Origin of the sequence: Longimicrobium sp., from assembly GCA_036389795.1 — a bacterium.
In the GTDB taxonomy this organism is placed as follows: domain Bacteria; phylum Gemmatimonadota; class Gemmatimonadetes; order Longimicrobiales; family Longimicrobiaceae; genus Longimicrobium.
The window spans coordinates 1-55121 of the sequence record DASVWD010000126.1; the positions used below are offsets into that span (position 1 = coordinate 1).

The 55121-nt window shown below is 71.8% G+C and carries 55 protein-coding genes (1 of these 55 running past the window's edge); 6 read left to right on the top strand and 49 right to left on the bottom strand.

The genetic code is table 11. The features are described from left to right. Window positions 1–205 precede the first annotated feature (205 nt). Window positions 206–874, bottom strand: coding sequence for a helix-turn-helix domain-containing protein (locus VF746_16840; GenBank protein ID HEX8694090.1), 669 nt, complete (start codon window positions 872–874; stop codon window positions 206–208). 73 nt (window positions 875–947) lie between these two features. Between VF746_16840 and VF746_16845 the strand changes: the two genes are divergently transcribed. After that, complete coding sequence (locus tag VF746_16845; GenBank protein HEX8694091.1) at window positions 948–1706, top strand: hypothetical protein; 759 nt, start codon at window positions 948–950, stop codon at window positions 1704–1706. 112 nt (window positions 1707–1818) lie between these two features. Here VF746_16845 and VF746_16850 read toward each other — a convergent pair whose 3' ends face one another. From VF746_16850 to VF746_16865, 4 genes are all read right to left on the bottom strand, one after another. Further along, window positions 1819–2652 carry a hypothetical protein gene (locus tag VF746_16850; GenBank protein ID HEX8694092.1) on the bottom strand — a complete coding sequence of 278 codons (834 nt, stop codon included), beginning with the start codon at window positions 2650–2652 and terminating at the stop codon, window positions 1819–1821. A 454-nt stretch (window positions 2653–3106) separates the two neighbouring features. Beyond that, entirely contained in the window at window positions 3107–4417 is a 1311-nt protein-coding gene (locus tag VF746_16855; GenBank protein ID HEX8694093.1) for a sterol desaturase family protein, read from the bottom strand. 448 nt (window positions 4418–4865) lie between these two features. Then, window positions 4866–5357: a DUF6174 domain-containing protein gene (locus tag VF746_16860; protein ID HEX8694094.1), complete on the bottom strand. Its 492-nt coding sequence runs from the start codon at window positions 5355–5357 to the stop codon at window positions 4866–4868. 424 nt (window positions 5358–5781) lie between these two features. Next, the gene (locus VF746_16865; protein HEX8694095.1) at window positions 5782–6147 is read right to left on the bottom strand and encodes a DUF6174 domain-containing protein; all 366 of its coding nucleotides are present in this window, start codon (window positions 6145–6147) and stop codon (window positions 5782–5784) included. A gap of 307 nt (window positions 6148–6454) precedes the next feature. Between VF746_16865 and VF746_16870 the strand changes: the two genes are divergently transcribed. Beyond that, window positions 6455–7027: a hypothetical protein gene (locus VF746_16870; protein HEX8694096.1), complete on the top strand. Its 573-nt coding sequence runs from the start codon at window positions 6455–6457 to the stop codon at window positions 7025–7027. A 93-nt stretch (window positions 7028–7120) separates the two neighbouring features. On the opposite strand, the gene VF746_16875 is transcribed toward VF746_16870, so the two are convergent. From VF746_16875 to VF746_16950, 16 genes are all read right to left on the bottom strand, one after another. Then, a complete protein-coding gene (locus VF746_16875; GenBank protein HEX8694097.1) occupies window positions 7121–8125 on the bottom strand; it encodes a glycosyltransferase in 1005 nt (334 codons plus the stop codon). After that, window positions 8122–9609: an RNA polymerase factor sigma-54 gene (rpoN, locus tag VF746_16880; GenBank protein ID HEX8694098.1), complete on the bottom strand. Its 1488-nt coding sequence runs from the start codon at window positions 9607–9609 to the stop codon at window positions 8122–8124. The genes VF746_16875 and rpoN overlap by 4 nt, the downstream gene beginning before the upstream one ends. After that, window positions 9606–11078 (bottom strand): LPS export ABC transporter ATP-binding protein, encoded by a 1473-nt coding sequence (gene lptB, locus VF746_16885; GenBank protein ID HEX8694099.1) that lies wholly within the window; start codon window positions 11076–11078, stop codon window positions 9606–9608. Before lptB ends, rpoN begins: the two co-directional genes overlap by 4 nt. After that, window positions 11075–12763, bottom strand: coding sequence for an OstA-like protein (locus VF746_16890; GenBank protein HEX8694100.1), 1689 nt, complete (start codon window positions 12761–12763; stop codon window positions 11075–11077). The genes lptB and VF746_16890 overlap by 4 nt, the downstream gene beginning before the upstream one ends. Beyond that, window positions 12763–13329: an LPS export ABC transporter periplasmic protein LptC gene (lptC, locus tag VF746_16895; GenBank protein ID HEX8694101.1), complete on the bottom strand. Its 567-nt coding sequence runs from the start codon at window positions 13327–13329 to the stop codon at window positions 12763–12765. Before lptC ends, VF746_16890 begins: the two co-directional genes overlap by 1 nt. A 247-nt stretch (window positions 13330–13576) precedes the next feature. Next, window positions 13577–14578: a KpsF/GutQ family sugar-phosphate isomerase gene (locus VF746_16900; protein HEX8694102.1), complete on the bottom strand. Its 1002-nt coding sequence runs from the start codon at window positions 14576–14578 to the stop codon at window positions 13577–13579. After that, on the bottom strand, window positions 14575–15147 hold the full coding sequence (locus tag VF746_16905; protein ID HEX8694103.1) for an HAD family hydrolase: 573 nt from the start codon (window positions 15145–15147) through the stop codon (window positions 14575–14577). The genes VF746_16900 and VF746_16905 overlap by 4 nt, the downstream gene beginning before the upstream one ends. Next, window positions 15140–16021, bottom strand: coding sequence for a 3-deoxy-8-phosphooctulonate synthase (gene kdsA / locus VF746_16910; protein HEX8694104.1), 882 nt, complete (start codon window positions 16019–16021; stop codon window positions 15140–15142). The genes VF746_16905 and kdsA overlap by 8 nt, the downstream gene beginning before the upstream one ends. A 205-nt stretch (window positions 16022–16226) precedes the next feature. Further along, entirely contained in the window at window positions 16227–17927 is a 1701-nt protein-coding gene (locus VF746_16915; GenBank protein ID HEX8694105.1) for a CTP synthase, read from the bottom strand. Beyond that, window positions 17924–18712 carry a 3-deoxy-manno-octulosonate cytidylyltransferase gene (kdsB, locus tag VF746_16920; protein HEX8694106.1) on the bottom strand — a complete coding sequence of 263 codons (789 nt, stop codon included), beginning with the start codon at window positions 18710–18712 and terminating at the stop codon, window positions 17924–17926. Before kdsB ends, VF746_16915 begins: the two co-directional genes overlap by 4 nt. Before the next feature lie 486 nt (window positions 18713–19198). Continuing rightward, window positions 19199–20341 carry an MFS transporter gene (locus VF746_16925; GenBank protein ID HEX8694107.1) on the bottom strand — a complete coding sequence of 381 codons (1143 nt, stop codon included), beginning with the start codon at window positions 20339–20341 and terminating at the stop codon, window positions 19199–19201. Window positions 20342–20420: 79 nt separating this feature from the next. Further along, the gene (locus tag VF746_16930) at window positions 20421–20867 is read right to left on the bottom strand and encodes a chromate resistance protein ChrB domain-containing protein (protein ID HEX8694108.1); all 447 of its coding nucleotides are present in this window, start codon (window positions 20865–20867) and stop codon (window positions 20421–20423) included. A 42-nt stretch (window positions 20868–20909) separates the two neighbouring features. Next, a complete protein-coding gene (locus VF746_16935) occupies window positions 20910–22037 on the bottom strand; it encodes a chromate transporter (protein ID HEX8694109.1) in 1128 nt (375 codons plus the stop codon). A gap of 105 nt (window positions 22038–22142) precedes the next feature. Next, on the bottom strand, window positions 22143–23126 hold the full coding sequence (locus tag VF746_16940) for an ornithine cyclodeaminase family protein (GenBank protein HEX8694110.1): 984 nt from the start codon (window positions 23124–23126) through the stop codon (window positions 22143–22145). Window positions 23127–23188: 62 nt separating this feature from the next. Then, window positions 23189–24136, bottom strand: coding sequence for a DUF1259 domain-containing protein (locus VF746_16945; protein HEX8694111.1), 948 nt, complete (start codon window positions 24134–24136; stop codon window positions 23189–23191). Between the two features lie 55 nt (window positions 24137–24191). Continuing rightward, window positions 24192–25121 carry a chromate resistance protein ChrB domain-containing protein gene (locus tag VF746_16950; protein HEX8694112.1) on the bottom strand — a complete coding sequence of 310 codons (930 nt, stop codon included), beginning with the start codon at window positions 25119–25121 and terminating at the stop codon, window positions 24192–24194. A 181-nt stretch (window positions 25122–25302) separates the two neighbouring features. Here VF746_16950 and VF746_16955 point away from each other — a divergent pair, with 181 nt between their 5' ends. Further along, complete coding sequence (locus VF746_16955) at window positions 25303–26301, top strand: GNAT family N-acetyltransferase (protein HEX8694113.1); 999 nt, start codon at window positions 25303–25305, stop codon at window positions 26299–26301. Window positions 26302–26604: 303 nt separating this feature from the next. Here the strand turns inward: VF746_16955 and VF746_16960 are convergent, their stop codons facing one another. The 3 genes from VF746_16960 to VF746_16970 all read right to left on the bottom strand — a co-directional run bounded on the left by VF746_16960 (window position 26605) and on the right by VF746_16970 (window position 29208). Continuing rightward, window positions 26605–27168, bottom strand: coding sequence for a YceI family protein (locus tag VF746_16960; protein ID HEX8694114.1), 564 nt, complete (start codon window positions 27166–27168; stop codon window positions 26605–26607). 334 nt (window positions 27169–27502) lie between these two features. Then, complete coding sequence (locus tag VF746_16965; protein ID HEX8694115.1) at window positions 27503–28027, bottom strand: flavin reductase family protein; 525 nt, start codon at window positions 28025–28027, stop codon at window positions 27503–27505. Further along, window positions 28024–29208 carry a histidine kinase gene (locus VF746_16970; GenBank protein ID HEX8694116.1) on the bottom strand — a complete coding sequence of 395 codons (1185 nt, stop codon included), beginning with the start codon at window positions 29206–29208 and terminating at the stop codon, window positions 28024–28026. Before VF746_16970 ends, VF746_16965 begins: the two co-directional genes overlap by 4 nt. Before the next feature lie 169 nt (window positions 29209–29377). Between VF746_16970 and VF746_16975 the strand changes: the two genes are divergently transcribed. After that, entirely contained in the window at window positions 29378–30133 is a 756-nt protein-coding gene (locus tag VF746_16975; GenBank protein ID HEX8694117.1) for a hypothetical protein, read from the top strand. 487 nt (window positions 30134–30620) lie between these two features. Here the strand turns inward: VF746_16975 and VF746_16980 are convergent, their stop codons facing one another. The 7 genes from VF746_16980 to VF746_17010 form a co-directional block, all read right to left on the bottom strand. Next, complete coding sequence (locus tag VF746_16980; GenBank protein ID HEX8694118.1) at window positions 30621–31769, bottom strand: ABC transporter permease; 1149 nt, start codon at window positions 31767–31769, stop codon at window positions 30621–30623. 161 nt (window positions 31770–31930) lie between these two features. Continuing rightward, window positions 31931–33034, bottom strand: a complete 1104-nt coding sequence (locus VF746_16985; protein ID HEX8694119.1) for an ABC transporter permease — start codon at window positions 33032–33034, stop codon at window positions 31931–31933. Continuing rightward, a complete protein-coding gene (locus VF746_16990; protein ID HEX8694120.1) occupies window positions 33031–33810 on the bottom strand; it encodes an ABC transporter ATP-binding protein in 780 nt (259 codons plus the stop codon). The genes VF746_16985 and VF746_16990 overlap by 4 nt, the downstream gene beginning before the upstream one ends. A 250-nt stretch (window positions 33811–34060) precedes the next feature. Beyond that, window positions 34061–35026 carry an ABC transporter ATP-binding protein gene (locus VF746_16995; protein ID HEX8694121.1) on the bottom strand — a complete coding sequence of 322 codons (966 nt, stop codon included), beginning with the start codon at window positions 35024–35026 and terminating at the stop codon, window positions 34061–34063. Further along, window positions 35023–35961, bottom strand: a complete 939-nt coding sequence (locus VF746_17000; protein ID HEX8694122.1) for an HlyD family efflux transporter periplasmic adaptor subunit — start codon at window positions 35959–35961, stop codon at window positions 35023–35025. Before VF746_17000 ends, VF746_16995 begins: the two co-directional genes overlap by 4 nt. 271 nt (window positions 35962–36232) lie before the next feature. Continuing rightward, window positions 36233–37519, bottom strand: a complete 1287-nt coding sequence (locus VF746_17005; GenBank protein ID HEX8694123.1) for a TolC family protein — start codon at window positions 37517–37519, stop codon at window positions 36233–36235. Continuing rightward, window positions 37516–38148, bottom strand: coding sequence for a helix-turn-helix domain-containing protein (locus VF746_17010; protein ID HEX8694124.1), 633 nt, complete (start codon window positions 38146–38148; stop codon window positions 37516–37518). The genes VF746_17005 and VF746_17010 overlap by 4 nt, the downstream gene beginning before the upstream one ends. Window positions 38149–38590: 442 nt before the next feature. On the opposite strand from VF746_17010, the gene VF746_17015 reads away from it, so the two are divergent. Beyond that, a complete protein-coding gene (locus tag VF746_17015) occupies window positions 38591–39826 on the top strand; it encodes an acetyl-CoA C-acetyltransferase (protein HEX8694125.1) in 1236 nt (411 codons plus the stop codon). 22 nt (window positions 39827–39848) lie between these two features. On the opposite strand, the gene VF746_17020 is transcribed toward VF746_17015, so the two are convergent. Then, on the bottom strand, window positions 39849–40241 hold the full coding sequence (locus VF746_17020) for a hypothetical protein (protein ID HEX8694126.1): 393 nt from the start codon (window positions 40239–40241) through the stop codon (window positions 39849–39851). 167 nt (window positions 40242–40408) lie between these two features. Between VF746_17020 and VF746_17025 the strand changes: the two genes are divergently transcribed. After that, window positions 40409–40930 (top strand): PaaI family thioesterase, encoded by a 522-nt coding sequence (locus VF746_17025; protein HEX8694127.1) that lies wholly within the window; start codon window positions 40409–40411, stop codon window positions 40928–40930. A gap of 23 nt (window positions 40931–40953) precedes the next feature. Here VF746_17025 and VF746_17030 read toward each other — a convergent pair whose 3' ends face one another. The 17 genes from VF746_17030 to plsX form a co-directional block, all read right to left on the bottom strand. Further along, window positions 40954–41652 (bottom strand): hypothetical protein, encoded by a 699-nt coding sequence (locus VF746_17030; GenBank protein HEX8694128.1) that lies wholly within the window; start codon window positions 41650–41652, stop codon window positions 40954–40956. A 128-nt stretch (window positions 41653–41780) separates the two neighbouring features. Continuing rightward, complete coding sequence (locus VF746_17035; protein HEX8694129.1) at window positions 41781–42290, bottom strand: hypothetical protein; 510 nt, start codon at window positions 42288–42290, stop codon at window positions 41781–41783. A 4-nt stretch (window positions 42291–42294) separates the two neighbouring features. Next, window positions 42295–42681 (bottom strand): DUF4345 family protein, encoded by a 387-nt coding sequence (locus tag VF746_17040; GenBank protein HEX8694130.1) that lies wholly within the window; start codon window positions 42679–42681, stop codon window positions 42295–42297. 143 nt (window positions 42682–42824) lie between these two features. Next, window positions 42825–43307, bottom strand: coding sequence for a hypothetical protein (locus tag VF746_17045; protein HEX8694131.1), 483 nt, complete (start codon window positions 43305–43307; stop codon window positions 42825–42827). Between the two features lie 61 nt (window positions 43308–43368). Then, window positions 43369–43953, bottom strand: coding sequence for a hypothetical protein (locus VF746_17050; protein HEX8694132.1), 585 nt, complete (start codon window positions 43951–43953; stop codon window positions 43369–43371). A gap of 130 nt (window positions 43954–44083) precedes the next feature. Then, window positions 44084–44845 carry a class I SAM-dependent methyltransferase gene (locus tag VF746_17055; GenBank protein HEX8694133.1) on the bottom strand — a complete coding sequence of 254 codons (762 nt, stop codon included), beginning with the start codon at window positions 44843–44845 and terminating at the stop codon, window positions 44084–44086. Between the two features lie 62 nt (window positions 44846–44907). Further along, a complete protein-coding gene (locus tag VF746_17060) occupies window positions 44908–45357 on the bottom strand; it encodes a DUF2214 family protein (protein ID HEX8694134.1) in 450 nt (149 codons plus the stop codon). Window positions 45358–45538: 181 nt separating this feature from the next. Further along, window positions 45539–45913 carry a hypothetical protein gene (locus VF746_17065; protein ID HEX8694135.1) on the bottom strand — a complete coding sequence of 125 codons (375 nt, stop codon included), beginning with the start codon at window positions 45911–45913 and terminating at the stop codon, window positions 45539–45541. A 201-nt stretch (window positions 45914–46114) separates the two neighbouring features. Continuing rightward, window positions 46115–46663, bottom strand: coding sequence for a hypothetical protein (locus VF746_17070; protein ID HEX8694136.1), 549 nt, complete (start codon window positions 46661–46663; stop codon window positions 46115–46117). A gap of 192 nt (window positions 46664–46855) precedes the next feature. Next, window positions 46856–47647 (bottom strand): hypothetical protein, encoded by a 792-nt coding sequence (locus tag VF746_17075; GenBank protein HEX8694137.1) that lies wholly within the window; start codon window positions 47645–47647, stop codon window positions 46856–46858. A 319-nt stretch (window positions 47648–47966) separates the two neighbouring features. Beyond that, on the bottom strand, window positions 47967–48755 hold the full coding sequence (locus VF746_17080; protein HEX8694138.1) for an FRG domain-containing protein: 789 nt from the start codon (window positions 48753–48755) through the stop codon (window positions 47967–47969). Between the two features lie 197 nt (window positions 48756–48952). After that, window positions 48953–50200, bottom strand: a complete 1248-nt coding sequence (gene fabF / locus VF746_17085) for a beta-ketoacyl-ACP synthase II (GenBank protein HEX8694139.1) — start codon at window positions 50198–50200, stop codon at window positions 48953–48955. A gap of 292 nt (window positions 50201–50492) precedes the next feature. Then, window positions 50493–50732, bottom strand: coding sequence for an acyl carrier protein (locus VF746_17090; GenBank protein ID HEX8694140.1), 240 nt, complete (start codon window positions 50730–50732; stop codon window positions 50493–50495). A gap of 78 nt (window positions 50733–50810) precedes the next feature. Continuing rightward, window positions 50811–51578 (bottom strand): 3-oxoacyl-ACP reductase FabG, encoded by a 768-nt coding sequence (gene fabG / locus VF746_17095; protein ID HEX8694141.1) that lies wholly within the window; start codon window positions 51576–51578, stop codon window positions 50811–50813. A 472-nt stretch (window positions 51579–52050) separates the two neighbouring features. Beyond that, window positions 52051–52992: an ACP S-malonyltransferase gene (gene fabD, locus VF746_17100; GenBank protein HEX8694142.1), complete on the bottom strand. Its 942-nt coding sequence runs from the start codon at window positions 52990–52992 to the stop codon at window positions 52051–52053. A gap of 225 nt (window positions 52993–53217) precedes the next feature. Next, entirely contained in the window at window positions 53218–54219 is a 1002-nt protein-coding gene (locus VF746_17105) for a beta-ketoacyl-ACP synthase III (GenBank protein ID HEX8694143.1), read from the bottom strand. Then, a protein-coding gene (gene plsX, locus VF746_17110; protein ID HEX8694144.1) for a phosphate acyltransferase PlsX crosses the window boundary here: on the bottom strand, window positions 54216–55121 show its 3' portion. It continues 90 nt past the right edge of the window; only the last 906 of its 996 coding nucleotides appear in the window; its start codon lies beyond the right edge, outside the window — the gene reads right to left on this strand; it ends in the stop codon at window positions 54216–54218. The genes VF746_17105 and plsX overlap by 4 nt, the downstream gene beginning before the upstream one ends.

Consider the following 55121-nt stretch of genomic DNA (forward strand, 5'->3'; position numbering starts at 1 on the left):
CGACCGGCCGCCCACCCCGCGCTCGTTTATGGGAACCCGCGTCCACCGGCGAGGCGCATCATCCGTAGGGGCGAGGCCTGCCTCGACCGGCGGATGCCGGGCCCGTGCGCGACAGGCAGCCTTCCGCGCCGATGCTGCCCATGCTCGGACTCGCAGGCTCGCCCCTACGAAACACATCGCGTCGAGAGGCCAGATCCGCGGAGCATCACCCACCTTTTCCCACGCCCGCGCGCGCCACCAGGGGGTCCCCGCGCTCGAAGGCGTCGACCAGCGCGCGGAAGTCCCGCTCGTCGCCCTCCACCTCGACGCCGGCGGGGAGGCCGTCCTCCGGCCACCCCTGGAGGAAGAGCGTGACGAACGCCATCGCCGGGGCGCGGACGCGGACGTCCGGGTGCGCGAGGGTGCCGCGCCCGATCTCCACGCCGTCCTCGGCCAGGACGAAGCGGTAGGGGGCGCCGTCCGCCAGCAGCTCGGCCGCGAGGCGCGCGCCCCCGCGGTAGCGCCGCCTGAGCGCCACGAACAGCCACTCCACGTCGCGGTGCTCGCCCGCGGGGCGGCCCATCCGGTTCCACCCCCACCGCCCCAGCGCGTGGATCGCCGGCTCCAGCGCGTGGCCCAGCGGCGTCAGCCGGTACGCGTGCCCGCCCTCGGCGCCGGGGAAGCGGACCCGCTCCAGCAGCCCGCCCTCCTCCATCTCCTTCAGCCGCTTGGCGAGCAGGTTGGTGGTGATCCCCGGCAGCCCGCGCAGCAGCTCGGAGTAGCGCAGCGGCCCCAGCAGCAGGTTGCGCACGACCAGCAGCGTCCACCGCTCGCCGACCACGTCGAGCGCCTTCGCCAGCCCGCAGTACTCGTTGTAGGAGCGCCGGTCCATCATCACTCTTGCTTTTGGATTGGTCGCTTTACTTTGTGATAGTACGACACTCGTACTCTAGCACGGAGATGCTCCCATGGTCAAGGGTTCCGCCTTCCTCACCGCCTCCGTCGTGGCGCTGCCGCTCCTGCTGGCCGCCGCGTTCGTGGCCGCAGTCCACGCATCCGCCGCCCGCCGCGGGCTGGACCGCGGGCACGCCGTCCGCTCGGCCGGCCGGGCGGCCGCGGGCGTGGCCGCCTGGCTCCTGCTCACGGGCGGGCTGGCCGCCGCGGGCCGGCTCACCTTCGGCATGCCGCCCACGGTGATGGTGATGATCGTGGTGATGCTGGTCCTCACGGTGCGGCTCGGCTTCTCGCCGCTGGGCGAGCGGCTGGCGCTGGGGGTGCCGCTCGCGGCGCTGGTGGGCGTGCAGGCGTTCCGGCTCCCGCTGGAGCTGCTGCTGCACCGCGCCTACACCGAGGGGCTGATGCCGGAGCAGATGAGCTACTCGGGGCTGAACTTCGACATCGTGACCGGCGTCCTGGCGCTCGTCGCGGCGGGGCTGCTGGCGGCGGGACGGCTGCCGCGGCGGGGCGTGGCGGCGTGGAACGCGATCGGGTTCGTGCTGCTGCTGAACATCCTCACCATCGCCATCCTCTCCACGCCCACCCCGCTGCGCGTGTTCGACAACGAGCCGGCGAACACCTGGATCGCCGCCTTCCCCTGGGTGTGGCTCCCGGCGGTGATGGTGCCGGCCGCGCTCCTGGGCCACATCCTCGTCTTCCGCCGCCTCCGCGCCGAGCGCGCGGCCGCGGCGGAGCGGGCGCCGGTCGCGCGGACGGCCGTGCTGGCGTGAGGCCGCGCCGGATCGCCTTCGGCTTGCATGCGGCGAGCCCCCGCCTCGAACGGATCGAGGCGGGGGCTCGAGCTCTCGGGCGGCTCGGACCGGACTTCGATGCCGCGCGGCGCTACTCCGCCCGGTCCACGGCTTCCCGCCAGCCGCGCTCGAACGCGTCGAGGTCCTGCCCGGTCGCGCCCGGGAGCGCGGCGATGCCTCCGGCCCAGACGGCGCGGAGGGCCGCCATGCCGAAGCGCTCGCGCAGGTACTTCGCGACGCTCGCGGCCTGCAGGTACGACACCTCGTCCGGATAGCGGGAGAAGTCGCGCGCGAGGTCGCGCAGCCGGAGCACGCGGCCGCCGGCGACCAGCCGCTCGCGCACGAGCCGGTGCACGTTCCTGCCGTAGAAGTGGTCTCCCACGTAGGTCGCGACGCCTTCGTTCAGCCACTGCTCCGGCTCGCCCGGCCAGCGGCCGCGGAGCACCACGTGCGTCAGCTCGTGCCGTGCCGTCGCGTTCCAGTCGCCGGCGGCCGCGAAGGCGAAGACGCGCGTGCCGAAGAAAGCGCGTCCGCCCACCTCGCGGCCCAGGAGCGCGCGCACGCGCTGGGGCGAGGCCACGGCATAGGCGTGGATCGGCTCGGTCTCCTCGCCCAGCTCCAGGCTTTCCAGCACGCGGCGCAGGGCGGCCTCGAGCCCGAGCCCGATGCTGTCGACCCGTGCGGCCGTGCCGCTTCCCGCCTCGACGCGAACGAGGAAGTGGGGAGTCGTGTCCCTGACCCACTGGAAGTCCCGATTCCGGTCCAGGCTCTCCGGCGAGGGCTGCACCAGCCCAGACGCGACCAGGGACCCCCGGCAGCCGTTCAGCACCGGGACGAGCAGCAAGGTCGAGAAGAGGCGCACGTACGCGGAACAGCCCGGGAGGAAGCGCGTGGGCATCAGCTTCTGAACCGTGAAGGGGGGCATGGCGGGAGGGAGAGCTTCATCCCGGATCGGTGTTTTCGCGGCCCTCGGGTAGCCCGTTCAGATTGGACCCAGGAGACCGGAGATGTACTGCGAAGAAGAATCGCCTGCGGCGGCCGCGCTCACCCCCGGGGAGCGTCACGGTCCAGATCGCGGCGCGCAGGCGCTCGTAGTCGGAGCGGTTGCGGGCCGTGACGCACCTGCCCCACCCGCTGCCACCCGCTGGAGTCCACCTCGGGCGCAGCGAGAAAGGGTGATGCTGGACCTCACGAAGCCTCCGAAGGCTGGGCGGTAATCCGGATCGGCGAACGGCGAAGACTCGAGAGAACGTCGCTGATCACCCCGCTGCGACAGGTCTCGGCGACGCGGAGCCCATGCAGTTGAAGCCCCACGCAGTTCGTGAGGCTTCCTGCCGTTGCCGCGGCTTCAGCCGCCTTCGCCCTCCACCCTCGCCGAATCACATGATCGGCGCCAGCTCGGTCTCGGTGAGGTGGCCACGGCGGGAGAGGAACCAGGCGAGCGAGAGGGCGCAGAAGACGAAGCCGCCCGCCGCCAGCCAGGCCGGCGCCATCCCCACCCCGCCCAGCACCAGGCAGGCGGCGCCGAGCACCGCGTGGCGCGCCGCCTCGATCGGGCCCGCCCACTTCACCGCCTCGAACACGCCGCCGACCCCCGCCAGGCTCACCGCCACGTAGAAGCCCCCCGCCGCCAGGTGGTGCGGCGGAAGCGCGTCCGCGCCGAGCAGCAGCGCCAGGCTGGCGCCCAGCGCCACCACGAACTGCGCCAGGCCGTAGCCCGCCAGGCTCGCCGGGATCACCGGATCGAAAGACTCCGCCGTCGCGCGCGTGACCTCGGGCGGCGCCACGGGGCCGCCCTCGGCGTCGGAGCGCCACCCCGGCGGGCCGAAGCAGTACATCAGCCGGTTGCGCCAGCCGCGGGCGCGCCGCACGTCGCGGAAGATCTCCGCGAAGACGTGCACGTTGGCCCAGAGCGGGTTCCAGCTGCGCAGCGGCTTCGTGAGGCCGTAGACCGGCTCCTCCTCCTCGGGCTGGAAGGTGCCGAAGAGCCGGTCCCACACGATGAAGACGCCGCCGTGGTTGCGGTCCAGGTACTTCGGGTTGCGCCCGTGGTGCACCCGGTGGTGCGAGGGCGTGTTCAGCACCGCCTCGGCCAGCCAGCCCATCCTCCCCACCGCGCGGGTGTGGATCCAGAACTGGTAGACCAGGTTGAGCGCGTACGCCGAGACGTACATCTGCCAGGGGATGCCGACCAGGGCGAGCGGCACGTAGAACACCCACGTCATCATCCCGTGCAGCGAGCTCTGCCGGAGCGCCACCGCCAGGTTGTACTCCTCGCTGGAGTGGTGCACCACGTGGCCGGCCCACAGCAGGTTCACCTCGTGCGAGAGCCGGTGGCTCCAGTAGTACGCCAGGTCCACCAGCAGGAACACCGCCGCCCAGCTCGCCAGCGCCGCCGCGTTCACCGCGATCCAGGGAAACGCCTCCGCGCGGGCGAGCGGCGCCCCCTCCGGCCACGAGGGCGCGCCCGGGATCCACCGCTGCACCGCCCAGTGCGCCTCGACCTGGATGTAGATGCCGATGGTGAGCAGCTTGGAGAACACGCCCGAGAGCTGGCTCAGGATGCCGCAGCTCAGGTCGGCGATGGAGTCGTTGAGGCGCAGCAGCCGCCGGCCGGACCAGGCGCTGTACGCCAGCTCCACCCCGATCAGCAGGAAGAAGAAGGGGATCGAGAAGAGGATGATGCCCATGGGCGTCCCCGGAAGCCGTCAGGGGAGTTCGGACGAGGGGAAGTGCTTGGAGGATACGAAGATCGGCGCACGCGGACAAGGCCCGCCGGCCGTTTCGGACCTCCGCGCGCGCATCACCCTTCTCGCACGGTGTGCAAAGGAAGTGTCATCCTGAGGGAGCGCTGCGCCGAACCTGTCGCGGCACCGATGTCTGGCGGCGACCGGAGGATCTATGGCCCGTGATGGCAGAGATCTTTGCAATGCGGCCCATAGATCCTTCGGAAGCGTCCATGCGCCGGTGCAGATGTGAGGATCGGCGGACGCTTCTCAGGATGACATCTCCCTATCTCACGCAAGAATGCACAAACGATTGTGGGAGTTCGATATTCTCTCACGCAGAGTCAGCAGAGGAATTTCGCTGCTGACTCTGCTGCTCTGTGTGAGACCCGATGGTTTTTCTGGATCTGGATCAGATGGTGCGCTGCCCGAGCGGCTCCAGCGCGCGCAGGATGTGCCGCACTCCCGCGTCGTTCGCCATGGTGCCGATGGTGACGTCGGTGGGGTAGCCCAGCTCCGGGTCGTAGCGCGCCTCGACGGGCGTGCCCTCGCGCCGCGCCTTCTCGATGGCGTCGAACAGCTCGTCGACGGTGGGGAACGCCACCCAGAAGGTCTCGGCCACCCAGTCGCCGTCCTTCGTGCGCCGCGCCGACGTCATCCGCCCGTTCTCGACCACGATCTCCAGCTCGTCGCGGATGTAGCAGAAGCAGCTGGCCCGGTAGAGGTAGCGGTAGCTCTTCGGCCCTTTCTCCGCCCACAGCCGGCGCGCCCGCGCCAGCTCGCTGTCGGCCGGCGCCGCGGCGGTCTGCGCGGCCTGGGTGGCCTGCGCCGGCGCGGACCGGTGCGCGCACGCGGTGCCCGCGAGCGGGAGGACGACGGCGATCAGGAGGAAGCTTCGGCGCATCGGGAAGGGTTCCTGCGACTCGGTGGCGGCGATGAACGGACTCCGGCAGACGCCCGTTTACCCTCCAGCCGCCGCCGGGTTCGCGTGAATCGATGCCGAATCCTGAGATCAGCGTCTGACCAAACCTCCTGGAGAGATGTCATTCCGAGCGGCGCCGCATCTCCGAAGCCGTTGCCATGCCGAAGCCGGGCGGCGCCCGAGGAATCTTCTCACCCTGCCAGGTGGCTGGTTCCGCGCACGGATCCGGCCTCGTGGCAGCCGTGGGTAGATTCCTCGGGAGCCCGGCCGGTGACGGTGCAGACGCAAGTCCGGCGCACCGGGCTCCACTCGGAATGACATACCGTAGGGATGCACACTGTAGCCAGGACGAAGCCCCCGGCCGGTCGCGCGGCCGGGGGCTTCGCAGCCTGTCGGCCGCGGCCGCTCAGTCGGCCGGCTCCAGGTCGCGCAGCTGGTGCCGCACGCCGGCGTCGTTCTCCAGGGTGCCGATGGTGGCCGTCATCGGGTAGCCGAGCCGCGGATGGAAGACCGCGTCGTTGTAGGTGCCCGACCGCTGCGCCGAGGCCAGCCGGGCGAACAGCTCGTCGACGGTGGGGAACAGCCACCAGTCCTCGCGCGGGACCGCCTCGCCGTTCTTCACCAGCCGCACCGACGTGATCCGCCGGTCCTCCACGGTGATCATCACCTCTTCGTCGAAGAGGCAGAAGCAGGTGGCGAAGTAGCGGTAGCGGTAGTCGTCGATCCCCTGCGCCTCCCAGCGCTGCCGCATGGCGATGAGCTCGCCGGACACCGGCTCCGCGCCGTCGAAGCCCGGCAGAACGAAGCTGTCGCAGCCCGCGAAAGCCGCGAGCGGAAACACGACCGCGCACAGACGAAGGATTCGATGCATGCAGGCTCTCCGCGTGGGATGGATGTTTCTCTCGCCGCCGGAGAACGCATCAATCCGCCAGCCAGTGACACCAGCGGCGCGGAGCCATCCCCATCCCTTCATCACGGCTTGCAGGGCACCCTCGTGCTGGTCAGATTGGCCCGAGATGGCTCGTCACGCTGCTGACGCAAGATGGTGCGGGTGTGATCCTCTTCCCCGGCGGCGAGCGGTGAACCTCCTCGCGCTTCCCAACTTCCGGCTGTCGCCGAGCAGCCCCACGGCGCGCGCGTTCCTGCGGCGCGGCCTGGACGACTTCCACCGGGCGGCCCGCCACGTGTGGCTGCTGCCGACGGTGCACTCCGCCGAGCGCCCCGACTTCCGCCGGCTGCTGCTGGCAGGCCGCGGCACCCCCGCCGCGAAGCACGCCCTGCTGGCGGCGCTCGCGGCCGAGCACGGCGTGCCCGTGCGGCTCGTGCTCGCCGTCTACGAGATGGACGAGGAGAACACGCCGGGCGTGGGCGAGGTCCTGCGGCGGCATGGCCTCGACGCGGTTCTCGACGCCGGCTGCCACCTGCTCTACGAAGGACGGCGGATCTCGCTCACCCGCGACGAGGGGACGCTCGACCGCATCGTCTTCCTCCACGAAGAGCCGATCGCGCCGGAGCACATCGCCGCATACAAGCTCGCGGTCTACCAGCGTTTGCTCTGGGACTGGATGCAGCCGCGGGGCCTGACCATCGGACAGGCGTGGGAAGTGCGCGAGGAGTGCCTCGCGGCGCTCGAGCGCGCCTCCGCGCCCTGACAGGAACCTCGAAAAAGAAACGTCAGCAGAGTCGCGGAGGGGTTCCTCTGCTGACTCTGCGTGAGACCTGCTGTTTTCCGGTTCCGACGGAGCTCAGCGCCTGCGTAGCTGGTCCACCTCGGCGCGCAGCGTGGCGATCAGCTCGGCCATGAAGCCGAAGCCGAAGATGATGAAGCCCACCGTCTCCAGCAGCACCACCAGCGTGAGCAGCGGCCGGTAGCCGAACGGCGGCATCCAGTGCACCACGCGCAGCACCACCGTCGCCAGCCCCACCAGCAGCCCCAGCAGGATGAGCACGAGGCCCGTCCCGCCGAAGAACTGCATCGGCTTCTCGCTGAACTTCAGGTAGAACCAGACCACCACCAGGTCGCCCACCCCCACCAGCACCCGGCGGCGCCCCGTGAACTTGGGCCTCCCGGCGCGCCGCGGGTGGAGCTCGATGTCGATCTCGCCCACCGACCACCCCTGCGCGTGGGCCAGCACCACGAAGAAGCGGTGCCAGTCGTGGCGCAGCGGGATCTCGCGCAGGATCTCGGCGCGGAACGCCTTCATCGAGTTGAGGTCCCGCACCGGCACCTCGAAGAGCGCCTGCGACAGGCGGTTGTACGCCCCGCTCACCGCCGCCTTCTCGTAGCGCCCCACCTTGCGCCCGCAGACTATGTCGTACCCCTCGGCCAGCTTCGCCAGGAAGCGCGGGATCTCCTCGGTGGAGTGCTGCAGGTCGGCGTCGAAGAGCACCAGGAACTCGGTCTCCGCCGAGCGCGCCCCCGTCACCATCGCCTCGGTCTTCCCCAGGTTCCTGCGGTGGCGCAGCACCTTCGTCCGCGGGAAGCGCTCCGCCTCCTGGAGCGCCGCCTCGTAGGTGCCGTCGGCCGAGCCGTCGTCCACCAGGATCACCTCGCCCGCGAGGCCGTGGCGCTCGAACGTCGCCCGGAGCTCGCGGAAGAGCGCGGGGACGTTCTCCACCTCGTCGAAGGCGGGGACCAGCACGCCGAAGTTGCGGCGAAGCGCCTCCGGGACCACCGGAAGCGCCTGCGTCGGAGCCGCGTCGGGCGCCGGGGAGTGCGAGGCGGCCGCCTCGCGGGCCAGGGTGCTCACACGCGCTTGCGCATCCGCGCGGAGAGGATGCCGAGCTGGTCGCGGTACTTGGCCACCGTGCGCCGGGCGATCTGGATCCCCTCGTCCTTGAGGATGTTCACGATCGCCTGGTCGGTGAGCGGGTGCGCCGGGTCCTCCTCGCCGACGAGCTTCTCGATCTGCGCCTTGATCCCGCGGGCGGAGACGTCCTCGCCCGAGGTCGTCGACAGCCCCGACGAGAAGAAGAACTTGAGCGGGAACACCCCGCGCGGCGTCTGCACGAACTTCTCGTTGGTCACGCGGGAGACGGTCGACTCGTGCATGTCGATCACCTCGGCCACCTCGCGCAGCGTGAGCGGCTTGAGGTACTGCACCCCCTTCTCGAAGAAGTCGCGCTGCCGGTCGACGATGAAGTTCATCACCTTCAGCATCGTCTGCCTGCGCTGCTCGATCGCCTGGATCATCCAGTTGGCCGAGTTCAGCTTGTTGGAGATGAACTCCTTGTTCTCGCCCACGAACTTCTTCTTGTCCTTGGCGATGTCGCGGTAGGTGCGACTGAGCTTCAGCCGCGGCAGGCTGGTGTCGTTCAGGAACACCAGGTACTCGCCGTCGATCTTCTCGACGATCAGGTCGGGGATGATGTAGTTGTCGCCGTGGCTGGCGTACTTGAGCCCCGGCTTGGGGTCCAGCTTGGCCACCTCGTCGGCCGCGTCCTGCACGTCGCGAGGGGTGATGCTGAGCTCCTTGCTGATCTCGCTCCAGCGGTGGTTGATCAGCTGGTCGAAGTACTGGTCGACGATGCGGTACGCCAGGCTCTGCTGCAGCCGCTCCTCCACCTCGGCCAGCGGCGGCTCGCCCTCGCCCGTCTCCTTGATCAGGTCCTGCACCACGGCGTCGCGCAGCTGCAGCAGGATGCACTCGCGCAGGTCGCGCGCGCCGATCCCCGGCGGGTCGAAGTTCTGGATGACCCGGAGCATCCGCTCGGCCTCGTCGACCGTGTACGGGCGCACGCCGTCCCAGGCGTCGGTCTCGTGGCAGAAGTCGTTCAGCGCCACCACGATCTCCTCGAGCCCGCACTCGAGGTACCCCTCGTCGTTGACGTTGCCGATGATCTCCTCGCCCAGCAGCAGCTCGCGCTCGGAGAGGCGCAGCAGCGTGAGCTGGTCGTGCAGGTGGTCGCCCAGCTCCCTGGTGTCGACCGAGACGGGCTCGTAGTACTCGCGCTCCTCGTACTCCTCGCGGCGGCCGCCCGTCTCGAAACCGTTCAGGAGGATCTCCTCCCAGTCGATCTCGTCCTCGTCCTTCTCCTCTTCCTTCTCCTTCTCCACCATCTCCTCGACGTCGCCCTCCACCAGGTCGAGGAACGGGTTGTTCAGCAGCTCCTGCTTGAGGTGCTGCTGCAGGTCCAGGAGAGGCATGTACAGGAGATCCATCGCCTGGTACAGGCGAGGGTTGATCTTCATCTCCTGCTTGAGGGTGGTCCCCTGGTACAGGCCCGTCTTCATACCGCCTCGTCTTCTCTCGGATTGGGATACCGCTCACGCATTCGCGCCGTCAGCGTGGGGCCCAGGTAGATCTCGGCCACCTCGTCGTTCCACACCAGCTCGCCCACCGTCCCCGACACCCGCACCCGCCCCTCGTACATGATGTAGGCGCGGTCGACGATGTCCAGGGTCTGTTCCACGTTGTGGTCGGAGATCAGCACCCCGATCCCGCGCCGGCGCAGGTCGGAGACGATCTGCTGGATGTCGTGCACGGCGATCGGGTCGACGCCGGCGAACGGCTCGTCCAGCAGCATGAACTTGGGCTCCGACACCAGCGCCCGGGTGATCTCCAGCCGCCGCCGCTCGCCGCCGGAGAGGGCGTACGCCTTGGTCTTGCGCAGGTGCTTGATCGACAGCTCGTCCAGCAGCACCTCGAGCCGCCGCTTCCGCTCGGCCTTGGGGATCCGCATCATCTGCAGGATCGCCATCACGTTCTCTTCCACGGTGAGCTTGCGGAAGATCGACGGCTCCTGCGCCAGGTAGCCGATCCCCCGGCGCGCGCGGCGGAACATGGCCACCCGCGTCACCTCGCGCTCGCCCACGAAGACGCGGCCCCGGTCGGGGCGGATGAGCCCCACGATCATGTAGAAGGTGGTGGTCTTCCCCGCCCCGTTCGGCCCCAGCAGCCCCACGATCTCGCCCTGCGCGACGTGCACGTCCACGTCGTTGACCACCCGGCGCCCCCGGTACGCCTTCACCATCCCCTTGGCGGAGAGCGTGAGCCCGCCGGGAACCAGCATGGAGCGGCGCCGCGCGGGGGCGTGCTCGCCCTCGGGGTGCAGGTCGGCGAGCGGGGCGTGGTCCAGCTCCGGCCCGAGGTGCGGCCGCGGCTCCGGGGGAGGCTCCGCGACGGCCGCCGCCTCCGGCTTCTCCTCCTCCCGCGCCATCGCCTCGACGTCCCTCTCCGACAGGTCGAGGAACGGGTTGTCCCGCAGCTCCTGCTCGAGGCGCCCGTGGAGGTCCATGAGCGGCCGGTACAGGAGGTCCATCGCCTGGGGCTGCCGGTCCGCCAGGATGGCCCGGATGCGCGCGTCCATCAGGTCCAGCAGCCGCTCCTTGCCGTGCTCGCGGGCCTCGTCCAGCGCCCAGGGGGCCAGCCGGACGGCGCTCCAGTTGCCGGCGCCGTTGGGCGCGGGGACGGCGTAGCCTTCCGCGTCGAGGAACTCCACCGCGCCGCCCGTGGCCAGGGCCTGCACCACGTGCTCGTTCAGGTAGCGCACCGTCTCGCCGGCGGGGAAGTTCCCCGGCGCCTGCCCCGCCGAGGGGCCGTACCAGCGCCGGTACTCCTCGGCCACCGTGGTGAGCCAGCGCGCGCGCTCCACCGCGTTCACCCCGTCGTCGGCGCTCACCAGGGCGCGCAGCGCGATCAGCGTGGAGACGTCGGCCGGGCCCAGGCCGGCGACGATCCGCTCGAAGGCGTGCTCGCTCACGGGCGCGTCCCTCCCGCGGGCGTCCGGCGCGGCTGCGCGGACGGCGCCGGCGGCGCGGGCGGGGGCGACGCGGCCGGCGCCGGGCGGGGCGGCTGCCCGGCGCCCGCCGGCCGCGCCGCGCCGGGAGCGGCCCGCGGCGGCGTCCGCCGTCCCCCCTGCGCGGCGGCGGAATCGGAAGCGACCTGGCTCCCCGCCTGCTCGGGGTCAAGGTAGACGCCCTTCTTCAGCCCCCGCACGTGGGCCACGTCCACCTCGCCGTCCTCGAAGGTGAGGTCGATGCGGTCGCCGATCAGGTAGTTGAGCGCGGGGCGCCCCCGCCTGGCCCCCGCCGAGTCGTTCTTCAGCCGGTAGAGCGAGCGCGCGTCGCCGATCGCCAGCAGCCGCTCGATCTCGGTGTCGGCCGTGTCGCCCTGGGCCGTGTCCGCGCTCGCCGGCGCGGGCCGGCCGGGGCCCGGGCGGACCAGGCCGCGCGGGGCGGTGTCGGGGCGCACTAGGCCGCGCCGCGCCGTGTCCGCGGCGGCCGCGCCGCGCTTCGGGCGGAAGAAGGCGATGATGGTGTCGGCGGTGAGCACGTCGCGCTGGTCGATCCCCGGCGGCGGCTCGGTCATCGGCCGGTTGGCGACGGGGACGACCGCGGCGCCCGAGTCGGGGCGGACCAGCGACGGCTGGGGGATGGTGTCCCAGGAGACGCCCTGCGCCCTGCCCACCGCGTTCACCTGCTTGAGCCGCTGGTCGGGCGAGACCGCCTCGATCGAGTCGGCCTCCATGCGGAAGCCCTTCGCCAGGGCCACGGAGCGCGCCCCGGCCTCGGAGCGCGCCGCAGAATCGGGGGCCGGGCTCCCCGGCTGGCGGCTGGAGACCATCCGCTGCAGGAGCTCGCGCTCGAAGAAGAGCTGCAGCTGCGGCCCCGTGGCGGTCAGCCGCTCGCTCTCCATCTGCGCGTTGCCGCGCGCGAGCACCTGCTGCAGCTCGCCCTCCTTCAGCCGGCTCTCGATGAAGTCGCCGCGCAGGTCGTACTTCTCGCCGTCGACCACCGCGCGGCGGCGCAGCTCCACCCGCTCCTCGGTGGCGTCGTAGTGCGCCTCCTCGGCCGTCGAGCGGGTGTCGCGGCTGACGATCACCACGTTCCCCTCGGCGGTCATGAAGCGGTCGCCGATGGAGGTCACGCGGTCGGCGTCCACCTCCATCGGCTCGCGGCGGCGGCCGCCGCTCTGCTGCTTCGGCGTGATGGTGAGGTGCGGCCGCCCGACGGCGATGGCCTGCGGGTCGGGGCGCCCCGGCATGGCCTTGAAGTACTCCAGCTCGGGCCCGCGGAGCGTGCTGCCGCGGTTCTTGTCGGTGAAGACGACGTTGCCGGTGGCGTAGAGGCGCCCCGTCTGCGAGTTGTAGGTGGCGCGGTCGGAGGTGAGCGCCCGGGTGGGGTCCTGGTAGTCCACCTGCCCGAAGAGGTGCACCTCGTTGATGTTCTGGTAGATCACCGCGCTGTCGGCGCGCAGCTCCTCGCCCCCCGAGCAGCGCACCAGCAGCGGCCCGTCGGCCGCGATCACGCGGTTGGCCGGATCGCCCACCGAGCTCCAGGGCCCGTTCTGGTAGACGAGCTCGCAGGTGTTCTGGGCCGCGGCGGGACGAGCGGCGGCGGCCGAGAGCGCCAGTGCGGCGAGCAGGAGGGCGAGGGCGCGGCGCATCAGAAGCGGATCCCCCCCTCGCCCACGCGCACGCCGGTGACGCGCGCGTTGGTCCCGGTCACGTTGGTGAACTTGCTGTTGGAGGTGAAGCCCTGCGTGATCAGCGTCTGCCCCGCCTCGGTGATGGTGGTGGGCTTCTCGCTCCAGACGCGGTCGCCCTTCTGGTCCCAGTGCAGCTCCTCGCTCTTGATGGTGCGCATCCCCTTGTCGCCCGGGGTGACGAGGACCACGCTGCCGCGCGCGATCATCAGCCCCGACTGCTGGTCGTACTCGCCCGTCTTCGAGGTGAGCTTGCTGGGCGGCTCGCCGGGGTTGAAGAAGGTGAGCCGCACCACCCTGAGCTGCGTGCGCGTGTCGCCGACGGGCGTGATGGCCGTGTCGGCGTCGAGGTCGGCCTTGAGCAGGCCGTCCTCGGTGATCTTCATGTTCATCTTGTAGGTGACCTGGCTGGCGTCGGCCTCGATCTGCCCCGTCCCCGGGTCCGCCGGAGTGGGGCCGCACGCCGCGGCGAGCGCGCTCGCCGCGGTGATGCAGACCAGTGCCAGGTTGCGCTTCTTCGTACCCATCTCGCTTCATCTCTCCCCCGTCTCGGTGCGGGTCCCGGATCGGCCGCGTGGACGGGGGAATCATATGCTTCCTGCACCCCGCAAAGCGCTTAGGCTTTGGTTAGGGCTGACTTAGCACGACTTAATCTCGCGGTGCCTTCGACACCATCCGCGCGACGGCCGGCGCGGTCGAGGCATGCCTCGCCCCTACGAACCGACCTCGACCGTACCCCGTACCTCGTACTCCCGTACTTTCGTACTTCCGTACTCACACCGCGCCCGCGCGCATCAGGTCGTGCAGGTGCACCATCCCCACCACGCGGCGATGGTCGTCGAGCACCGGGAGCGCCATCACGCCGTGCCGCTCCATCAGCCCCACCGCCGCGGCGGCGAGCTGGTCGGGCTCGGCGGTGCGAGGGTCGCGCGTCATGACCTCCGATACGGCGATCCCGAAGAAGTGTTCCTCCCGCTCCATGAGACGGGTGAGATCGCCCGAAGTCACCACGCCCAAAAGCTTTAGCTCCTCGTCCACCACCGCCACCGTCCCGCGCCGCTCGGCCAGCTGCACCACGCACTCGCGCATGGTGGCCGTGGGCGGCAGGAGCGGCAGGTCGCCGGTCAGCATCACGTCGCGCACGGTGAGCAGGAGCCGCCGGCCCAGCGCGCCGCCCGGGTGCAGCCGGGCGAAGTCCTCGCGCCCGAAGCCGCGCCGGAGCAGGAGCGCCACGGCCAGCGCGTCTCCCATCGCCAGCGCCGCCGTGGTCGACGAGGTGGGCGCCAGGTCGTGCGGGCACGCCTCTTCGGCCACCGAGCAGTCGAGCACGAACTCCGCCTGGCGCGCCAGGGACGAGTCGGTGCGTCCGACCATCGCCACCAGCCGCACGCCCATGCGGCCCAGCGGCTCCAGCAGCCCGCGCAGCTCCTCGCTCTCGCCGCTGCGGGAGAGGAGGACGGCCACGTCGCCCGCGCCCACGATCCCCAGGTCGCCGTGCAGCGCCTCCACCGGGTGGAGGAAGGTGGCCGGCGTCCCCGTGGAGGTGAGCGTCGCCGCCACCTTGCGGGCGACGATCCCCGACTTGCCGACGCCGGAGACGATCACCCGCCCGCCGGACTCCAGGATCGCCTCCACCGCGCCGGCGAACGGCTCGCCGATGCGCTCCTCCAGCGCGGCCACGGCCTGGGCCTCCTGGCGGATCACCTTCCGCGCGCGCCGCAGCGCCTCCTCCACGGAGAGGCCACCGACGGGCGCGAAGGCGTCGACCGCCGTCACCGCCCCGCCTCCCGGTCGCGCACGTACGCCTCGACCCGCTCGGCCCACGCGCCCCGCGCGGAGAGGAGCGCCTCCGCGAACTCGCGCACCGCGCCGCGCCCGCCCTCGCGCCGGGCGGCCCAGACGGCGCACGCCCGCGCGTCGCTGGTGGCGTTGCCGACCACCGCCGGGAGCCCCACGCGCCGCAGGATCGCCAGGTCCGGCAGGTCGTCGCCCACGAAGGCGACCTCGTCCCAGCCGATCTCCAGGCGCCCGAGCATCTCCTCGAAGATGCGGAGCTTGGCGGCGCTCGGGTCCTGGTGCACCTCGGTGATCCCCAGCTCCTCGGCGCGCAGCCGCACCGCGTGGCTCTCGCGCCCGGTGACGATGGCGACGGTGATCCCGGCCTCCTGGATCATGCGGATCCCCAGCCCGTCCTGGATGTCGAAGCGCTTCAGCTCCACGCGCTCGCCGGCGTCGGTGGCGCCCAGGTAGATGCCGCCGTCGGTCAGCACCCCGTCCACGTCCAGCGCCACCAGCCGGACGCGCCGCGCCAGCCCGCGCGGGATGCGCTCCGCCGCCTCAGCCACGCGCCTCCTCGACGACGATGGGACCGAGCGCGGCGCGGATCTCCAGCACCTGCTCCAGCAGCGGGCGGAGGCTCGCCAGCGGGAGCATGTTGGTGGTGTCCGACAGCCCCCGCGCCGGCTCGGGGTGCACCTCCAGGAAGAGCGCGTCGGCCCCGGCGGCCGCGGCGGCGCGCACCAGCGCCGGGATGTGCTCGGGGTTGCCGCCGCTCACCCCGGCGCCCTCGCCCGGCCGCTGCACCGAGTGCGTCCCGTCGAACACCGCGGGGACGCCGCACGCGGCGCGGATCTCGGCGAAGGAGCGCATGTCGACCACCAGGTTCCCGTAGCCGAAGAAGGTCCCCCGCTCGGTGACGGAGACCGCGGCCGAGCCGGCCGCGCGCACCTTGTCCACCGCGCCGCGCATCTCCCGCGGCGCCATCCACTGCCCCTTCTTCACGTTCACCGGCCTCCCCGTGGCCCCCGCGGCGACGAGCAGGTCCGTCTGCCGGCAGAGGAAGGCGGGGATCTGGAGCACGTCCACCACCTGGGCGGCGGGCCCGCACTGCGCGGGCTCGTGCACGTCGGTGAGCAGCGGCAGGGCGGTCTCCTCGCGCACCCGCGCCAGCAGCTCCAGCCCGCGCTCCAGCCCCGGCCCCCGCGGCGAGGCGGCGGAGGAGCGGTTCGCCTTGTCGAACGACGCCTTGTAGAGGACCGGCAGCCCCAGGTCGTCCGCCAGCCGCGCGAGCGCCTCGCCGATCTCCAGGTTGAGCCGCTCGCCCTCGAGCACGCACGGCCCCGCGATCAGGAAGAACGGCGCGCCGACGCGGAACAGCTCCGCGACCGATGGCGATGCCTCTATCGACGTCCCCTGCGCCATCTCCACTCCACCCATCATCGTGTCTCGCCGCCCTCCGCGCTGAAGGCGGATGAATCCGCGGCTACAACCACAGGAAGCCTCCCTGCGTAGGCTGCAAGGCGAAGATCATCCTGTTCCAACAACCAATCAGCGAGCCGCGGCGAGCAGTCCGCGAAGGCGGACTTCCTGTCGTTGTCGCCGCGATTTCAATCGCCCGGCAAACCCCGGCAGCCCGGGCCTCTCCTCAATCCCCCGCCACCGCCAGCTCGCGCCGCGCCGGCGGCTGCGCCCCGGCCGACTCCTCCGCCGGCTGCTGGCTCGCGACCGGCCCGCGCCGCGCCACCGCCGCGGCGATGAACGAGGCGAAGAGCGGGTGCGGCTGGTTCGGGCGGCTCTTGAGCTCCGGGTGCGCCTGGGTGGCCACGAACCAGGGGTGGCCGGGCAGCTCGATCATCTCCACCAGGTTGCCGTCGGGCGAGGTGCCGCTCACGCGCATCCCGCGCTCCTCCAGCGTCTCGCGGTAGGCGTTGTTCACCTCGTAGCGGTGCCGGTGCCGCTCGCTGATCTCATGCGAACCGTAGATCTCGGCCGCCTTGGAGCCCGGCGCCAGCCGCGCCGTGTACGCGCCCAGCCGCATGGTCCCGCCCAGGTCCGTCACCTGGCGCTGCGAGTCCATCAGGCAGATCACGGGGTCCGACGTGTCGCGCTCCCACTCGGCCGAGTGCGCCTCGGGGAGCCCGCACACCGAGCGGCTGAACTCGATGATCGCCGTCTGCAGCCCCAGGCAGATGCCGAAGAACGGCAGCCCGTTCTCGCGCGCCCAGCGGATCGCCGAGAGCATCCCCTCCACCCCGCGCACCCCGAAGCCGCCCGGGATCAGGAGCCCGTGGTAGTCGCGCAGCTTCTCGGCGCTCTGCCCGTTCTCGAAGTCTTCCGAGGAGAGCCAGTCGATCTCCACGTGCGCGTCGTTGGCGATGCCGCCGTGCTTGAGCGCCTCGGCCACCGACTTGTAGCTGTCCACCAGCGCCACGTACTTGCCGACGACGGCGATGCGGACGGCGCCGTTGCGCGGGTTCTTGATGCGCTCCACCAGGCGCCGCCACTCGGCCAGGTCGGGGCGCTCGGTCTCCAGCCCCAGCTTGGCGGCGATCAGCTCGTCCAGCCGCTGGCGGTGGTAGTCGAGCGGCACCTCGTAGATGGTGGACGCGTCGCGCGCCTCGATCACCGCCGCCACGTCCACGTTGCAGAAGAGCGCGATCTTGCGCCGCATCTCGGGACTGACGGCGTGCTCGGCGCGGCAGATCAGCACGTCGGGCTGGATCCCGATCTCCATCAGCTCGCGCACCGAGTGCTGCGTGGGCTTGGTCTTGAGCTCCCCCGCCGCGGCGATGTAGGGGATCAGCGTCAGGTGCACGAACAGCGTGTGCTCGCGCCCCACCTCCTGCCGGTACTGGCGGATCGCCTCCAGGAACGGGAGGCTCTCGATGTCGCCCACCGTGCCGCCGATCTCGGTGATCACCACGTCGTGGTTGGGCGCCAGCCGGCGGATGGCCCCCTTGATGGCGTCGGTGATGTGCGGGATCACCTGCACGGTGGCGCCCAGGTACTCGCCCCGCCGCTCGCGGGTGATCACGTCCTGGTAGATCCGCCCCGTGGTGATGCTGTTGGCCTGGGAGAGCGATTCGCCCACGAAGCGCTCGTAGTGGCCCAGGTCCAGGTCCGTCTCCGCCCCGTCGTCGGTGACGAACACCTCGCCGTGCTGGAAGGGTGAGAGCGTGCCGGGGTCGACGTTGATGTAGGGGTCGAACTTCTGGATCGTCACCCTCAGGCCCCGCTCCACCAGCAGCCGCCCGATGGAGGCCGCGGCGATCCCCTTCCCCAGCGACGAGACCACGCCGCCGGTGACGAAGATGTACTTGGTGGGCGCCGTGTTCAGGGCGGTCATGGGAGGGCTCTCTCCAGGGTGGGGGTGTCGGTCCGGCGTCGACTGAGGATGATGCGCTCCGCGCGCGCCGCGTCGGCCGGGGTGTCGACCCCGCCCTCGGCCGGCTCTCCCACCGCCACGCCGATCTTCACCCCGGCGGCCAGCGGGCGCAGCTGCTCCAGCTTCTCGATGCGCTCCAGCTCGCCCTCGGGGAGCGACACCCAGCGCAGGAGCGCGTTGCGGGTATAAGCGTAGACGCCGACGTGGCGCAGGTACGCCCCGCCGGCGAAGTCGGGCTCCGCGTCGCGCGGGTGCGGCACGGGGGCGCGAGTGAACAGCAGCGCGCCCCCGTCGCTCCCCCGCACCACCTTCACCACCGCCGGCTCGCGCCACTCCCCGGCCGAGGCGATGGGGGTGGCGACGGTGCCCACCTCCCACCCCTCGTCCCGCACCAGCCGTATGGCCGCCTCCAGGTGATCGGTGCGCACGAACGGCTCGTCGCCCTGCACGTTCACGATCACCGCGAAATCGCGCCACTCCGGCCGCCGCGCCACCTCGGCCACCCGGTCGGTCCCCGAGGGGTGGTCGGCGCGCGTGAGTACGACGGTGGCGCCGAAGGCCCGGGCGGCCTCTGCGACCTCCGGGCTGTCGGTGGCGACCACCACGGCGCCGAATACACCGCTCTCCACGGCGCGACGCCAGACCCACTCCACGAGCGGTCTGCCGGCGATGGGGTGGAGCGGCTTGCGGGGGAGTCGGGACGAGCCGAGACGGGCCGGGATGACACCGAGGACCCGGGTGCTCATCGGCCCACACGGGGGGCGGAAGCGGCGGGGGAGGCTGCAATAATCACGCCATCCAACCTAGCGTGGCGGAGGGCGTTTGTCAAAGAGGGAGATGCGGAAGCCGCGGAGGGCTCCTGTCAAGGGGGTTCAGGCGAGGTTCTCTCGTGCTCCGGCGGGACTCGCGCGGCGGCGGGGATGCCGCCCCCTCCCCCCGCCCTCCCCCGCTGCGCGGGAGAGGGAGCCTTTCTTCGCATCGCGCAGCCTCTCGGCCGCACGCGGTTCGCTCCCGTAGGGGCGAGGCATGCCTCGACCGGTGGGGCCAGGCTCGTGCGCGGCAGGCGGGCTTCTGCGCGGATGCTGTCTATGCTCGGACTCGCATGCTCGCCCCTACGAAACACCGGTCGTTTCGCGCGCTGTTCTCCCTCTCCCGCCCGCTCCTGCGGGCGGGGGAGGGCCGGGGAGGGGGCATCCCCGGCGGCCTCCACGCCACCGCCGTCGAAGCGAGGCTCAGATCCCCTCGTCCCGCAGGTGCCGCTCGTCGACGGTGAGCGCGAAGACGAGGGTCCCGGCGAGGCCGATGGCGGCGGCGACGTGGAAGGGGAGCGACGGGTCGTGCTTCCAGAGCAGCCCGCCCACCAGCGCGGCGGGGGTGATGGCGAGGCTGCGGACCAGGTAGTAGAGGCCCACCGTGCGGGCGCGGTACGCGGGCTCGGCCAGGTCCACGATCAGCGCCTTGCGCGACGGCTCGCCGATCTCGCGCAGGCCGCCGACCACGAAGGCGAGCAGGAGCGCCCCGAAGCCGCGCGACGAGGCGACGGCGAGCGGGAAGGCGGAGAAGGCCAGGAAGGTGAGGACCACGAACGGCTTCTGCCCCGTGCGCTCGGCGAAGCGCGCGGCGGGGAGGTAGGAGAGGATCGCCACGCCCATCTGCACGGCGATCAGCAGACCGTACTGGGGGGCGGAGACGCGGGCGACGTCCATCGCCCAGAGCACCAGGAAGACGTCGACCATCCCCTCGCACGTGCGCACCAGGATGTCCGAGACGAGCAGCCGGCGGAGCGGCCCCGGGAGCGAGCGCCAGACATCGCGCAGGCGCGCCCGCGAGGACTCGGCCGGGAGCGGGATGCGCATGCGCGAGAGCGAGGCGAGCGTGAGCGCCGCCAGCGCGAGCGTCACCAGCAGCCCCACGCGCACGCCCCCGCGCACCCCGTACGCGGCGATGGCGAGTCCGCCGAGGGTCGGCGCGGCGGCGATCGGCACGCGGCGCAGCACCGACTGCACGGCGAAGCCCACCGCGCGCCTCCCCCGCGGCAGCGCGTCGCCCACCACCGCGAAGAGGGCGGGGCTCGCCATGCTCGACCACGCCATCGAGAAGACGAGCCCGGCGAACACCCACGGCCACGACGGCGCCAGCCAGAAGAGGAGGTACCCCGCCGCCGCCGCGCCGACGAAGAGGAGGAGCGCGCGGCGGCGGCCCCAGCGGTCGGCCGCCCACCCGCCCGGGTACTGGTAGACGCCGTCCAGGAAGTCGCGCGCGGTGCCGTAGAGCCCGATGGCCAGCACCGGAGCGCCGAGCGCGGCCAGGTACTTGGGGATGAAGCGCTTCCAGAGGTCTTCGCCCAGCCCCATCAGGAAGACGGCGCCGGCCACCGCCGCGGTGTCGCGGTCCAGCCCCAGCCCGCGCGCCAGCCGGGCGCGCCGCCCGCCCGGGAGCGCGGCGGCCCCGGACTCAGGCGGCGGCGCCGGAATGCTCCACCTGCCGCCGGCACCAGGCGTAGAGGGCGTCGTACATCGGGCTCTCCAGCCGGATCTTCTCGTGGTCGTCCTCGCCGTGCAGCTCGGCGAAGCCGTAGGCGATGGCCCGCAGCCCGTGCGCCTGGGCGGGAGAGGCCGGCAGGTCGGCCGGGATGTCGGCGCCGTGCACGATCTTCCCCAGCAGCGCGAGCGCCGGGTCGTCCAGCCGGTACTTCACCAGGATCGACTCGAAGCTGCAGCGGCCGTCCACGTGCCCCAGCTCCACGCCGGCCATGTCGTAGGGGATGCCGTCGGTGACGGCGGCCGGGTCGGTGTCGCGCGGCACGTACACGAACTCGGCGTCGGGGTCCACGAAGCGCCGGATCAGCCACGGGCAGGCGATCCGGTCCACGTTGGCGTTCCTGCGGGTCACCCAGCGCACGCCTCCCTCCTCGATTCCAGGGGACGGGGAGCACCCGGGGCGCTAACCGCGCACCAGCGGGTGGACGACGAGCCCCACGAGCGCGGCCGCCAGCACGACCAGCGGCTCCGGGACCTTCTTCCGCCAGAGCAGCACGAGCACGACGGCCGCGATCAGCACGGTCGGCAGGTCGACCACCGAGCGGCGCCCGAGCACCACCACCGCCCCGCTGATGGCGCCGATGGCGGCGGCCGTCACCCCGTCCACGAAGGCCGCAATGCCGGGGCGCTTGCCGTGCCGCTTGAAGTACGGGGCCGGGAGGATGGTGAGGACGTAGGCGGGGAGGAAGGTGGCGAGCGCCGCCACCGAGGCGCCGGCGAGCCCCGCCAGCAGGTAGCCGATGAAGCCGGTGGTGATCACCACCGGCCCGGGCGTGATGAGCGCCACCGCCACGGCGTCGAGGAACTGGTGGTCGGTGAGCCACCCGCGCTCCTTCACCAGCCCGCCGTAGAGGAAGGGGACGATGGCCAGCCCGCTGCCGAAGACGAACGACCCCGCGTACAGGAAGAAGCCGAAGATCCGCCCCAGCATCCCGGCGTCCGCGCCCGCGCCGGCCGCCGCGAGCGGGGCGGCCGGCGCTGCGAACGCGGCGAGCCGGCCACCCGTCATCCGCCAGGTGCGGGGTGGCGCTCTCACCAGCCACACCACCACGCCGGCCGCCAGGAAGAGCCAGACGATCTCGGACTCGGTGACGACCGTCACCGCGGCGGAGACCAGGTAGACCGCCCAGCGCAGCCGGTCGCGGCCGATGGAGCTGCGGGTGAGCTTGTAGGCGCTGTGGGCGATGATCCCGATCACCGCCGCGCCCACCGAGTAGAAGACGGCCTGCACCCAGGCGAGCCCGCCGTACGCCACGTACGCCCACCCGAGCGCGACCACCATCAGGAACGAGGGGAGGACGAAGGCGAGGCTCACCAGCGTGGCGCCCGGCACCCCGTAATGCACGTAGCCCAGGTACGTCGCCAGCTGCGCCGCGAGCGGCCCGGGCGCGAGCTGGGAGAGCGCGAGCCCGTCGCGGTACTCGTCGGCGGGGATCCACCGGCGCTCCTCCACCAGGTCGCGCCGCATGTACTCGATCAGCGCCACCGGCCCGCCGAACCCGATGGCGCCCAGCCGCAGGAAGTATCTCACCAGCTCCCAAAGCGAGTACGGTACCGGGGCGGCCGGCGGCGCGGTGGTCTCTGCCGGCGTTCTCTCAGCCCCGGCCACGCTCATCGACATTCCTCGCGGCCGGCATCAGCCGAACGCCAGGGACCGCGCCGAACCGCCGGCGGCAGCCCCCTCGTAGACCACCGCCGCCGCCGCGACGTCCTGCAGCGCGATGCCGGTGGAGTCGAAGACGGTGATCTCGTCGTCGTCGATCCGCCCCGGCCGCAGCCCCGCCACCACCTCCCCGAGGTCGGCGTGGACATCCGCGAGGGTGAGCGCTCCCGCCTGCAGCGCGTGGTGCAGGTCACCCATGCGAGCGCACTGGTCGCGCAGGTCCGTGACCACGCGCGCCCGGGCCAGGAGCGCCGGGTGCAGCTCCCGCTTGGCCTCGCTGTCCACCCCCACGCCGGCCACGAACGTGCCCGGTCCCACGTCGCCCGGTCCCAGCACGAACTCGCGCGCCGTGGTACAGGTGACGACCACGTCGGCCCCCCGTGCGGCCGAGCCCGCGTCCGACCGGGCCACCACCTCGATCCCCAGCTCGGCCGCCATCTCCCGGCAGAACGCCCGGGCGCGTTCCGGGTGGAGGTCGAACGCCGCCACCCGGCGAAGCGGCAGCACGGCCGCCAGCGCACGCAGCTGGTGGCGGCCCTGCACCCCGCACCCGATCACCGCGGCCACCGTGGCGCCGGCCCGGGCCAGGACGCGCGCGGCGGCCGCGGTGGCGGCGGCCGTGCGGAGCGCCGTCAGCTCCATGGTGTCGATCACGGCGAGCACGCGGCCGTCGCTCCCGTCGCAGAGCATCACCAGCCCCTGGACGGTGGGCAGTCCCCGCCCGGCGTTCACGGGGAAGTTGCCGTTGAGCTTCCCCGCGAAGTACACCCGGTCGCCCCAGGCCAGCAGCCCCGCCTTTCCGTGAAAGGCCCCGCCTTCGGCGTGAACCGCCAGCGTGGCCGGCGGCTGCGCCTTTCCTTCACCCAGCTGGCGGAAGGCGGCCTCCACGGCGTCGATGCAGCGGGACAGCGGCAGCAGCCGGACGACGTCGGAGCGGGTGAGCAGGAGGGTCTCCATGACGAAAGCCTCTCGCGGTACCGATGAAGGACGGCGGTGAGCGATGGCGCAGCCCGCCAGCCTCATCGCGATTCCACCGGGGCGGAACGGGTACGGTCGAGCGCCGCGCGGAGGCCGCGGGCCAGCGCCGCCGCGTCGTCGACGGCCCAGAAGTGCATGAAGAAGAGGCGCGGGCTCTCGTCGGTCAGGTGGTTGTGGAGGGCGACCACCTGGATGCCGTGCTCGCGGAGCGCCCGGATCACGGGGTCCACCTCGTCCGCCGTCATGACGAAGTCCCCCGCGACGGCGGCCCGGCCTCCGCCGGTCGGCTGGAAGTTGATCGCGGTGGCGACTCCCATGGACGGGGGCACCTCCACGCCGTGCGAGCGGATCGTCTCCGCGCGCGGGACGCTCACCTGGTAGACGCCCCCGCTCACCCGGCCGCCGTGCCCCAGGACGCGGCGGATCGCGGCGGAGTCCAGGGGGAACGGCTCGGCGGGCGCGCTCGCGGCGGGGCGCTCGGGCGGGGTGCGGGTGAGCGCGAGTGCGGCGCGCACCGCCCCCGCGACGGCCACGGGGTCGCCCGCGGCGTGCACGTGCGTCCACCAGACCGCGGGCGACTCGTCCAGCAGGTGCTTGTGGATCGCCGTCTGCCCGACGCCTCCCTGCTGCAGGCGCGAGATCACGGGGCCCATCTCCGCTTCCGCCAGCACCAGGTCGCCCATGGCCACCACGCGGCCGCCGCCCGCCGGCCGCATGGCGATCCACGAGCCGAGCGCGAGCGCCGGGCGGACGCGCACGCCGCGGGAGGTGACGGCCAGGTCGCCGCGCGGCATCGCCCAGCGGCGGACGCCGCCCGGCATCGCGGTCCCCGTGCGCCCCAGCGCGGCGTCCACCGCGCGCCAGTCGACGCTGTCCGGTGCGGCGGTGCCTCCCGTCGTCTGCCCGCGCGCGGGCGAAGGGGCCGAGGCGGACGCCGCCGCCGTTCCCAGGAGCGCCGCGAGGGCGATCCACCGCAGGTTCCCGCGCATCCTCCATCCTCCCGCAGACCAGGTTTCCCACGTGCGGCTCCGGGGCGGAGCCGCGTCACGCCCCCCGGAAGCTCTCGTACAGGTCGTCGAGCAGGGCCGCGCCGCGCGCCAGCCGCGTGTCGTCGTCCCCGTGGGCGCGGGCGATGCCGTCAATCAGCCGCCCGACGCCCGGCGCTTCCGGCCGTCCGAACTTCCCGTCCTTCAGGTCGACGTCGTGCACGATCTCGGCGATCGCCCGGAGCGCCGGGTCGTCCAGCCCCAGGCGGTCCAGGAGGACCTCGAAGGTGCAGCGGTCGCCCTCGTGCGTGAGCTCGCCCTCGAACATGTCGAAGCGCACCTCGCCCTCCGCGGGCCGGTGCCGGCGGCCGGAGACGAAGCGGAAGCGCGCGTCCGGGTCCACCCGGCGGCGGACGAGCCACGCGGTGGCGATGCGGTCCACGTGCACGTCCCTGCGGGTGACCCACGTCTTCCCCCGCAGCTGGTCGGCGGCCACGGACGCGCCCGCCGCGCGGCCCGCCGGCTCCTCCAGCGCGGCCACGGCGGCCTCCGCCTCGCGCCGGCCGGGCGCGGCGAAGAAGTCGATCGCGACGGTTTCCCGCAGGCGCCGCTTGAGCATCTCCACCTCCGTCGTCGAACGTGCCCCGGGCTCCGTGCCCGCGCGGGCCCCGGCGAGGGCGCGGGCCTCCTCCGCCAGCCGCGCGTAGTCCGCGCCGCGTGCCTCGCGGAAGAGGGCCTCCACCTCTTCGTCCGAGAGCCCGCCGGCCAGGGCGGCCTCGCAGAGCACCGCGTCTCCGCCGCCGTCGGTGATCTCCCGCAGCACCCACGCGAAGTCCTCGCGCGCCTCGTCGGTGGCGGGGAGCACGTAGACGGAGTTCTTCACCGCCACCGCCCCCAGCCGCTGCAGCCGGCGCCACACCTTCACCCGGAACGAGCTGGGCTGGGGCGGGATCTGGTGGATGAGCAGCAGCCAGCGCGGAGATTCCATGTTTCTCCCGTAGGTGTTGCAATCTATGTAACAGTCGTTTCAGGCAGGGTCAAGGCTCTCGTCTGGAGGGATGGATCGGGCCCGGTGGAACGATCCTGAAACCCGGGACGCGGTAGATGCGTCATGGGGGGCCGTCTTCACCATCCCATTCGATTGCGGTTGGACAATCCGGAGGGAGAGCATGCTTTTCTCAATCCGTCCCCTGCGCGACGAGGAGTACGAGGCCGCGGCCGCGCTCTGCGGCTTCGCCGATCCGGGCCACGGGCGCACCGCCGACGGCTGGCGCCGCGAGGACCAGGGCGCTTACAACTCCGTGGGTGAGGTGCGCCGCTGGGCGGCCGTGGGCGGCGCCGGCGGGATCGTGGGGTACGCGGCACTCTGGCGGGTGCGGGACGGCAAGTTCCGCTTCGACGCGCTGGTCCACCCCGACGCCCGCGGGCGCGGCATCGGCGGCGCGCTCTTCGGCGCCGTGCTCGACGCGGCGGAGGAGGCCGGCGCCGCGACGCTCCAGGGGCGCGCGTGGGACGACGACCCCGGCTCGCTCGCCTTCCTGCGCCGCCGCGGCTTCCACGAGGTGCACCGGATGGTGGAGCTGCGGCTGGACCTGGCCGCGGCCGACCTCTCGCCCTTCGCCGCGCTCCCGGAGCGGCTGGCGGCCGAGGGCTTTCGCTTCCGCACCTTCGAGCAGGCGCAGGCCGAGGACGCCGACTTCTGGGCGAAGCTGACCGCGCTGCAGAACGCCGCCGCGGCCGACTGGCCCGACCCCGATCCGGGCGGGCCGTTCGTCGCCATGAGCGAGGAGAAGGCGCGCGGCTTCTTCGCCGGGTTCCGCGCGCTCCCGGGCGGGTTCTTCGTCGCGGACGAGGGTGGGCGCTACGCCGGCTACAGCGGCGCCGGCCTCGACGAGCACGCTCCGGCCGGGCACGCCGGCTCCGGCCCCACGGCGGTGCACCCCGCCTATCGCGGGCGCGGCCTGGCGACGGCGCTCAAGTACCTCGGCCTCGCGGAGGCGCGGCGGCAGGGCTACACCGTCGCCGTCAGCCAGTCCGCCAACCCGGCGATGGTGCGCGTCAACGAGAAGCTGGGCTTCCGCCGCGACCGCGCCGAGGTGCGCCTGGTCCTTCCCGTGGCGAGCGGGAGCCGGGCGGAGGAGCGCCGCGCCGCGCTGGCGTCGGCGTAGAGGGTGTTCCACACCGGCTGATCGAGCCCACCCGGGGAGATGTCATCCTGAGGGCGCCGCGCTGGTCCCCGTATCTGCGCGGATGTACGGGCGCCCGAAGGATCTATGGGCAGCCTCGCACCGGGGCCGGCATCCCTCGCGATGCGACCCATAGATCCTTCGGAAGCGTCCGACCGTCCGTGCACAGGTGACGGTCGCGCGGACGCTTCCTCAGGATGACATCGTTTTGCTCGCGGACCTTGAAAAAGGGGACCGGCGCACCAGGCACCGGTCCCCCTCTTCGTCCCTCCGACCTCCAGGAGGTCACGCCTTCACGGCCTGCACCTCGAGCGAGATCTTGATCTCGTTGCCCACCAGGATCCCTCCCGTCTCCAGCGCCTGGTTCCAGGTGAGCCCGAAGTCGCGCCGGTCCACCTTCGTGGTGGCGCCGAAGCTCACGCGCTCGCCGCCCCACGGATCCCGGCCGCGCCCCTCGTAGGTGGCCTCGAGCACCACCTCGCGGGTGACGCCGCGGATGGTCAGGTCGCCGGTCACGCGGAAGGTGTCGCCCGGCGCGCCGGCCGCGCCCTCGACCCGGCGGCTGCGGAAGGTGATGGCCGGGAAGCTCTCCACGTCCAGGAAGTCCGCCGAGCGCAGGTGCGCGTCGCGCTGGTCCACGCCCGTGGTCAGGCTCGCCGCGCCGATCTCCACCTCGGCCGAGGAGCCGTCCGGGTTCTGCTCGTCGATCACGAGGGTGCCCTTCACGTCGTTCAGGCGCCCCTTCACCGTCGTGATCATCATGTGCTTGGCCGAGAACTCCACCAGCGTGTGCGCCGCGTCGATCGACCAGGTGGTCTTCGTCCCGGCGGCCGGAGCGATCGTCGTCATCTTCATCCTCCCTCGTGCGTTTACCGTTCAGACAACTTTCAAGTACTAAGATAATGATTGGTGACGTGACGTCAAGGGCTCCCGCAAGGAAAACCTCGCGACGAGCCAAAAACATTGTCATCCTGAGGGCGCATGCGCTGAACTCGATGCCGCATAAGAGGTTGCGCGCCCGAAGGATCTGCGGGTGGAGATCGAGCGAGAGCCAGGCTGACGTGCGAGCCCCGTCCGCAGATCCTTCAGTCGCCGCCGGCATCCGTGTGCTTGAGGGTTCTGCGCGACGGCTCCTTCAGGATGACAGCGCTGGTTCTGGAGCCACAAAACACCTTCCCAGAAGTCAGGGGAGCTCGCGGTAGGCGCGGCGGTGGTAGAGGAGCGGGGGAGCCTCGGGGCCGAAGACGACGCGCTCCACCCGGCCCACCACGATGCGGTGGTCGCCGCCCGGGTACGCCTCCCAGAGCGAGCAGACCAGCGTGGCGAGCGCGCCGGCGAGCACCGGGTCGCCCGCGTCGTCGGCGAAGAGCTCCGCGCCGGGCGGGAGCTTCTCGGCGAGGTCGGCCGCGATGCGCTTCTGATCCCCCGCCAGGAGGCCCACGGTGAAGCGTCCGGCGTCTTCCAGCGAGGGGAGGATCCCCGCGTGCTCGCCGACGCAGGCCAGCACCAGCGGCGGGCGCAGCGACACCGAGGCGAAGGCGCTCACGGTGAGCGCCACCACCTCGTCCTCGTCGCGCACCGCCACCACGGCCACGCCGCTGGGCCACAGCGAGAGCGCCTCGCGGAAGTCCGCCGCCAGGGCGGGGTCGCCGGGCCCCGGCTCGTCGGCGCGGGTGCGGATGGTGGGGACGATCGGGCGGGGGCTCATGCGCTCTCCCGGCTCCAGGGCCCGGCGTCGTCCGGGACGCCGTTTCCCCCCTCGCCGTCGACGCTCGGACCGGGGTGCCCGGCGGGGACCAGGGGAAGGCGCAGGCGGACGCGGACGCCGCCGCCGGGGAAGCCGTCCACCTGGAGCGAGTGGGCGCCCCGGTAGACCTGCTCCAGGCGCGAGCGCACGTTCGAGAGGCCCACGCCCACCGCGTCGGGCGTCCACCCCGGCGGCAGCCCGCGCCCGGTGTCGCGCACCTCCAGCGCGAGCGTGGCCCCGTCTTCCACCCGGGCGGCGATCTCCACCCGCCCGCCGGCCACCGTCTGCGCGATGCCGTGGCGAACGGCGTTCTCCACCAGCGGCTGCAGCAGGAGGTGCGGCACCACCGCCTCGCGCGCCCCGGGCTCCACGTCCACCGACACCTGCAGCCGCTCGCCGAAGCGCGCCTGCTCGATCTCCAGGTACAGCTGCACGAACTCCAACTCCTCGTGGAGGGTGACGAACGGCGCGCCGGAGCGGCGCAGCACGCGGCGCAGCAGCTCGCCCAGGCGCGCCAGCATGCGGTCGGCCGCCTCGACGTCGCGGTGCATGAGCGCCGAGATGGAGTTGAAGGCGTTGAAGAGGAAGTGCGGATGGAGCTGCGCCTGCAGCGCCTGCAGGCGGGCCTGCGCCAGCTCGCTCTCCAGGCGGCTCACCGCCAGCTCGCGCGCCTGCGACCCGCCCGAGTAGGCGATGGTGAAGCCCAGCCCCAGGAACCCCGCCGTCACCAGGAACTCGCCGGGCACCCCCATCATCAGCATGTGCGCGGAGAAGGGCGCGCCGAAGAGCCGGTGCAGCGCCCCCAGGTACAGCAGCCGCGCCAGGGCCAGCACCGTGGCCGCCGCCACGATGGCCACCGTCACGCGCGGCCAGGTGAGCCGCCGCTCCAGCACCGCGGCGGCCAGGGTGTAGCAGACCACGGCCAGCAGCGCCGCCTGCACCAGGTCCGACGAGGCCAGGAGGAGGGTGGCCGCGGGGTGCCGCTCCGAGAGCGCGTTGGGCGTGAGCGAGTGGAGGAGCCCCTGGACGGTCCAGGAGAGGAAGAAGACCATCCACAGCACGGGCGACGCGAGCGGCAGCCGGGGCCTGGCGGGCCGCTCCGCCCGCCGCGGCCCGGGGGAAACTCGCGCTGGCGACGCCACGGCAGGCTCCCGGGTGGATGGACGCGCGCCCCGCGTGCCGGGGGCGGGAGGAACTCCGGCGAACCCTCGGGCGTACGTCCGGCGTCAACCCGCCCGAGGGGTGCTGCCCTCCAAACTCGCAGTCCCGCCTCCGTTCGGCCAGACACCCGCCTTCCGAGGACGGTCCCCCATGTTCCCGCCGACCTACTACGTGCAGACCGCGGGCACCTTCGCCATGCTGGGGCTGGGGATCGCCGGGCTGGCGGCGGCGGCCCGCGCGGAAGGAGCGCCGCCCAAGCACCGGCTGGGGTGGCGCGCCACCGGGCAGGTGTTCCTGGCGGCGGGGATCGGGCGGATCGTCCAGAGCGCGGGCGGGGGGGCCGCGCTGCTGGGCGGCCAGGGCTCGGCGGCGTGGGACAGCTACCTGGTGTGGGCGCCGGGGGTGAACTACGGGCGGCAGCTCTCGCTCTGCATCCTGGGCGCGTTCCTCCTGCTGCTGGCCGTGCGCCCCGCCGACGCCGCGCCGCTCCGGAGCGGGCGCGTGTGGCTCCTCCTGCTGCTGGGGTACGCGGTGGGGATGGCCGCGGGGCTCGTGGAGGGGCCGATGGGGGCGCGGCACTTCCGCAACTTCGCGATGCTGAACGCCGCGCCGCTGCTGGTGCTGATGGCGGGCTTCGCCGTGGCGGCGGTGGCCGACGCGATCGACCGGCTGCTGGCGCTGGCGCTGGTGGTGAACACGGCGGTGCTCCCGCTCTACTCGCTCTGGCTGTCGTGGAACATGCAGTCCGGCGGCCGCTCGGCGCCCACGCCCTTCCAGTACCAGAGCTACTACCTGCTCTTCTCGCTGATGGCGCTCGCCATCGGGGCGCGCCGCTGGCACCTGGCCCGCCGGGGCGTGCCCGTCCCCGGGCTCTTCTCCCCTCTCCTGCGGGATGCGCGGACCTAGCACAGGCGCCCTCGTACCGAATCGGCGAAAGACTTTTCTCACGCAGAGTCAGCAGAGCCGGCAGAGGTGTTTCTCCGCTGACTCTGCTGACTCTGCGTGACACCAAATCCGAAAGACCCGTTGGTGTTTGCTGTCATTCTGAGGCCCGGCCACACCGAACCAGCATCTGCACGGATCGTCGCAGGGCCGAAGAATCTTCTCACCCTGGCAGGTGGGCTGGGCGCGGTAGCGACACGGATGCCGTTTGCCCTCATCCACCCGTTGTTCACCCGGATTTGGTATGAGGCCCCGCTGTTTTCCGGTTCAATGTCATCCGATTTCCAGGATGGTTCTGAGTGGATTCTGATCCTCCAGCGAACGGCGAAAAGCCTCACACGGAGTTAACGGAGTCAACAGAGAACCCCGCAGTTCTCCGTTAACTCCGTTTCCTCCGTGTGAGACATTCAGTCATGGATGTCGACCCCGAACGATCCTCTGCAAAATGGTATCACGCGCTCGTCTTCGAGTACTGCCGCACGGCGAGCAGGAAGACGACGGACGCGTAGGCGACCAGGGTGAAGAAGGGGCGCTGGATGGCGGCGAAGCCGGCGCCCTTGACCAGGACGGCGCGCATGATGGCGACGAAGTGCTTCACCGGGTTGAGCTCGGACAGCGCCTGCACCCAGCCGGGCATGCTGTCCACGGGGGTGAAGATCCCGCCCAGCAGCAGGTAGACCACCAGGATGAAGAAGGTGACGAACATCGCCTGCTGCTGCGTCTCGGCCAGGGTGGAGATCCACAGCCCGATCCCCAGCGCCGCCACCAGGTACACGGCCGTCACCGCGAAGACGAGCAGCAGGCTGCCGCGCATGGGGACGTGGAAGACGAGCCGCGCCAGCGCGAGCCCCAGCGCCAGCTCCACCAGCGCCAGGAGCCAGAAGGGGAGCAGCTTGCCGGCGATGAACTGCGCGCGGGTGACGGGGGTGACGTTGAGCTGCTCCAGCGTCCCCATCTCCTTCTCGCGGGCGATGTTCTGCGCCGTGAGCAGCGTGCCGACGATGGTCACCAGCGCCACCAGGATCCCCGGCACCATGTAGTCGCGGTAGTCCAGCTCCGGGTTGTACCAGCCCCGGCTCCTCACCTCGATCCGCGCCCGCCCGGGCACGGGCGGCGGCTCGCCCGCGCGGACGCTCCGGAAGCCCGGCCTCAGCTCCACCCCCAGCTCCCCCGCGTACGCGGTGAGGATGCGCGCGCCGTACGCCCGCGTGATCCCCGCCGCGGCGCCCTCTTCCGCGTTCAGCACCAGCTGCACGGGGGCCGTGCCGGTGCGCACCAGGTCGCGCTCGAAGTTCGGCGGCACCTGGAGCACCATCGTGGCCCGGCGCGCCAGCAGGTCGCGGTCGCCGGCTTTCGGCGAGGCGGAGTAGCCGGCGATGACGAAGTGCCCCGAGGCGGCGAAGTGCGACACCAGCTCGCGCGAGGTGCGGGTGCGGTCCAGGTCCACCACGTGCACGCGGGTGTCCTTCACCTCGAAGGTGGCCGCGTTGGCGAGCACCAGCAGCTGGATGATGGGGATCGCGAACACCTGGAACACCGTCGCCCGGTCGCGGAAGACGTGCAGGTACTCCTTGCGGACCAGGAAGAGGATCGTGCGCATCGGGGCGTCGGGTTCTGGGGCTGAATCCGGTTCTTACCGCAAGTCCTTAGTTTTTTAGTGCTTAGTCCTTAGTTGTCTCGCCGCTGGGCACTAAGGACTAAGCACTAAGGACTAAGCACTAACACACTAAGCACTTAGCACTCAGCACTTCGCACTTCCCTTCATTCCAGCCTCACCCTGAAGTTCCGCACCGCCGCGGCGAGGAGCAGCAGCGTCATCCCCGCCAGGATCAGCGTCTCCTGCCACAGGTACTCGAGCCCCACGCCCTTCAGCATGATCCCCCGCGCCACCAGCACGAACCACTTGGCGGGGATCACGTTGGAGAGCCACTGCAGCACCTTCGGCAGGCTCTCCACCGGGAAGACGAAGCCGGAGAGCATCAGCGTCGGCATCATCAGCCCCGCCAGCGCGCCCATCATCGCCACGCGCTGCGAGCTGGTGCGGGTGGAGATCAGCACCCCGATCGAGAGCGCGGTGAGGCTGTAGAGGAGGCACTCGGCCAGCAGCAGCGCCACGCTCCCGCGCACGGGGACGCCGAACACCAGCCGCGCCACCAGGAGCGCCGTCAGCGCGTTGACGAAGGCGAGCGCCAGGTACGGCAGCACCTTGCCGACGATGATCTGCGGGGGCCTGAGCGGCGAGACGAGCAGCACCTCCATCGTCCCCATCTCCTTCTCGCGGGTGAGCGAGATGGAGGTCATCAGCGCGGAGACCAGGGTGAGCACGAAGGCGATGAGGCCGGGGACGAAGAGGTACGCGCTCTCCAGCGTGGGGTTGAAGCGCATCCGCACCTGCGGGACGATGCGCACGCCCGCGCCCGACGCCTGCAGCTCGCGCTGGTACTCGTCGATCACCCCCGCGGCGTACGCCTGCATGGTGCTCCCCGTGTTGGGGTCCGCCGCGTCGGTGAGCAGCTGCACGCGCGCCGGCTCGCCGCGGGCCAGCCGCTCGCCGAAGCCGGGCGGGAAGACCACCGCCTGCCGCGCGGCGCCGCGCTGGAACATCCCGTCCAGCGGCCCCGGCGTGGGGAGCACCGCCACGATGCGGAAGAGGCCAGTCGCGGCCAGCCGGTTCCTCAGCTCCAGCGTGGCGTAGTCCGGCTCCGGGTCGACGACGGCGAGGCGCACGTCGTCCACGTCGGTGCGCACCGCGTAGCCGAAGAGGAGCACCTGCACCAGCGGCATCATCAGCAGGATCACGAGCGTCCTGCGGTCGCGGAGGATGTGGTACGCCTCCTTGCGCACGAACCCCCGGAACGCGCTCACGCCGTCCTCCCCGCCGCACCGTTCGGCGACGGCGCGCCGTCCCCGTTCGCGGGCCGGGCGAGGCGGACGAAGACCTCGTCGACGGAGCCGGCGCGGAACTGCTCCTTCAGCTCGTCCGGCGTCCCCAGCGCGGCGATGCGGCCGGCCACCATGATGGAGACGCGGTCGCAGTACTCGGCCTCGTCCATGTAGTGCGTGGTGACGAACACCGTCGTCCCCCGCGACGCCGTCTCGTAGATCATCTCCCAGAACTGCCGGCGGGTGATGGGGTCCACGCCGCCGGTGGGCTCGTCGAGGAAGACGATGCGCGGCTCGTGCAGCAGGGCCACCGAGAAGGCGAGCTTCTGCTTCCACCCCAGCGGGATGCGCCCCACCCGCTCGCCGCCCGCGTGCCGGAAGCCGAGCCGCTCCAGCATCGCCTCCGTGCGGTCGCGGATCTGCCGGTCGGTGAGGCCGTAGATGCCGCCGAAGAGGGCGATGTTCTCGCGCACGGTGAGGTCTTCGTACAGCGAGAAGCGCTGGCTCATGTAGCCGATGCTGCGCTTGATGCGGTCGGCCCCGGTGTAGACGTCGTGCCCGGCGACGCTCGCCGTGCCGCCCGTGGGCGCCAGGAGGCCGGTGAGCATGCGGATGGCCGTGGTCTTCCCCGCCCCGTTGGCGCCCAGGAAGCCGAACACCTCGCCCGCGCGCACGTCGAAGGTGACGGCGTCCACGGCCGTGAACGCGCCGAACCGCCGGGTCAGCTCCCGCGCCTCGATCACCGTTTCGTCAGTCATGTCGACAGCCTGGTGTTCATCGTCCTTCCCCCAATGCTGTCATCCTGAGGGAGCCGCTGCGCCAAGGCCTCGGAATGCGCGGATGCCTGGCGGCGACTGAAGGATCTGCGGGCTGCATTCGAGCGTGAGCCGGGCTGACGTGCGAGTCCCCGTCCGCAGATCCTTCGGGCGCACAAGCGATTGTGCGGACGCAGGTTACGCGCATGCGCCCTCAGGATGACAGCGTTGGCGGGAGACCGGACCCAGTCGCTCACGCCGCCTCCTCGCCGTCGGCGGCGCCCATCAGCGCCATGAAGCTGTCCTCGATGTCGGCCCCGATGGGGGCGACCTCGATCTCCCGGAAGCCCTCGCGCGCGAGGTAGTCCCGCAACCCGGCCCGGATATCCTCGCGCTCCGCGTCCGTCCGCGCGTCGGTGTAGTGGACGTCGGCGCCGAAGGGGTAGACCGAGTGGGCGTGCGGGTAGGCGCGGAGCGTCAGGATCAGCCGGTAGCGCTCGCCCGCGCGCACGGCGAAGAGCGGCCGCTCGTAGCGCGCGGTGATGGCCGCGGGGGTGTCGATGCCCAGGATGCGGCCCTTCTGCACCAGCGCCACGCGGTCGCAGCGGTCGGCCTCGTCCATGTAGGGGGTGGAGACGACGATGGTGAGGCCGCCGGCCTTCAGCTCTCCCAGCAGGTCCCAGAACTCGCGCCGCGAGACGGCGTCGACGCCCGTGGTCGGCTCGTCCAGGAAGAGGATGTCGGGGCGGTGGACCAGCGCGCAGGAGAGGGCCAGCTTCTGCTTCATCCCCCCCGAGAGCGCCCCCGCCCGGCGACCGCGGAAGGGCTCGATCTGCCGGTAGATCGGGGCGATCAGCTCGTACTGCGCCTCCAGGGTGGTGCCGAAGACGGAGGCGAAGAAGCGCAGGTTCTCCTCCACCGTCAGGTCGGGGTAGAGCGAGAAGCGCCCCGGCATGTAGCCCACGCGCGCCCTGAGCGCCCACATGTCGCGCACGCAGTCGAGCCCCAGCACGCGCGCCTCGCCGGCATCGGGCACCAGCAGGGTGGTGAGGATGCGGAAGAGCGTGGTCTTCCCCGCCCCGTCCGGCCCGATGAAGCCGAACAGCTCCCCCGGCCGCACCTCGAACGAGATCCCGTCCAGCGCGGCGACGTCGCCGAAGCGCTTCGCCAGCCCGCGCACGGCGACGGCGGACCCGGCCGGACCGGGCTCGCCCGTCATGGCCGGCGCCCCGGCGCGGGAGTCTCCAGCGCCGTCCGCTTCCGCTCGCCGCCGTCGGGGAAGTCGACCTCGCCGGGCATGCCGATCTTCAGCAGGCCGTCGCGGTTGGCGACGCGCACCTGGATGGCGTAGACCAGGCCGGTGCGCTCCTCGCGCGTCTGGATCGGCGTGGGGGTGAACTCGGCCTCGGGGGCGATCCAGCTCACCACGCCGGGGAGCGCGCGCAGCTCGCCCTCGCCCGCGTCCACGTTCACCTGCACGCGCTGGCCGATGCGCACCCGCGGGAGCTGATCGCCGCTCACGTAGGCGCGCAGCACCATCACGTCCAGGTCGGCTACCTTGTACAGCGGCTGCCCCGGCTGCACGAACTCGCCGCCCTCGGCGTAGGTGGCGAGCACCGTCCCCGCCGTGGGGTTGGTGATGGCGGTCTTGCGGATCTGCTCGTCGACCTGGCGGATGCGCGCCTCGGCGCCGCCCACCTCCTCGCGCGCGGTGCCGGTGGTGGCGCGCGCGGCGGCGATGCGCTCCTCCAGCACGCGCACCTCGCCCCGCGCGCGGTCCAGCTGCTGCGCGGTGGCCGCCTCGTCGCGGAAGAGGCGGAGCGTGCGCGCGTACTCGCTGCGCGCGGTGGCGAGCTGCGCCTGGAGCACGCCGATCTGCGCGCCGGCCTCGCTGGTGCGCGTCTCGGCCGCGCCGCGGCGGGAGAGCAACTCCTCGCGCTGGAGGGCCAGGACCACGGTGTCGATCTGGCCCACCACGCTCCCGGCGGCCAGGCGGTCGCCCTGGTCGGGGTCGAAGCGGACGAGCCGCCCGCCGGCCTCGGCCGAGACGACCACCTCCGTCGCCTCGAAGTTGCCGTACGCGTCCGGCTCGTCCTCGCCGCACGCCGCCAGCGCGAGCAGGGCGATGCAGGCCAGGTGGGATATCGCCTTCATGATTTCTCGATCTCGAGAGATGTCATCCTGAGGAAGCGCCCGCGCGCAACTCGCCTCCGCACCGATGGTCAGGGCGCTTCCGAAGGATCTACTTGTTAAGACCCGGCACGCAGCATCTACTCACCCCAGAACGAGGCCAGTCCGGTGCGCTCAGCCACCCACGCGCGGTGGTGAGTAGATTCTTCGGTCGCCCGCAAGCTCTTGTGAACGCAGAAGATCCGCGCACGGGCTCCCTCAGAATGACAATCATCAGAGATGATTGGATCGCTCTTCATCGCAGCTCCACTCCCAGCGTGGTGAGGTAGCGGGCCCGGGCGCGGGCGAGCTCCACACGGTGGCGCTGGCGGGCGAGGCGCGCCTCGAAGACGTCGGTGCGGACGTCGACGTACTGGTCGGCGGTGATCACGCGCTCCTCGAACTGGCGGCGCGCCTGCCGCTCCACCTGCTCGCGGAGCGTGATGATCCGCTCGTCGCTCTCCAGCGCCGCCTCCAGCCGCTCCATCGCCGCCAGCTCGTCCTGGACCTGGCGCTCCAGCCGCGCGGTGAACGCCGCCTCCTCGGTGGCCGCCACCTGCTGCTGCACGCGCAGCAGCTCCCGCTCGCGCCGGTCGGTGCCCCACGTCCACGGCTGCCACTGGGCGCGGATCCCCACCATCCAGAAGTCGTTCACCCCGTCGTCGAAGAGGAGGAACGGCCCCGGGCGGCCCAGCCCCAGCTGCCCGAACGCCTGCACCTGCGGGCGCGTGCGCGCGGCCACCACGCCGGCCTCGCGCCGCAGCCGCTCGCGCGTGCGCTCGAAGCGCGCATACTCGGGCCGGTCGCGCACGCCGGCCGCGCCCCCCGCCGCCCGCACGCGCGCCACCGCGCCGCCCAGCGCGGGGAGAGCCAGCACGTCGCCCTCGCCGGCGGGGCGGCCGGTGAGCTCGGCGAGGACGGCCAGGGCGGCCCGGCGGTCGGCGGCGGCCTCGGCGCGCAGCTGGCGGGCGCGCAGCAGCTCGGCCTGCACGGCGGCCGTGTCGCCGGGGAGCGCGGCGCCCGCGCGGACGCCGGAGCGCACCGTGGCGAGGCGCGCCTCCAGGTCCTCGATCAGCGCGCCGACTTCGGCCTGGCGCTCCTGGAGGAGGAAGGCGGCGAAGAACGCCTCGGTCACCTCCTCGCGCAGGGCGAAGAGGGCCGCGCGCACCCCGGCCTGCTCCTCGGCCAGCCGCGCCCGCTCCACCTCGCGCCGCCGGCCGATGGCGCCGCCGTCGTAGACGAGCTGGTCGACATTGAGGGCGGCCTGGTAGCGGCTCCTGGGCGGCTCGGGGGCCTGCACGCCGGGGAGCCGGATCGGGATCGTGGTCACGTCGGACTGGCGGGTCCCCTCGCCGCGCAGGGCGAGCTGGGGGAGCCGCTGGGCGCCCAGGTTGCCCAGGCGCAGCCCGGCGGCGGCCTCCTGCAGCGCGAGCTGGGCGGCGCGCGGGTCGCGGGCCAGGGCGGCGTCCTGCAGCTCGGGCAGGCGGAGCGTGTCGGGCGCCGGAAGGGTGGCGAGCAGCAGCGCGAGCGTCGCGGCGGTCATGGGCGCAGCGCGTCGAGGAGGAAGTCGGCCAGCCACCCCCGCCGCTCCAGGACGAAGGCGCGCCAGCGCTCGTCGTCCATCCCCAGCAGCATCCCCATCATCGGCCGGGCGACGAAGGGGAAGAGGATCAGCGAGAGGAGGTTGACCAGGAACTGCTCGGCGTCGGTGGGCCGGAGCCGGCCTCCCTGCGCCGCCGCGTCGAGCTGCGCCTGCAGCGCGCCGATCGGCGGGCGGCCGCGGCCCTCGAGGACGCGGCGGATGAGGTCGGGGTTGAAGTTGGCCTCGCCCAGCACGTAGCCGGGGAGGTAGGGGCGCTCCAGCATGAAGTCGGTCTCCACCTCCACCACCTCCCGCACCTTCTCCTCGAGCGGGGCGGCGGAGCCCAGGACCTGGAAGATGCGCGGGAGGAGCTGCCCGGCCGCGCGCCCGAAGACCGCCTCGGCCAGGCGCTCCTTGCTGCGGAAGTAGTAGTGCAGCAGCGCCTTGTTCACCCCCGCCTCGTCGGCGATCTCCTGCATGCGGGCGCCGTGCGTCCCCCGCCGCGTGAACACCGCGTGCGCGGCGGCCAGGATGCGGTTCTCGGTGTCGGCGTCCAGCGCCGGGGCGGGGGGAGAAGCGTCTTCGACCATCGCTCAACCAGGGGGTTTATCCGTATGGTTAAACCAGAATACCAATGCGCTGCCGGTCGCGCAAGCCCAACATTTGTAGGGAAGGAAGCAGCTCGCTCCGAATCTCCCCCCGGATATGTCATTCCGAGTGGAGCCCGTGCGCTGGACCTGCGTCCGCACCGCCGCCGGCCGGGCTCCCGAGGAATCTACCCGCGGCGGCCACCAGGCCGGACTCGTGCGGAGAGCCGGCCACCGGGCGAGGTGAGTAGATTCCTCGGGCGCCGCATGGCTTCGGCGCGATCGCGGCTTCGATGATGTGGCGCCGCTCGGAATGACATCCCTTCCCCTGGTCGGCCGGACACAGCGTTCGAACACCCGTTCGCTTGCGCGGGAGGTTATCTTTGCATAGGATGAGACCGATCGGTCTCGTGCTGTCCGCTACGCTTCTGAAGGGAGGCTCAAGATGCCCGGGGGATACATCATCGACGCGGTGCGGACGCCGCGGGGGAAGGGGAAGAAGGGGAAGGGCGCGCTCACGGAGATCCACCCGCAGGAGCTGCTGGCGCAGACGCTCGAGCGCCTGGTCGGGCGGACGGGGATCGAGCGCGCCGAGGTGGACGACGTGGTGGTGGGCGTGGTGAGCCAGGTGGGCGAGCAGGGCGGCAACCTGGCCCGCAACGCGGTGCTGGCGGCGGGGTGGCCGCTGCACGTGTCGGGCGTCTCGCTCAACCGCTTCTGCGGCTCGGGGCTGCAGGCGGTCAACTTCGCCGCCATGGGCGTGATGAGCGGCGCGCAGGACCTGGTGGTGGGCGGCGGCGTGGAGAGCATGTCGCGCGTGCCGATGGGCTCCGACGGCGCCGGGCCCGACGGGCAGAACCCCCTGCTGCGCGCCAGGCACTTCCAGGTGCCGCAGGGGATCAGCGCCGACCTGATCGCCACGCTGGAGGGCTTCACCCGCGAGGAGCTGGACCGCTTCGCCCTGCAGTCGCAGCAGAAGGCGGCCGAGGCGCAGCGCGAGTGCCGCTTCTCGCGCTCGCTCTTCCCCGTCGTGGACCCGGCCACCGGGGCGGTGGCGCTGGAGAAGGACGAGTACCTCCGCCCCGACACCACGCAGGAGGGGCTGGCGCAGCTGCAGCCCGCGTTCGCCGAGCTGGGCGCCAAGCCGGTGGGGCCGAACGGGGAGACGATGGACGAGATGGCGCTCGGGATCTACCCGCAGGCGGGCGAGATCCGGCACCTGCACACGGCCGGCAACTCCAGCGGCATCGTGGACGGCGCGGCGGCGGTGCTGCTGGCGTCGGAGGCCTACGTGCGGAGCCGCGGCCTGAAGCCCCGCGCGCGCATCCGCGCCGTGGCCACGCACGGCGAGGAGCCGCTCATCATGCTCACCGCCCCCGCCGAGACCGCGCGCAAGGCGCTGCGCAGGGCGGGGATGGACGTGGCCGACATCGACCTGTGGGAGATCAACGAGGCGTTCGCCACCGTGCCGCTGCAGACGATCCGGCGCCTCGGCATCGACCCGGCGAAGGTGAACGTGAACGGCGGCGCCATCGCGCTCGGGCACCCGCTGGGCGCCACGGGGGCCATGCTGCTGGGCACGGCGCTGGACGAGCTGGAGCGGCGCGGGCTCGGCACCGCGCTGGTCACGCTCTGCATCGCGGGCGGGCAGGGCGTGGCGACGATCATCGAGCGCGTCTGAGGCGATCCGCCGCGTCTTCGGGCTACGGCACGGGGACGTGGAGAAGGATGAAGCGCAGGTAGCCCTGGCGCCCGCCCTCGCGGTTCCAGCGCTGCACCGACTTGCGGACCTTCTTCAAGCAGGCGGTCACCACTTCGAGGCTCACCGGCTCACGGGGTGAGGGCGATTCGCGCCCCAGCCACCGCTCGCACCCGGGGCGCACGGCGTCGAGCACCGCCTGCCTCAGCCCGGGGAGCGGCCGGTCCTCGGCGGGCCGGCCCCGCTGCTCCGCCGCGTAGCGGGCGATGAGCGCGTCCAGCGCGGCCTCGACGTCGTAGTCGAGCAGTTCGGGGTGCCTGCGGTGGAGGGTGACGATCGGGGCCTCGATGGCGTACAGGAGCCCTTCGTAGCGGGTCTCGAACTCGAGGGGCAGCACGGGCCGGGATGGCGAGGGTGGAGGAGGCAAATGGACAACTCCGCACAATCTCGCCTCCGCCGCCCTCCCGCGCAAGGGGTACGGAGTGAACAGTGGGCAACGGCCACACCCGGCCGGACTTGCACGCGCTGATCCGGCGGATGGATCATACGAGAGGAGACTTCCCGATGACCGACGTGATGGCGGGACCCGGGGCGCGCACCCGCACCATCGAGTGGGACGACCCGATGATCGGCGCCACCGCCGGGCGGGGGATGGCGGGGCTGGAGTACATGCGGGCGATGATCCGCGGCGAGCTGCCCCGCCCACCGATCGCCTGGGCGCTGGACTTCCTGCTGGAGGAGGTGGAGGAGGGGCGCGCCGTCTTCACCATGACGCCGGCGGAGTTCCACTACAACCCGATCGGGGTGGTGCACGGCGGCGTGGCGGCCACCCTCTGCGACTCGGCGATGGGGTGCGCGGTGCACACGCTGCTCCCGGCGGGCGCCGGCTACACCACGCTGGAGATCAAGATCAACCTGCTGCGCCCGATCACCGTCGCCACCGGCCCCGTGCGCGCCGAGGGCACCGCGCTCCACGCCGGCCGCACCACGGCGCTGGCCGAGGCGCGGCTCACCGACGCCGCCGGGAAGCTCCTGGCCTACGCCACCAGCACCTGCCTGATCCTGCGGCCGGAGGGAAAGGGTTAATCGTCAAGCGGCATGTTCGGCTCCTAACGAACGGACCCGGTATCGACCAGCGAATATCCCGTGAGTTCGTATCGGCCGGCAGAATCGAGGGCGCTGACGACGAAGAAGCGCTTGAAGCGCTGCTTGAGCATGTGCTCGGGTCCGATTGTCAGACGCAGTCTGGAGCGTTTCACAGGACGGTCCTTGGCTACAAGTTCGGTGTCGAGAAGGTAGGAAAGAACCATCTCGAACTCTGCGTTCACCCGCGTACTGTCTCCCAGATAACCTTCCACGGGAATCTTGAGCGTATTCTCCGCGCGAGCATTGATCTCAAAGTCTAGATGCCACACCTGCTTCGGATGAAGATCACGACCCTGTAAGGTCATCATCATCCGTTGGCCCGTGGGTACGACAACGCTCTGCAATCGCGCAGTCGAATCGACTGGCGAGAGAATCAGGTTGACCGGATAGGTAACACTGAGGCTGACGTCCTCCGCAGTCATTTCTCCGGAATTCCGAACCACCAGCCCGAGCGGAAAGGGAGCCAACCAACCGCTGTCGGCTTCCGCGGGTGCAATCGGAAACTCATCGGAGCGGGTGAGAGCAAACTCGACGTGTAAATCGGCGGGCTTTGGCTTAAGGAGCCTGTCCCAGAGGGCAAAGCCGCTGACGGCGAGACCGACGAGGGCGGTGATGACGGCAACAACACGAAGCACGGGATTCTTCGATTCGCTCTTAGACATGATGATTCACTCGCTGGAAGGAAGTCGCGGTAACTCGGCCATGACCTCGCCCGACTCACGGTCCCGGCATGTCGAGCGCGGGGTTGCGCGAGGAGATGCCGGTGGGGACCATGGCCCGCCAACAGCAATCACCGGCTGTGGCCTTCGGCGAGCGCCGCGACCGCCTTGTCGGGGAAGTTGTACTGCATCGCTCCGAACGGCGTGCCCGCCAGTTCCAGCTCCATCGCGTCCAAGTCCAGCCGCTCGAACGAGGGCGCCTCCGCGGCATGGAACCAGAGGAGGTCATGGATGTTGTTCATGGAGCCGAGCACGCTGCGGCTCCGCGTCGCCGCGTAGCTGACCTCGGAGAAGTGCCGCATCTCCGCTTCGATCCAGTCGGCCGGCAGGCGCAGGCGGACGAGCAGCGCGGGAAGCCGCTCGCGGAACACCGGGAGCGTGGGGCCCAGCGTCCGGCCGGGAGCCACCACGGTCAGGAGCGTCCGGCTACTGACATAGAGCACCAGCGAGCGCCCCGGGAACGGAAGGCTGACCGCGTTCACGTACCACTCGCCCAGCACGCCCGTGGGCTCGGGCGGCTCGGGGAGCGGCGCGATGCGGCTCTGCTTCAGCACGCGCTGCGTGCACCGGAGGACGATCATCCCGTCAGCGGAGGTTCGGCGGCAGGCGGCGGAGGGCGGCCAGGGCGAGCAGCGCGCCGGCGGCCTCCGCGGCGCCGAGCAGCAGCACCAGCGGCCCGGCGCTCCCGTCCACCACGACACCAGCGGCGCGCGACAGCGCCACGCCGCCGAGCGAGGCGACCAGCGCGAAGAGGGCGGGGCGGAACCACGCCGGGTCCGCGGCGGCGCGGGCGAAGAAGAGCGCCAGGCCCAGCTCCAGCCCGCCGTAGAAGGCGCGGATCTCCGTCGACGCGGCGGGGCGGGTCAGCTCGATGCCGAGAACCCCCAGTACCGACGGCCGCACCAGTGTCGCCAGCCCGAAGCCGGCGAACGCCGCCACGGCCAGGACGAGGGTGACGCGGGCCAGGCGCATCGCGGCGCTCTCCGGTCAGAGTCTCCAGGGCGTCCCACCGCCGGCAGCGCCTGCACGACGCCGATCGTACGGCGAACGAGCGCACCCGGGCGGTGTCGGGCTCGGATTCACCGGTGAGGGCACTCCGGGTCCGCGGCCCGGGATCATTTCCGGCAGACCAGCATGGCCTCGGCCAGCTCCTCCTGCGCCCGGTCCAGGAGCTCCTGCTCGCGCGCCAGGATCCAGCCTCCGTAGATCGGCCTGTGCTGCCCGGTGGGCCCGGTGCAGATCCCGTAGAGCTTCTTCCCGAACGCGTCGGCGTAGAGGTGGAACGTGCCGCCGGCGGTGGCGCCGGGGCGCGTCTCGCGCCAGGTGCCCACGATCTCGCGCTCGTTGCGGAAGCGCCCCTCGGCGCGGTACTCCGCTCCGCCGGGAGACGGGTGGTTCCTGAACTCCAGCTTCCGCGGCCAGCGCACCGTGACCTCGGTCAGGTCCGTGGCCCACTCCCCCAGGTGAGGATCGTCCTCGCGCTGGTAGCGCGAGTACCAGCGGCCGCCGAGCTCGCGGAGCCTCGGCGGCGGCTTGATCCACCCCGCGACCGTCGTGACGATTCTCAGGCCGCCCGCGATCTCGCCGATGATGCTCATAGCCTCCTCCGTCACGTCCCTGCCGCCGCGCTCCGTGAGCCCGGGCGGCGCTCCCCGGGGCTCAGAGCCTCCACGTGGGCACCACCAGCAGCGCGGCGACCACCCGCGAGCCGCTGCTGTCCTCGCCGCCGCTCCAGGCGCCCACGCCCTCCACGTTCACCGAGAACCGGTCGCTCACCCGTACGGCGTACCCGGCGGTGAGCCCCACCGCGGGACCGCCCTCGCGGCTGACGCCGAAGTCGAACCCGTCGTTCGGCAGGGGGCGGCCGACCGCGAACGCGTTGCCCCCCAGGCCGAGCGCGGGCCGCAGGTACACGTCTTCGGAGAGGTCCACCTGCGCGGCGAGGAAGAGCGTCCACACGCCCAGCACCCCCGTCTCGCGGCTGGTGGAGTCGGCCAGGAAGTCCCGCGCGTCCTCGCCCACGCCGTGGGCGGTGCCCTCCAGCAGGAGCGACACGCCGCGCGCGATCCGCCAGCCGGCGAGCGCGCGCACGCTGGGCCGCGCCCCGCTCTCCTCCGTGTCGCTCTTCCGGATGTAGCTGAGCCCGGCGCCGACCCCCACGAACGCGCGCTGCGCCCCCGCGGGGGCCGCCAGCGTGAGCACCGCGGCGCAGCCCAGCGCCAGCAGGGAAAGCCTCCGCGTCATTCTCCTCGCTCCGTTCTCGTTGGATCGAACCGTCGGCCGCGCCTCCCTGCCCCGCCGCGGACCGACGCGTACGGCGGGACAAGCTACCGGGCGGACGACGCGCGCGCAGGATGCCGCCGAGAGACCAGGGCTACCGCGGCCGGCGCGCGAGGAGGGAGAAGGTGTGCGGGAGGCGGCGCAGCTCGTCGTCGGGGATGCGGGCGAGCTGCGGCCAGAAGTGCTCCGGGTGCTCCTCCAGGCGCTCGACCGCGAGCCCCGCGTCCGCCACCGCGGTGACGATCTCGCCCAGCGTCCACTGCCACTCGAACGCCCGCGGCACCGGCTCGCCGGGCGGGGTCGCGTCCTCCAGCGCCAGGCCGGGGAAGTCGCGGTTCGCCCGCGGCCCGCGCTGGAAGTAGTCGCCCCCGTCGCCGCGCAGGCGGTGGCGGGCGGCCTCCGGCTCCCAGACCCAGTTCAGGGGATGCCCCTCGAAGACGTAGAGGCGCCCGCCCGGCGCCAGCAGCCGCGCGGCCACCTCCGCCCAGCGCGCCAGGTCGCTCACCCACGGCAGGGCGCCCTTGCCGGTGTAGACCAGGTCCGCCGCCCTGTCCAGCTCCCGCGGGACGGCCAGCACCTCGCTCCGCACCCAGGCGGCCGGGGCGCCCAGCCGCTCCGCCTTCTGCCGCGCGAGCTCCAGCATGGCGCCGCTCACGTCGACGCCCACCACCTCGCGCGCGCCCAGCTTCCACAGCGACAGCGCGTCCAGCCCGTGCGAGCACTGCAGGTGGACGGCGCGCCCGCACCCCGACAGGCCGCCCAGCAGCCGCAGCTCGGGCTCCAGCAGACTGGTGCCGCCGGAGCGCAGCAGCTCCACGTCGGCCTCCACCTCGGCCGCGTACTTCGCGGCGGCCACCAGGTCCCAGGCCGCCTCGTTGGCGCGGACGTGGCCGCCCGCCGGGACCTCGCGCGCCCCGCTCAGTGGCCGATCCCCCGCGCCATCGCCGTGGCCGCGAACACCATCCCCACCACCAGCAGGGCCTGCACGGTGCTGATGGTGGCGAAGGTGCCCGCGCGGGCGGTGTCGGGCACCAGGCCGCGCTTGAGGGAGATGCGCCAGCGGACGAGCGCCGCCATCGGCCACGCCTCCAGCGCCAGGATCAGCCCCAGCAGCACCATCTTGGCCAGGAAGGCGTCGTTGGTCACGTAGTAGCGGGTCCCCTTCTCCAGGCCGCCGAACGCGCGCAGCAGCCCGGTGAGGATCCACACCCCCGCGGCGATCCCCCAGAAGGCGTCGGCGTAGAACACCCGCTTGAGCCCCGCGTCGTCCAGCGGCCCGCGCAGGGCCCGGCCGCGCGCCCACACCGCCCCCAGCCCCATCCCGAGCGCCAGCAGGTGCAGCGCCGCCACGATCCAGCGAATCAGCATCTCGGTTCTCCTTGCGGGGATTGGGGACGGAAAGCGTGGATCGAGAGGGAAGAGCGGTCTCGCGATCGGGAGGTGCAGGGCTGTTGAAGCCTCGCGCGGTTTGCGAGGCTTTCTGTAGTTGTAGCCGCGGCTCCGCGGCTTCAGCCGCCTTCCCCCCGCCCTCACCCGAGGGAATTCGGCCTCAGTACGCCGTCCCCCCGGACGATCCCAGGGCCAGGATGACGACGCCCGCCGCCAGGGCCGCCGCCGCCACGAGCCCGGCGGTCCCCGTGGCGTTGGTCTTCCGCGACTCCAGCATCCGCACGTCGCCCATGGCCACGGCGACGCGCTGGCCCGACGCGGAGCCGCCCCCGGTGAAGCCCACCACGCTGTCGGCGGCCAGGGCCGCGTCGAAGAGGAGCACCGTGCTCGCGTCGGAGCGCGTGACCCGCACCGGGTTGGGCAGCCGCTCCCGCGACGACGGCCCCGGCATCTGGTGCGCCGTATACGTCACGCACCCCGGCGCGGCGAGGACGACCAGGAGCGGAAGGGCCAGGCGACGGGCGAGAGCGCGCATGGAACCTCCTCGGGCAACGGGAGACGCGATGTGGAAGGCGGAACCCGGCGTGGAAACGCAAGCGCGAATTCATGCGGCCGCGCGCGGATTGTCAAGAATTTCTCCTCCCTGAGCACCTCCAGCTCGCCCCAGACGCGACGACCCTCCTCCCCGCCGGGGAGAAGGGTCGTCGGGTACGAAAGAGAAGAACGAGCCGGACGGCTACTGGATGAGGCGTAGCTTGACGGTGTTGGCGATGCGGCGCTCCAGCTCGGTGGTGCTGGTGCACACCACGGACTGCTGGCTGTTCCCCGGCTGCCGCGCGGTGGCCTGCACCAGCGAGAGCACGCCCGTTTTCTCGGCCGTGGTGCGCTGGAGCTGGGTGACCACCGAGAGCGTCACCGTGTACGAGTTCGCGTTGGAAATCCCCATGTTGTTCCCGCACTCCACGAACTGCGAGAGCGGGGCGCTGCCCAGGCGCCTCCGGACCGACATCTCCCGCTGCCCGTACACGAACCCCGCCGGGTCGATCACGCCGGCCTCGCCGATCCCGAGCTCCTGGAAGACCTGCGGCAGGACCGCCCAGACCCGCTCGAGCGGGGCGGTGACCTCCGTGGCCGCGGTGATCGTGGGCGAGATGGCCTCCATCCGGTAGTTGTCCAGGTCTTCCTGGCGCAGCTCGCGGCTCTGGGGCGCGGGCGAGGCCGAGCCGGTGCCCGACGTGCCGCACGCCGCCAGGCCGAAAAGGAGAAGGAAGCTGCACTTCCGCATGGGGGTGGCTCCGGGTCGGGTGGGGAAGGAACGGCGGGAGGGTGAGCGCGCGCGGCGCCGTGCCCAATGTGCGCTCAGGTCACCCGCCGCGCAACGACTTTCACGCGACGGGCGGGTATTCTCTGCTCGCTCTGCTGCTCCGCGCGAGACGTTTTGGTGCCCGCGCCCGGATCGGAGCGCAGGCGGCGCTCCTCACGCCGGAGCCGCGCCGGTCGTGACGTACAGCCGCCACTCGTCCCACACGGCGTCGAGCTCCGCGCCGAAGATGGCCCGGAACTTCGTGCGCACCGCGGCCCCGCCGTCCGCGCGCCGCATCTCGCGAAAGATGCGCTTCACCGTCTCCAGGCCGCGCGTGTCGACCAGGAAGCGCACGAACGAGCCCGCGAGCGGGTAGCTCAGCCCATCCTCGAAGCCCCGGAACGACGATTCGCTCGCGATCAGCTGCTCGAGCGGCGGCACGCGCCCCTGCTGCCACATCTCGCGGGCAATGTCGTGGACGCTGCGGTTGCCCCACCGGGGGACCAGGTTGCCGGCCACAGGGTCCACATGGAAGGCGACGGCGACCCCCTCGTCGAAGAACGCCGGCCCGCTCCCGATCGCGGCGATCACCACCACGTGCACGGTCTCGTGGTTGTCGTTCGGCCAGATGGTGTGCACCTCGTAGCGGTCGGGGTAGGCGATGCCGTTGCCGTCCACCCCCATCACGCTGCGCTTGTGGGCGCGGTCGCGGTACTTGAAGTACTCGATCTTGCGCGTGAGGGCCACGTTCCAGGTAGACAGGAGCCAGGCGTGGTAGGCCTCCTGCCAGTCCGAGTAGACCTGGTCGCCCGCCGCGTAGTGGAAGACGAAGTGCTCCGTCTCGCGCCGCTCCGACAGCTGCTCCGCGGGAGAGGCGGGACCGTCGCCGCCGCAGGCGGACGCCGCGAGCAGCGCCGCGAACAGCAGCGCGAGGGCGGGCCGGGCCGGCGGGGAGTGGATGCGCATCTCGGACGATCCTGCGGGAGGGTGGATCGGGAGGGATCTGCGGAGGAGAGAAGAACGCGGGTTCGGGATACGCGGGAGGAGAGGGAATGTTCCTGATCCCGCGTCCGGTAAAACGACTTTTCTCACGCAGAGCAGCAGAGTCAGCAGAGAACACCATCTCCTCTGCTGACTCTGCTGCTCTGCGTGAGCCCTGAAGTTTTCCGTCCTACCCGTCGAAGCGGCGGACCGCCAGGCAGACGTTGTGGCCGCCGAAGCCGAACGAGTTGCTGAGCGCCATGCCACCAACAACACTCCAGCCGCGGCAGCCCATGGTATGGTTTTATGAAGGGCGAGAGGTTGGGGTCTGCACGAAGGCGTCGAACGCGAGAACGGTTCGGAAGAGCGCCATTTGCGCGGCCCCTTCGACTTCCGGATAGACCGTCCCGTGGTGGATGCCCATGGAGTCCAGGTCGGCGAGAGCCGTCTTGTAGTTGGAAGCGGGAAGCAGGAACTTGAACAGAGGCCGCCCTTCTTCCCCATGTTCCTCGACGTACTCCTCCAGAGTCAGATAGGGAGTCCTCGAGAGGGTGAATTTCCCGGACTGGTTTCGGATGCGCTTGTTTCCGAAGGAGGGGACGTCTACGACCTCGACGCCATAATGACTCGACCAGATGGGATGCCGGGAATCGAGCACCCAGACCACGATCTCCTGATCGTGCTGTCCCCACAAGGCCGTCGAGTTATATGCGAAGAACGCTGCGATGTAGGGGCTTTCCGTCCAATCGAGCAACCGGGTGGGAAGCCCGTAGTGCTGCCCGAGGGCGAGAAAAAGCGAGTCGTTTTCACGCACCTCGGCGGGAACCTGCTCTCCCTCGAGGTTGCGCTTGAAGAGCGTGAGCAAGTCTTCCGCGATCAGCAGCCGTTTCGACTTGGACTGATGCGAGAACATCCTGTCGAAGGTGGAGGTCAGTCTCCAGTTGGGATTGCTGTGCCCCCGGAAGAGAAAATCCCCACGATGGAAAGGAGCACCCGGGAACAGATGCTCGCAGAAAGAGGCCTTGAACTCTTCCCAGGAGTTGAACCGAACGAAGGGAATCTTCCCATGGATACCCGTTTCCATTTTGGACATCCTCATGCTGGTACTGAAAGCAGCGAGAAAGGATACTATCTTGAATTCGGGAGCGGCGAAAAGCAATCATGTTCTTCGAAAGCTGAAGGCTGGTCGCGCCATGCGCAACTCCGTGCGCTCCCTTGCTCGGATACCATAAAACGACCCTTCTCCCGCCGGGGGAGAAGGGTCGTCTGGTTCGGACGAGGCGTCCGCCGCTACCCGTCGAAGCGGCGCACCGCCAGGCACACGTTGTGGCCGCCGAAGCCGAACGAGTTGCTGAGCGCCAGCCGCACCGGGCGCTCGCGCATCCCGTCGGTGGCGTAGTCCAGGTCGCAGTCCGGGTCGCGCTCGTGGAAGTTGATGGTGGGCGGGATCTTCCCCTCGCGGCACACCAGCGCGCTGATCACCGCCTCCACCCCGCCCGCCGCGCCCAGCGTGTGCCCCGTCATCGACTTGGTGGAGCCGACCACCACCTCGTAGGCGCGCTCGCCCAGGACGGTCCTGATCGCCGCCGTCTCGTTCTTGTCGTTGGCGGGCGTGGAGGTGCCGTGGGCGTTGATGTAGTCCACGTCCCCGGGCTCCGCCCCCGCCTCCTTCATGGCCAGGCGCATCGCCCGCACCGCGCCCTCGCCCCCCTCCGCCGGCGCGGTGATGTGGTAGGCGTCGGCCGTCTGCCCGTAGCCCACCACCTCGGCGATCACCGTCGCCCCACGTCGCCGGGCGTGCTCCAGCTCCTCCAGCACCAGCATCCCCGCCCCCTCGCCCAGCACGAAGCCGTCGCGCGTGGCGTCGAACGGGCGGCTGGCGGTCTCGGGCGAGTCGTTGCGCTCCGAGAGCGCCTTCATCGAGGCGAAGCCGGCGATGGTGAGCCCCGTGCAGCTCGCCTCGGTGCCGCCCGCCAGCATCACGTCCGCCTCGCCGTGCTTGATGGAGCGGAAGGCGTTGCCCACCGCGTGCGCGCTGCTGGCGCACGCCGAGACGGTGCAGTAGTTCGGCCCCCGGGCCCCGTAGCGGATGGAGACCAGCCCCGCCGCGATGTCGGAGATGAACATCGGCACGAAGAAGGGGGACACGCGCGAGGGCCCGCGCTCGATCAGGCGCGAGTGCTGGTCCTCGAAGGTGTTGATCCCCCCGATCCCGCTGCCGATGATCACCCCGAAGCGGTCCATGTCGACCCCCTCGCGGCTCTCCTCGAGCCCCGCCTCGCGCATGGCCTGCACGCTGGCCGCGATGGCCAGCTGGCTGAAGCGGTCGGTGCGCTTGGCCTCCTTGCGGTCGATGTAGGGGTCCGGCTCGAAGCCCTTCACCTCGCAGGCGAAGGTGACGTCGTAGCCCGTGGGGTCGAACTGGGCGATCCGGGCCGCGCCGCTCTTCCCGGCGAGCAGGGCCGCCCACGAGCTCGCCACGTCCAGCCCCACGGCCGAGATCAGCCCCGTCCCCGTGATCACGACTCGGCGGTTCATCTCACCCAAAGTCCTTAGTCCTAAGTGCTCAGTCCTGAGTCCCCAGTGCCCAGTGCCCAGGATTCGCTTCGTCGATCTCCCGCAGGGGCGAGGCCTGCCTCGCCCGTCCCGCCCCCGCGCGGATCCACGCCGCACGCGCGGAAGGCCGCCCCGCAGCCTCGCGCGGTTTGCGAGGCTTCCTGCAGTTGTAGCCGCGGCTTCAGCCGCCCGGCGCACCCGCCCGGCCACCCCCAAACACAAAGGTGCCGCACGCGGGCGCCTTCCGCCCGGGCGTGCGGCACCCCCGAAGGGCTCAGGAGCCCTGGTGGTTCTGGATGTAGTCGATGGCGTCGCCGACGGTCTGGAGCTTCTCGGCCTCCTCGTCCGGGATCTCCATCCCGAACTCCTCCTCGAACGCCATCACCAGCTCCACGGTGTCCAGGCTGTCGGCGCCCAGGTCCTCCACGAAGGAAGCCTCCCGCGTCACCTTCTCCGCCTCGACGCCCAGCTCGTTGATGATGATGTCCTTGACCTTCTGCTCGATGTCCGCCATTGCGCGTGCTCCTGAATGGGTTGGCTTCCGGACCGGGTTCTCGTCGGTTCTGGGGGCCGCCTGGCGCCGCCCCGCCCCTCACATCACCATCCCGCCGTCCACCACCAGCACCTGCCCGGTGATGTACGACGCGCCCGGGCCCGCCAGGAAGCGGACCACCGGAGCGATGTCCTGCGGACGGCCCAGCCGCCCCAGCGCGATCTGCTGCATCAGCGCGCCGCGGGCCGCCTCGGGGAGCTCGGCCGTCATGTCGGTCTCAATGTATCCGGGGGCGACGGCGTTGACCAGAACCCCACGCGAGGCCAGCTCCTTCGCCACCGCCTTGGTCATCCCGATGAGCCCCGCCTTGCTGGCCGCGTAGTTCGCCTGCCCCGCGTTGCCGGTGATCCCGACCACCGAGCTGACGTTCACGATGCGCCCCGCGCGCTTCTTCATCATCCCGCGGGAGACGGCGCGCATCAGGTTGAAGGCCCCGCGCAGGTTGGTGTCCACCACCGCGTCCCAGTCCTCGTCCTTGATGCGCATCAGCAGGTTGTCGCGCGTGACGCCGGCGTTGTTCACCAGGACGTCGACGCCGCCCAGGTCGGCCTCCACCCGCTTGACCAGCTGGTTGCACGCCTCGGGGTCGGCCACGTCGCAGCCGTAGCCGCGGTGCCCCTCGCCCGGGAGGCTCGCCGCCGCGGCCTGCGCCCGCGCCTCGTCGCGCGCCACCACGGCGACCCTCGCCCCCGCGCCGGCCAGCTCCTCCGCGATCGCCAGCCCGATCCCGCGCGACCCGCCGGTCACCAGCGCCACCTGCCCCTGTAGCTCCACCCTGTGCCTCCGCTCGCGGGTTCGAAACTGCATCGACTGCAACTGCTTGAACTTCGCTGTTCGGGCGTGTCCCCCTGGCGGGGGCCGGGCTGCGCGCGCCGTAGGGCACGATACGACCGTGCCCAACGGCGCCGGGCCACGGTCGCGCCAAACCCCACGGCGCGCCCGCGTCCCGGCCCTCCGGGCGCGCATCCCTCACGCGGGTCTCGCCACGGCGACGAATTCCGTAGGGGCGAGCCTGCGAGTCCGTGCGGAGGCCGCCCCGTCGCGATCGCCCGCCTCCCGCACACGCACCGGCATCCGGCGGTCGAGGCAGGCCTCGCCCCTACGTCCCGCACCGAAGCCCGTAAAGTCCACCCTCTCCCGAAGTTGGGAGAGGGTTGCCGCTCTCAGGCGGCGGGTGAGGGCCCCCCACGGCGGCACCGGCCCCTGCCTCCCGCACCCGATCCCAACCCATCGGTTCCCGGGCACTGGGCACTGGGCACTGGGCACTGGGCCCTGGGCACTATCCCCCCAGGAACCCCTCGATCTGCTCCACCGTCCCCAGCGCCGTGCCCATCCCCGCCGCCGCCGGGTCGATGCGCTTGAGCATCCCGGTGAGCACCTTCCCCGTGCCCACCTCCAGGAAGCGCGTCACCCCCAGCTGCAGCATCGTGCGCACCGACGCCGTCCAGCGCACCGTGCTGGTCAGCTGCTCCACCAGCAGCAGCCGCGCCTCCGCCGCGTCGCCGACGGGCGACGCCGTCACGTTCGAGACCACCGGGAACAGCGGGTCGCGGAACTCCACGGCGTCCAGCTGCTCGCGCAGCCCCGCCTCCGCCACCGCCATCAGCGGCGAGTGGAAGGCGCCCGACACGTTCAGCCGCTGCACCTTCTTCGCCCCGGCCGAGACCAGCATCGCGCTCGCCCGCTCCACCGCCTCCAGGTCGCCCGAGACCACCACCTGCCCCGGCGAGTTGAAGTTGGCGGCGACCACCACCGAGTCCTCCGTGCTCGCCTCGCGGCAGACGCCCTCCACCACGTCGTCGTCGAGGCCCAGCACCGCCGCCATCGTCCCGGGCCGCTGCCGGCCGGACTCGAACATCAGCTCCCCGCGCCGGCGCACCGTGCGGAGCGCGTCGCCCAGCCCCAGCGACCCCGCCGCGTGGTAGGCGCTGAACTCGCCCAGCGAGTGGCCGGCCGCGCAGACCACGTCCAGGTCCGCCGCACGCACGACGGCCCACGCCGCGGCGCTGTGCGCCAGCAGCGCGGGCTGCGCGTTGCGGGTGAGCGTGAGCTCGTCCTCCGGGCCTTCCCAGCAGAGCTTCGACAGGCCGAAGCCGAGCGCCTCGTCCGCCTCCTCCCACACCCGGCGCGCCTCGGGCCAGCGCTCCGCCAGGTCCTTTCCCATCCCCACCGCCTGCGACCCCTGTCCGGGGAAGAGCAGGCCCACGCGCTCTCCGGCCATCACGGTCTCACCGGTTGCAGTCTCCGTCCCGCTCCGACGATCAGTGAACCCCTGCCATTCGCGCCGAAGCCCGCCCTCGCGCTGAGTTCTCCCCCTTTCTCCCATTCATTGGGAGAGAGGGGGCCGGGGGGAGAGAGGGCCTCCCAGGTCGGCGACGATGCTCGCGCCTCACCCGAATCCCGCCCGTGCAGTTCCTGGGCACTGGGCACTGGGCACTCGGCACCGCTACAGCCGCACCACGTTGGCGGCCCAGGTGAACCCGGCGCCGAACGCCACCATCAGCACCAGGGAGCCCGGCCCGGCACGCCCCTGCTCCACCGCCTCGTCCAGCGCCACCGGGATCGAGGCGCTCGACATGTTGCCGTAGCGGTCCACGTTGATGAACACCTTCTCCGGTGGGATCTTCGCGTACTTGGCGGTGGCGTCGATGATCCGCATGTTCGCCTGGTGCGGCACCAGCAGGTCGATCTCGGCGGAGCTGACCCCCGCGCGGGTGAGCGCGCTCTCGGCCGCCTCGCACATGGCGCGCACCGCCGACTTGAACACCTCGGGGCCCGCCATCTTCACGTAGTGGCTCCGCTCGTCGAGCACCGCGATGTCCAGCGGCATCCTGGCCCCGCCGCCCGGGCGCCAGAGCAGCTCGGCCAGCGTGCCGTCGCTCTTCATGTAGCCCGAGAGGATGCCGCGGCCGTCGCCGTTGGCCGCCTGCACCACCGCCGCCCCCGCCCCGTCGCCGAAGAGCACGCAGGTGGCGCGGTCGGTCCAGTCGATGATCGACGACATCTTCTCGGTGCACACCACCAGCACGCGCTCGGCCTGGCCCGCCACGATGTGCGCCTCGGCCAGGGAAAGGCCGTACAGGAAACCCGAGCAGGCGGTGGCGTAGTCGTAGGCCGCGGCGTTGCGCGTTCCCAGCAGCGCCTGGATGTCGCACGCCGTCGACGGCAGCAGCCGGTCGGGGGTGGCGGTCGACACCAGGAGCATGTCCACGTCCTCGGGCCCGAGCCCCGCGCGCTCCAGCGCGATGCGGGCGGCGGCCGCGCCCATGTCGGCCGCGCCCACCTCCTTCTCCGAGATGCGGCGCTCGCGGATCCCGGTGCGGGTGCGGATCCACTCGTCGCTCGTCTCCACCATCCGCTCCAGGTCGGCGTTGGTCACCACCTTCGGCGGGTTGAAGCGGCCGGTGGAGACCAGCCGCGCGCGCGGAGTCCTGGCTGCCTGGATCATGCTTCCTCGGTGCTTTCCGCCAGGTGGGCCAGCCGCCCGGCGATGTGCTCCACCATCCCGGCCTCCACGCTGCGCGCGGCAACCCCGATGCCGTTGCGGATGGCGGCGGGCGGCGAGCCCCCGTGGCTGATGATGACCACGCCGTTCACCCCCAGGAGCGGGGCGCCGCCGTAGGTCGAGTAGTCGAGGCGGCGGAAGAGCCGCTCCAGGTCCAGCTGCACCCCCTGCTCCTCCATCTCGCGGCGCAGCACGCCGCCCAGGAAGCCGGCCATCGACTCGTAGAACTTGAGCAGCACGTTCCCCACGAACCCGTCGCACACCAGCACGTCGCAGCGGTGGAAGAGCACGTCGCGCCCCTCGATGTTCCCCACGAAGTTGAGCGTGGGCGATGCCGACAGGAGCTCGTAGGTCTCCAGCGTCTGCTCGTTCCCCTTCTCGGGCTCGTGGCCGATGTTGAGGAGGCCCACCCGCGGGCTGGCGATCCCCATCAGGTCCTGGGCGTAGATGGTGCCCAGGTGCGCGAACTGGAAGAGGTGCTGGGGGCGGGTGTCGACGTTGGCCCCCATGTCGATCAGGAAGAAGGCGCCGCTGGCGGTGGGGACGGCGGCGCCCACGGCGGGGCGGTCCACGCCCGGGATCGGGCGCAGGAAGAGGTGCGCGGCGGCCATCACCGCGCCGGTGGAGCCGGCGGAGAGGAAGGCGTCGGCCTCGCCGTTCTTCACCAGGCGCGTGCCGACCACGATCGACGAGTCCGACTTGCGCCTGACCGCCGGCACCGGCGGCTCGCCCGGGTCGATCACCTCGGGGGCGTGCACCACCTCGATGCGCTCGCGCGGCGCGGCGGCGTGCCGGGCCAGCTCGGCCTCGATCCGGCCCTGGTCGCCCACCAGCAGCACGGTGGC

What these genes read in the sequence shown, in the direction of transcription:
- VF746_16840 (HEX8694090.1), bottom strand. Translation starts at nt 874, where the DNA reads ATGATGGACCGGCGCTCCTACAACGAGTACTGCGGGCTGGCGAAGGCG.
- VF746_16845 (HEX8694091.1), top strand. Translation starts at nt 948, where the DNA reads ATGGTCAAGGGTTCCGCCTTCCTCACCGCCTCCGTCGTGGCGCTGCCG.
- VF746_16850 (HEX8694092.1), bottom strand. Translation starts at nt 2,652, where the DNA reads ATGCCCCCCTTCACGGTTCAGAAGCTGATGCCCACGCGCTTCCTCCCG.
- VF746_16855 (HEX8694093.1), bottom strand. Translation starts at nt 4,417, where the DNA reads ATGGGCATCATCCTCTTCTCGATCCCCTTCTTCTTCCTGCTGATCGGG.
- VF746_16860 (HEX8694094.1), bottom strand. Translation starts at nt 5,357, where the DNA reads ATGCGCCGAAGCTTCCTCCTGATCGCCGTCGTCCTCCCGCTCGCGGGC.
- rpoN (HEX8694098.1), bottom strand. Translation starts at nt 9,609, where the DNA reads ATGAAGACGGGCCTGTACCAGGGGACCACCCTCAAGCAGGAGATGAAG.
- VF746_16890 (HEX8694100.1), bottom strand. Translation starts at nt 12,763, where the DNA reads ATGCGCCGCGCCCTCGCCCTCCTGCTCGCCGCACTGGCGCTCTCGGCC.
- lptC (HEX8694101.1), bottom strand. Translation starts at nt 13,329, where the DNA reads ATGGGTACGAAGAAGCGCAACCTGGCACTGGTCTGCATCACCGCGGCG.
- kdsA (HEX8694104.1), bottom strand. Translation starts at nt 16,021, where the DNA reads ATGATGGGTGGAGTGGAGATGGCGCAGGGGACGTCGATAGAGGCATCG.
- VF746_16915 (HEX8694105.1), bottom strand. Translation starts at nt 17,927, where the DNA reads ATGACCGCCCTGAACACGGCGCCCACCAAGTACATCTTCGTCACCGGC.
- kdsB (HEX8694106.1), bottom strand. Translation starts at nt 18,712, where the DNA reads ATGAGCACCCGGGTCCTCGGTGTCATCCCGGCCCGTCTCGGCTCGTCC.
- VF746_16940 (HEX8694110.1), bottom strand. Translation starts at nt 23,126, where the DNA reads ATGGAGACCCTCCTGCTCACCCGCTCCGACGTCGTCCGGCTGCTGCCG.
- VF746_16945 (HEX8694111.1), bottom strand. Translation starts at nt 24,136, where the DNA reads ATGCGCGGGAACCTGCGGTGGATCGCCCTCGCGGCGCTCCTGGGAACG.
- VF746_16950 (HEX8694112.1), bottom strand. Translation starts at nt 25,121, where the DNA reads ATGGAATCTCCGCGCTGGCTGCTGCTCATCCACCAGATCCCGCCCCAG.
- VF746_16955 (HEX8694113.1), top strand. Translation starts at nt 25,303, where the DNA reads ATGCTTTTCTCAATCCGTCCCCTGCGCGACGAGGAGTACGAGGCCGCG.
- VF746_16960 (HEX8694114.1), bottom strand. Translation starts at nt 27,168, where the DNA reads ATGACGACGATCGCTCCGGCCGCCGGGACGAAGACCACCTGGTCGATC.
- VF746_16965 (HEX8694115.1), bottom strand. Translation starts at nt 28,027, where the DNA reads ATGAGCCCCCGCCCGATCGTCCCCACCATCCGCACCCGCGCCGACGAG.
- VF746_16975 (HEX8694117.1), top strand. Translation starts at nt 29,378, where the DNA reads ATGTTCCCGCCGACCTACTACGTGCAGACCGCGGGCACCTTCGCCATG.
- VF746_16980 (HEX8694118.1), bottom strand. Translation starts at nt 31,769, where the DNA reads ATGCGCACGATCCTCTTCCTGGTCCGCAAGGAGTACCTGCACGTCTTC.
- VF746_16990 (HEX8694120.1), bottom strand. Translation starts at nt 33,810, where the DNA reads ATGACTGACGAAACGGTGATCGAGGCGCGGGAGCTGACCCGGCGGTTC.
- VF746_16995 (HEX8694121.1), bottom strand. Translation starts at nt 35,026, where the DNA reads ATGACGGGCGAGCCCGGTCCGGCCGGGTCCGCCGTCGCCGTGCGCGGG.
- VF746_17000 (HEX8694122.1), bottom strand. Translation starts at nt 35,961, where the DNA reads ATGAAGGCGATATCCCACCTGGCCTGCATCGCCCTGCTCGCGCTGGCG.
- VF746_17005 (HEX8694123.1), bottom strand. Translation starts at nt 37,519, where the DNA reads ATGACCGCCGCGACGCTCGCGCTGCTGCTCGCCACCCTTCCGGCGCCC.
- VF746_17010 (HEX8694124.1), bottom strand. Translation starts at nt 38,148, where the DNA reads ATGGTCGAAGACGCTTCTCCCCCCGCCCCGGCGCTGGACGCCGACACC.
- VF746_17015 (HEX8694125.1), top strand. Translation starts at nt 38,591, where the DNA reads ATGCCCGGGGGATACATCATCGACGCGGTGCGGACGCCGCGGGGGAAG.
- VF746_17025 (HEX8694127.1), top strand. Translation starts at nt 40,409, where the DNA reads ATGACCGACGTGATGGCGGGACCCGGGGCGCGCACCCGCACCATCGAG.
- VF746_17030 (HEX8694128.1), bottom strand. Translation starts at nt 41,652, where the DNA reads ATGTCTAAGAGCGAATCGAAGAATCCCGTGCTTCGTGTTGTTGCCGTC.
- VF746_17035 (HEX8694129.1), bottom strand. Translation starts at nt 42,290, where the DNA reads ATGATCGTCCTCCGGTGCACGCAGCGCGTGCTGAAGCAGAGCCGCATC.
- VF746_17040 (HEX8694130.1), bottom strand. Translation starts at nt 42,681, where the DNA reads ATGCGCCTGGCCCGCGTCACCCTCGTCCTGGCCGTGGCGGCGTTCGCC.
- VF746_17045 (HEX8694131.1), bottom strand. Translation starts at nt 43,307, where the DNA reads ATGAGCATCATCGGCGAGATCGCGGGCGGCCTGAGAATCGTCACGACG.
- VF746_17050 (HEX8694132.1), bottom strand. Translation starts at nt 43,953, where the DNA reads ATGACGCGGAGGCTTTCCCTGCTGGCGCTGGGCTGCGCCGCGGTGCTC.
- VF746_17060 (HEX8694134.1), bottom strand. Translation starts at nt 45,357, where the DNA reads ATGCTGATTCGCTGGATCGTGGCGGCGCTGCACCTGCTGGCGCTCGGG.
- VF746_17065 (HEX8694135.1), bottom strand. Translation starts at nt 45,913, where the DNA reads ATGCGCGCTCTCGCCCGTCGCCTGGCCCTTCCGCTCCTGGTCGTCCTC.
- VF746_17070 (HEX8694136.1), bottom strand. Translation starts at nt 46,663, where the DNA reads ATGCGGAAGTGCAGCTTCCTTCTCCTTTTCGGCCTGGCGGCGTGCGGC.
- VF746_17075 (HEX8694137.1), bottom strand. Translation starts at nt 47,647, where the DNA reads ATGCGCATCCACTCCCCGCCGGCCCGGCCCGCCCTCGCGCTGCTGTTC.
- VF746_17080 (HEX8694138.1), bottom strand. Translation starts at nt 48,755, where the DNA reads ATGTCCAAAATGGAAACGGGTATCCATGGGAAGATTCCCTTCGTTCGG.
- fabF (HEX8694139.1), bottom strand. Translation starts at nt 50,200, where the DNA reads ATGAACCGCCGAGTCGTGATCACGGGGACGGGGCTGATCTCGGCCGTG.
- VF746_17090 (HEX8694140.1), bottom strand. Translation starts at nt 50,732, where the DNA reads ATGGCGGACATCGAGCAGAAGGTCAAGGACATCATCATCAACGAGCTG.
- fabG (HEX8694141.1), bottom strand. Translation starts at nt 51,578, where the DNA reads ATGCAGTTTCGAACCCGCGAGCGGAGGCACAGGGTGGAGCTACAGGGG.
- fabD (HEX8694142.1), bottom strand. Translation starts at nt 52,992, where the DNA reads ATGGCCGGAGAGCGCGTGGGCCTGCTCTTCCCCGGACAGGGGTCGCAG.
- VF746_17105 (HEX8694143.1), bottom strand. Translation starts at nt 54,219, where the DNA reads ATGATCCAGGCAGCCAGGACTCCGCGCGCGCGGCTGGTCTCCACCGGC.